The sequence below is a fragment of the Curtobacterium sp. VKM Ac-2889 genome, from assembly GCF_015350855.1.
GTDB lineage: Bacteria > Actinomycetota > Actinomycetes > Actinomycetales > Microbacteriaceae > Curtobacterium > Curtobacterium poinsettiae.
The window spans coordinates 903,544-961,214 of record NZ_JADKSC010000001.1 but is presented as its reverse complement, the minus strand read 5'-3'; the positions used below and the strand labels follow the sequence as shown (position 1 = coordinate 961,214).

At 70.5% G+C, this 57,671-nt stretch carries 53 protein-coding genes (1 of these 53 running past the window's edge); 25 read left to right on the top strand and 28 right to left on the bottom strand.

From position 1 onward, the window contains the following. The 5 genes from purH to sucC form a co-directional block, all read right to left on the bottom strand. Window positions 1–20 carry the beginning of a bifunctional phosphoribosylaminoimidazolecarboxamide formyltransferase/IMP cyclohydrolase gene (gene purH / locus ITJ50_RS04860; protein WP_194590016.1) on the bottom strand. 1,615 nt of this gene lie to the left of the window's left edge, so 20 of the gene's 1,635 nt are visible here — the first part of the coding sequence; its start codon is at window positions 18–20; its stop codon lies beyond the left edge, outside the window. Beyond that, window positions 17–610, bottom strand: a complete 594-nt coding sequence (gene purN / locus ITJ50_RS04855) for a phosphoribosylglycinamide formyltransferase (protein WP_042539801.1) — start codon at window positions 608–610, stop codon at window positions 17–19. Before purN ends, purH begins: the two co-directional genes overlap by 4 nt. Window positions 611–651: 41 nt before the next feature. Beyond that, a complete protein-coding gene (locus tag ITJ50_RS04850) occupies window positions 652–2,730 on the bottom strand; it encodes a DUF6350 family protein (protein WP_194590015.1) in 2,079 nt (692 codons plus the stop codon). A gap of 141 nt (window positions 2,731–2,871) precedes the next feature. After that, on the bottom strand, window positions 2,872–3,759 hold the full coding sequence (gene sucD / locus ITJ50_RS04845) for a succinate--CoA ligase subunit alpha (RefSeq protein ID WP_042539799.1): 888 nt from the start codon (window positions 3,757–3,759) through the stop codon (window positions 2,872–2,874). An 11-nt stretch (window positions 3,760–3,770) separates the two neighbouring features. Next, window positions 3,771–4,940: an ADP-forming succinate--CoA ligase subunit beta gene (gene sucC, locus ITJ50_RS04840; RefSeq protein WP_194590014.1), complete on the bottom strand. Its 1,170-nt coding sequence runs from the start codon at window positions 4,938–4,940 to the stop codon at window positions 3,771–3,773. A gap of 223 nt (window positions 4,941–5,163) precedes the next feature. Here sucC and ITJ50_RS04835 point away from each other — a divergent pair, with 223 nt between their 5' ends. From ITJ50_RS04835 to ITJ50_RS04820, 4 genes are all read left to right on the top strand, one after another. Continuing rightward, window positions 5,164–6,795, top strand: coding sequence for a RecQ family ATP-dependent DNA helicase (locus tag ITJ50_RS04835; RefSeq protein ID WP_140448535.1), 1,632 nt, complete (start codon window positions 5,164–5,166; stop codon window positions 6,793–6,795). Window positions 6,796–7,039: 244 nt separating this feature from the next. Continuing rightward, a complete protein-coding gene (locus tag ITJ50_RS04830) occupies window positions 7,040–7,327 on the top strand; it encodes a hypothetical protein (protein WP_017888156.1) in 288 nt (95 codons plus the stop codon). A gap of 50 nt (window positions 7,328–7,377) precedes the next feature. Next, complete coding sequence (locus ITJ50_RS04825) at window positions 7,378–7,743, top strand: hypothetical protein (protein WP_194590013.1); 366 nt, start codon at window positions 7,378–7,380, stop codon at window positions 7,741–7,743. Then, on the top strand, window positions 7,740–8,663 hold the full coding sequence (locus ITJ50_RS04820; RefSeq protein ID WP_194590012.1) for an oxygenase MpaB family protein: 924 nt from the start codon (window positions 7,740–7,742) through the stop codon (window positions 8,661–8,663). The genes ITJ50_RS04825 and ITJ50_RS04820 overlap by 4 nt, the downstream gene beginning before the upstream one ends. On the opposite strand, the gene ITJ50_RS04815 is transcribed toward ITJ50_RS04820, so the two are convergent. After that, complete coding sequence (locus ITJ50_RS04815) at window positions 8,636–9,163, bottom strand: FHA domain-containing protein (RefSeq protein ID WP_042539791.1); 528 nt, start codon at window positions 9,161–9,163, stop codon at window positions 8,636–8,638. The two genes, ITJ50_RS04820 and ITJ50_RS04815, sit on opposite strands and share 28 nt — an antisense overlap. A 103-nt stretch (window positions 9,164–9,266) precedes the next feature. Between ITJ50_RS04815 and ITJ50_RS04810 the strand changes: the two genes are divergently transcribed. From ITJ50_RS04810 to ITJ50_RS04775, 8 genes are all read left to right on the top strand, one after another. After that, entirely contained in the window at window positions 9,267–9,560 is a 294-nt protein-coding gene (locus ITJ50_RS04810) for a WXG100 family type VII secretion target (RefSeq protein ID WP_042539789.1), read from the top strand. Between the two features lie 89 nt (window positions 9,561–9,649). Further along, window positions 9,650–9,943, top strand: a complete 294-nt coding sequence (locus ITJ50_RS04805; protein WP_071250203.1) for a hypothetical protein — start codon at window positions 9,650–9,652, stop codon at window positions 9,941–9,943. Then, on the top strand, window positions 9,940–11,148 hold the full coding sequence (locus tag ITJ50_RS04800; RefSeq protein WP_071250201.1) for a putative T7SS-secreted protein: 1,209 nt from the start codon (window positions 9,940–9,942) through the stop codon (window positions 11,146–11,148). Before ITJ50_RS04805 ends, ITJ50_RS04800 begins: the two co-directional genes overlap by 4 nt. Continuing rightward, entirely contained in the window at window positions 11,097–11,789 is a 693-nt protein-coding gene (locus tag ITJ50_RS04795; RefSeq protein WP_139179598.1) for a hypothetical protein, read from the top strand. The genes ITJ50_RS04800 and ITJ50_RS04795 overlap by 52 nt, the downstream gene beginning before the upstream one ends. After that, a complete protein-coding gene (locus ITJ50_RS04790) occupies window positions 11,786–12,370 on the top strand; it encodes a hypothetical protein (RefSeq protein ID WP_139179597.1) in 585 nt (194 codons plus the stop codon). Before ITJ50_RS04795 ends, ITJ50_RS04790 begins: the two co-directional genes overlap by 4 nt. A 17-nt stretch (window positions 12,371–12,387) precedes the next feature. Next, window positions 12,388–12,930 carry a hypothetical protein gene (locus ITJ50_RS04785; protein ID WP_071250193.1) on the top strand — a complete coding sequence of 181 codons (543 nt, stop codon included), beginning with the start codon at window positions 12,388–12,390 and terminating at the stop codon, window positions 12,928–12,930. A 27-nt stretch (window positions 12,931–12,957) separates the two neighbouring features. After that, window positions 12,958–13,749, top strand: a complete 792-nt coding sequence (locus tag ITJ50_RS04780; protein ID WP_194590011.1) for a hypothetical protein — start codon at window positions 12,958–12,960, stop codon at window positions 13,747–13,749. Then, on the top strand, window positions 13,746–13,979 hold the full coding sequence (locus ITJ50_RS04775) for a hypothetical protein (RefSeq protein WP_071250189.1): 234 nt from the start codon (window positions 13,746–13,748) through the stop codon (window positions 13,977–13,979). Before ITJ50_RS04780 ends, ITJ50_RS04775 begins: the two co-directional genes overlap by 4 nt. Window positions 13,980–14,096: 117 nt before the next feature. Here ITJ50_RS04775 and ITJ50_RS17610 read toward each other — a convergent pair whose 3' ends face one another. Further along, window positions 14,097–14,219 carry a hypothetical protein gene (locus tag ITJ50_RS17610; RefSeq protein WP_267237812.1) on the bottom strand — a complete coding sequence of 41 codons (123 nt, stop codon included), beginning with the start codon at window positions 14,217–14,219 and terminating at the stop codon, window positions 14,097–14,099. Between the two features lie 27 nt (window positions 14,220–14,246). On the opposite strand from ITJ50_RS17610, the gene ITJ50_RS17765 reads away from it, so the two are divergent. Genes ITJ50_RS17765 through ITJ50_RS04750 form a run of 5 tightly spaced genes read left to right on the top strand, consistent with a single transcriptional unit; the run spans window position 14,247 to window position 22,364 of the window. Beyond that, window positions 14,247–18,563: an FtsK/SpoIIIE domain-containing protein gene (locus ITJ50_RS17765; protein WP_323749885.1), complete on the top strand. Its 4,317-nt coding sequence runs from the start codon at window positions 14,247–14,249 to the stop codon at window positions 18,561–18,563. Between the two features lie 53 nt (window positions 18,564–18,616). Beyond that, the gene (locus ITJ50_RS04765) at window positions 18,617–19,468 is read left to right on the top strand and encodes a phosphoribosyltransferase family protein (protein ID WP_071250185.1); all 852 of its coding nucleotides are present in this window, start codon (window positions 18,617–18,619) and stop codon (window positions 19,466–19,468) included. Continuing rightward, window positions 19,465–21,063 carry a nicotinate phosphoribosyltransferase gene (locus tag ITJ50_RS04760; protein ID WP_228500952.1) on the top strand — a complete coding sequence of 533 codons (1,599 nt, stop codon included), beginning with the start codon at window positions 19,465–19,467 and terminating at the stop codon, window positions 21,061–21,063. The genes ITJ50_RS04765 and ITJ50_RS04760 overlap by 4 nt, the downstream gene beginning before the upstream one ends. Continuing rightward, complete coding sequence (locus ITJ50_RS04755) at window positions 21,060–21,710, top strand: NUDIX domain-containing protein (protein WP_017885456.1); 651 nt, start codon at window positions 21,060–21,062, stop codon at window positions 21,708–21,710. Before ITJ50_RS04760 ends, ITJ50_RS04755 begins: the two co-directional genes overlap by 4 nt. Before the next feature lie 18 nt (window positions 21,711–21,728). Next, window positions 21,729–22,364, top strand: coding sequence for a pyridoxine/pyridoxamine 5'-phosphate oxidase (locus ITJ50_RS04750; RefSeq protein ID WP_017885457.1), 636 nt, complete (start codon window positions 21,729–21,731; stop codon window positions 22,362–22,364). Window positions 22,365–22,394: 30 nt separating this feature from the next. On the opposite strand, the gene ITJ50_RS04745 is transcribed toward ITJ50_RS04750, so the two are convergent. From ITJ50_RS04745 to ITJ50_RS04720, 6 genes are all read right to left on the bottom strand, one after another. Next, on the bottom strand, window positions 22,395–24,806 hold the full coding sequence (locus ITJ50_RS04745) for a GNAT family N-acetyltransferase (RefSeq protein WP_194590009.1): 2,412 nt from the start codon (window positions 24,804–24,806) through the stop codon (window positions 22,395–22,397). Next, window positions 24,803–26,203 (bottom strand): lysine N(6)-hydroxylase/L-ornithine N(5)-oxygenase family protein, encoded by a 1,401-nt coding sequence (locus ITJ50_RS04740; RefSeq protein WP_194590008.1) that lies wholly within the window; start codon window positions 26,201–26,203, stop codon window positions 24,803–24,805. Before ITJ50_RS04740 ends, ITJ50_RS04745 begins: the two co-directional genes overlap by 4 nt. Then, entirely contained in the window at window positions 26,200–27,624 is a 1,425-nt protein-coding gene (locus ITJ50_RS04735) for a pyridoxal phosphate-dependent decarboxylase family protein (protein WP_194590007.1), read from the bottom strand. The genes ITJ50_RS04740 and ITJ50_RS04735 overlap by 4 nt, the downstream gene beginning before the upstream one ends. A 95-nt stretch (window positions 27,625–27,719) precedes the next feature. Beyond that, a complete protein-coding gene (locus ITJ50_RS04730; RefSeq protein ID WP_194590006.1) occupies window positions 27,720–29,711 on the bottom strand; it encodes a LamG-like jellyroll fold domain-containing protein in 1,992 nt (663 codons plus the stop codon). Window positions 29,712–29,810: 99 nt separating this feature from the next. Next, window positions 29,811–32,258, bottom strand: a complete 2,448-nt coding sequence (locus tag ITJ50_RS04725; protein ID WP_017885462.1) for an ATP-dependent helicase — start codon at window positions 32,256–32,258, stop codon at window positions 29,811–29,813. Window positions 32,259–32,270: 12 nt separating this feature from the next. After that, window positions 32,271–33,281, bottom strand: a complete 1,011-nt coding sequence (locus ITJ50_RS04720) for a glycerophosphodiester phosphodiesterase family protein (RefSeq protein ID WP_042539763.1) — start codon at window positions 33,279–33,281, stop codon at window positions 32,271–32,273. Between the two features lie 106 nt (window positions 33,282–33,387). Here ITJ50_RS04720 and ITJ50_RS04715 point away from each other — a divergent pair, with 106 nt between their 5' ends. After that, window positions 33,388–34,383, top strand: coding sequence for a DUF817 domain-containing protein (locus ITJ50_RS04715; protein ID WP_194590005.1), 996 nt, complete (start codon window positions 33,388–33,390; stop codon window positions 34,381–34,383). A gap of 31 nt (window positions 34,384–34,414) precedes the next feature. Further along, window positions 34,415–35,287, top strand: coding sequence for a Bax inhibitor-1/YccA family protein (locus tag ITJ50_RS04710; protein ID WP_017885465.1), 873 nt, complete (start codon window positions 34,415–34,417; stop codon window positions 35,285–35,287). 347 nt (window positions 35,288–35,634) lie between these two features. Here the strand turns inward: ITJ50_RS04710 and guaA are convergent, their stop codons facing one another. From guaA to ITJ50_RS04685, 5 genes are read right to left on the bottom strand one after another with little or no spacing between them, the layout of a single operon-like run. Next, complete coding sequence (gene guaA, locus ITJ50_RS04705) at window positions 35,635–37,215, bottom strand: glutamine-hydrolyzing GMP synthase (protein WP_194590004.1); 1,581 nt, start codon at window positions 37,213–37,215, stop codon at window positions 35,635–35,637. Further along, the gene (locus tag ITJ50_RS04700; protein ID WP_042539755.1) at window positions 37,212–37,658 is read right to left on the bottom strand and encodes a DUF3817 domain-containing protein; all 447 of its coding nucleotides are present in this window, start codon (window positions 37,656–37,658) and stop codon (window positions 37,212–37,214) included. The genes guaA and ITJ50_RS04700 overlap by 4 nt, the downstream gene beginning before the upstream one ends. A 10-nt stretch (window positions 37,659–37,668) precedes the next feature. Beyond that, window positions 37,669–38,445 carry an SURF1 family cytochrome oxidase biogenesis protein gene (locus ITJ50_RS04695; protein WP_159556112.1) on the bottom strand — a complete coding sequence of 259 codons (777 nt, stop codon included), beginning with the start codon at window positions 38,443–38,445 and terminating at the stop codon, window positions 37,669–37,671. A gap of 5 nt (window positions 38,446–38,450) precedes the next feature. Next, complete coding sequence (locus ITJ50_RS04690) at window positions 38,451–39,902, bottom strand: cation:proton antiporter (RefSeq protein WP_042539854.1); 1,452 nt, start codon at window positions 39,900–39,902, stop codon at window positions 38,451–38,453. A gap of 3 nt (window positions 39,903–39,905) precedes the next feature. Further along, window positions 39,906–40,436 carry a cation:proton antiporter regulatory subunit gene (locus ITJ50_RS04685; RefSeq protein ID WP_017885470.1) on the bottom strand — a complete coding sequence of 177 codons (531 nt, stop codon included), beginning with the start codon at window positions 40,434–40,436 and terminating at the stop codon, window positions 39,906–39,908. Window positions 40,437–40,511: 75 nt separating this feature from the next. Between ITJ50_RS04685 and ITJ50_RS04680 the strand changes: the two genes are divergently transcribed. Further along, window positions 40,512–41,015, top strand: a complete 504-nt coding sequence (locus ITJ50_RS04680; RefSeq protein ID WP_194590003.1) for a hypothetical protein — start codon at window positions 40,512–40,514, stop codon at window positions 41,013–41,015. A gap of 217 nt (window positions 41,016–41,232) precedes the next feature. Here ITJ50_RS04680 and ITJ50_RS04675 read toward each other — a convergent pair whose 3' ends face one another. The 7 genes from ITJ50_RS04675 to ITJ50_RS04645 form a co-directional block, all read right to left on the bottom strand. Next, entirely contained in the window at window positions 41,233–43,119 is a 1,887-nt protein-coding gene (locus ITJ50_RS04675; RefSeq protein WP_194590002.1) for a glycerol-3-phosphate dehydrogenase/oxidase, read from the bottom strand. Between the two features lie 62 nt (window positions 43,120–43,181). Next, entirely contained in the window at window positions 43,182–44,300 is a 1,119-nt protein-coding gene (locus tag ITJ50_RS04670; RefSeq protein WP_017885473.1) for a GuaB3 family IMP dehydrogenase-related protein, read from the bottom strand. Window positions 44,301–44,395: 95 nt separating this feature from the next. After that, the gene (locus tag ITJ50_RS04665; RefSeq protein WP_139179596.1) at window positions 44,396–44,587 is read right to left on the bottom strand and encodes a hypothetical protein; all 192 of its coding nucleotides are present in this window, start codon (window positions 44,585–44,587) and stop codon (window positions 44,396–44,398) included. Window positions 44,588–44,954: 367 nt separating this feature from the next. Further along, complete coding sequence (locus ITJ50_RS04660; RefSeq protein ID WP_071250167.1) at window positions 44,955–45,761, bottom strand: ABC transporter ATP-binding protein; 807 nt, start codon at window positions 45,759–45,761, stop codon at window positions 44,955–44,957. Next, on the bottom strand, window positions 45,758–46,660 hold the full coding sequence (locus ITJ50_RS04655) for an ABC transporter ATP-binding protein (RefSeq protein ID WP_017885476.1): 903 nt from the start codon (window positions 46,658–46,660) through the stop codon (window positions 45,758–45,760). Before ITJ50_RS04655 ends, ITJ50_RS04660 begins: the two co-directional genes overlap by 4 nt. After that, window positions 46,653–47,639, bottom strand: coding sequence for a branched-chain amino acid ABC transporter permease (locus ITJ50_RS04650; protein ID WP_017885477.1), 987 nt, complete (start codon window positions 47,637–47,639; stop codon window positions 46,653–46,655). Before ITJ50_RS04650 ends, ITJ50_RS04655 begins: the two co-directional genes overlap by 8 nt. 12 nt (window positions 47,640–47,651) lie before the next feature. Then, window positions 47,652–48,962, bottom strand: a complete 1,311-nt coding sequence (locus ITJ50_RS04645) for a branched-chain amino acid ABC transporter permease (RefSeq protein WP_017885478.1) — start codon at window positions 48,960–48,962, stop codon at window positions 47,652–47,654. Between the two features lie 326 nt (window positions 48,963–49,288). On the opposite strand from ITJ50_RS04645, the gene guaB reads away from it, so the two are divergent. From guaB to ITJ50_RS04625, 4 genes are all read left to right on the top strand, one after another. After that, window positions 49,289–50,791, top strand: coding sequence for an IMP dehydrogenase (gene guaB / locus ITJ50_RS04640; RefSeq protein WP_017885479.1), 1,503 nt, complete (start codon window positions 49,289–49,291; stop codon window positions 50,789–50,791). A gap of 206 nt (window positions 50,792–50,997) precedes the next feature. After that, entirely contained in the window at window positions 50,998–51,903 is a 906-nt protein-coding gene (locus ITJ50_RS04635) for a hypothetical protein (protein WP_017885480.1), read from the top strand. 182 nt (window positions 51,904–52,085) lie between these two features. Next, window positions 52,086–52,487 carry a VOC family protein gene (locus ITJ50_RS04630; RefSeq protein WP_017885481.1) on the top strand — a complete coding sequence of 134 codons (402 nt, stop codon included), beginning with the start codon at window positions 52,086–52,088 and terminating at the stop codon, window positions 52,485–52,487. Window positions 52,488–52,814: 327 nt separating this feature from the next. After that, window positions 52,815–54,143 (top strand): ABC transporter substrate-binding protein, encoded by a 1,329-nt coding sequence (locus ITJ50_RS04625; RefSeq protein ID WP_031259028.1) that lies wholly within the window; start codon window positions 52,815–52,817, stop codon window positions 54,141–54,143. Window positions 54,144–54,227: 84 nt separating this feature from the next. On the opposite strand, the gene rarD is transcribed toward ITJ50_RS04625, so the two are convergent. Then, a complete protein-coding gene (gene rarD / locus ITJ50_RS04620; RefSeq protein ID WP_194590001.1) occupies window positions 54,228–55,190 on the bottom strand; it encodes an EamA family transporter RarD in 963 nt (320 codons plus the stop codon). A gap of 164 nt (window positions 55,191–55,354) precedes the next feature. Continuing rightward, a complete protein-coding gene (gene groES, locus ITJ50_RS04615; protein WP_017885484.1) occupies window positions 55,355–55,651 on the bottom strand; it encodes a co-chaperone GroES in 297 nt (98 codons plus the stop codon). Window positions 55,652–55,810: 159 nt separating this feature from the next. Between groES and ITJ50_RS04610 the strand changes: the two genes are divergently transcribed. After that, the gene (locus ITJ50_RS04610) at window positions 55,811–57,013 is read left to right on the top strand and encodes a class I SAM-dependent methyltransferase (RefSeq protein ID WP_071250156.1); all 1,203 of its coding nucleotides are present in this window, start codon (window positions 55,811–55,813) and stop codon (window positions 57,011–57,013) included. 42 nt (window positions 57,014–57,055) lie between these two features. On the opposite strand, the gene ITJ50_RS04605 is transcribed toward ITJ50_RS04610, so the two are convergent. Beyond that, on the bottom strand, window positions 57,056–57,671 hold a 616-nt coding region (locus ITJ50_RS04605), incomplete at its 5' end, for a DUF4190 domain-containing protein (protein WP_194590000.1).

Genomic DNA, 57,671 nt, shown 5'->3' with positions numbered 1-57,671 from the left:
TCGGCTGCGTGCACGCTCATGCGCTCGGGGTGCCCTTCAGTTCGGTGGTGCCGTTGGCGATGTCGAGGATGGTCTGGATGAGCAGGCGGCGCTCGACCGGCTTGATGCGGTCGTGCAGCGTCGACTCGCTGTCGCCCGGCAGCACCGGGATGCGCTCCTGGGCCAGGATCGGCCCGGTGTCGACGCCGTCGTCGACCGCGATGACGCTCGCGCCGGTCTCGGTCACGCCGGCGGCGAGTGCGTCGCGCACGCCGTGGGCGCCGGGGAACTCGGGCAGGTACGCCGGGTGGGTGTTGATGATCCCCGGTGCGAACTCGGACACCACGGCCGGGGGCAGCAGGCGCATCAGGCCGGAGAGCACGAGCAGGTCGGGCGACCACGGACGGATCTGCTCCGCCAGGGCCTGACCCCACTCGGCGCGGGAGTCGTAGCGGGTGAACGGGACCGTGAAGGTCGGGATCGAGAACTCCTCGCCCAGCCCGAGCCCCTCGGCGTCGCGGTCGGCACCGATGGCGACGACACGGGCGGGGTACTCGGCGTCGAAGGTCGCTTCGAGCAGGGCTCGGAGGTTCGACCCGGTACCGGAGATCAGGACGACCAGTTCGAGCACGGCACCAACCCTACCGGGAGGCACGGCGTCGGCGGGCGCTGTTACCGGTCGTCCTTCGGCTGTCGCCACCAGGGCAGTTCGTCCTCGGGGATCTGGTCGGTGACGTCCCACTTCGCCTGGCGGGGCTGCTGCTCCCGCTCCGGTGTGGCCGCCCGGGTGTCGTGGGCGACGTCGACGCGGTCCGCCTCGGCGGTCTCGTCCAGGTCGTCCCGGCCGGCGACGAACTCCTCGGTGCTCCACGGGAACGCGGGCTGGGCGTCGGTGGGCACGCGCGGCGGTGCTGCCGCGGGGGCGGTGGCCGTGGGCGGCTCGGGGGCGGGCTGCTGCGGCTCGGCGTCGGAGCCGGTCACGCGGCCGCGCAGTGCACCGGCGCGTCCCCGGACCCCCTCGGCCGCGCCGGCCAGACGGTCGCGCAGGCCGCCCAGGGCTGCTCGTCCGGTACCGCGTCGCACCGGTTCGGGCTCGGCGGCGAGGCGGTCGGCGGCCACCGCGTCGGTCTTCGCCCAGTCGGGGAGCTCGACGTCGTGGTCGGTGTCGCCGGCACGCGGTGCGCGGGGTGGAGGCGTGGGTGCGGAGGCGGGGTCGGGTTCGCGGGCGGGGCGGGGCGGTGTCGCATCGGCCGGCTCGTCCCCGACGACCTCGCTGCCGATCGGCCCGGTCGTGTGTTCGGTCGTCGCGTGTTCGGTCGTCGCCCGCGGGCGCGCTGCCGTCGACCCGTCGTGGGACTCCTCGACGACGAAGCGGTGCACGTCGGTGGTCCGTCCGGCCCCGGCCTGGTCGAGCGCGGCGAGCAGAGACCCCTCGCCGAGGTCTGCTCCGGCGCGCGCGGTGTCGTGGTCCTCGTCGGCCTCGGCGGCCTCGTCCGCTTCGGTCCAGCGCTCGCGCCTCCACCCGCCCTCCGGCAGGCGGACGAGGTCACTGCCCGCGGCGAGGGCGATGATCGCCGGCAGGCCGACCTCGAGTGCGGCGAACCCACCGACCGCCAGGGCGTTCGGGCCGACGTCGGCCAGGCGTCCCGGGCCGAACGATCCGGACGACACCCAGGCGACGAGCCCCGTGAGCACGCCGGCGACGAGTCCTGCCGCGACGCCGCCGAACGCACGGTGCAGCGCGGAGTCGGCGGTGCCCAGGGCCCGCACCAACCGGGGCCGCATCGAGCCGCCGATCGCGAACCCGGCGATGACGGGCACCAGGATCCAGACGAGCCCGAAGGTGTGACCCGAGGTCGGCAGCGCGCCGAAGACCGGCAGGCCGGGGATCGGGCCCAGGGTCGTGGCGATCGGGGACACGCTCGACCCGGTGCCGATGGCGAACCCGGGGCCGATCAGCCACGAGGTCGCCCACCCGACGAAGTCCGGCAGGAACGCGAGCTGTCCGACGGTGAGCGCGACACCACCGATGACCCCGGCGTGCGACTGCTCGTACAGGGTGATGACCTCGGCGAACGAGGTGAAGAGCAGCAGGCCGACCAGCACCGCGGCCACGCCGACGACCACGGCGGTCGCGGCGGTCCCGGCGCGCAGGCCGAACCCGGCGACGGACCGCCAGACGGCGGGGACGCGGTCGACCAGGTCGATGACCCGCTGGGTGACGGCGTCGGCGGGCATGTCCCGGCGACGACGGCAGACCTCGGACGCGGCGAGTGCGGGGATCCCGAACCAGAGCGCCGGCAGCACCACGGCCTGCCAGAGCGTGGGGTGGGTGGCGGCGGAGGTCGTCGACAGCGCGACGGCCAGACCGAGGACCGCGACGACGGCGGTGCCGACCAGCAGGCCGGTCGTGCGGTGCTCGGTTTCGGCGAACCGGCGTCCGGCACGGGCGCCCAGCCAGGCGGTCACGACCGCGAACCCGAGGGCCGCCAGGGTGACGTGGATGGGGTCGGCTGCGCCGCTGACCCCGGTGCTCTTGGCGAGTGCGGAACCGAGCAGGAACGAGACGTCGACGCCGTGCCCGACGAGCCAGACGCTGCCGGTGGCCTTCCAGAAGACGTCCCAGTCGACCTGCAGGCCGTACTCGAACCCCCAGAGCAGCGTCAGCGGCACGAGGGCGATCCCGATGCCGACGCCGACCGTCACGACCGCCTCGATCGCGGCGAGCAGAGCGGTTCCCAGGCGGTTCATCGCAGCGAGGATACGTGCCCCTCGCGCGGCCACCCCGGAGCCGCGCGGCTGCCGACGCAAAACACCGGTGTTCGCAGGACGAACACGCGCAGGACGCGGTTCACCCGACGAACACCGGTGTTTTGCGGAACGGGCTGGTCGCTAGCGGGCGGCGACGACCTCGCGCAGGAGCGCGGCGGTCTCGGACGGCGTCTTGCCGACCTTGACGCCTGCGGCCTCGAGCGCCTGCTTCTTCGCCTCGGCGGTGCCGGCCGAACCGGACACGATCGCGCCGGCGTGCCCCATCGTCTTGCCCTCGGGAGCGGTGAAGCCCGCGACGTAGCCGACGACCGGCTTGGTGACGTGCGCCTTGATGAACTCGGCCGCGCGCTCCTCGGCGTCGCCACCGATCTCACCGATCATCACGATGGCCTCGGTCTCGGGGTCGGCCTCGAACGCGGCGAGCGCATCGATGTGCGTCGTGCCGATGACGGGGTCGCCGCCGATGCCGATGGCGGTCGAGAAGCCCAGGTCACGGAGCTCGTACATCATCTGGTAGGTCAGGGTGCCGGACTTCGAGACGAGCCCGATCGGGCCCTTGCCGGTGATCGTCGCGGGGGTGATGCCGACGAGCGACTCCCCCGGGGTGATGATGCCGGGGCAGTTCGGCCCGATGATCCGGGTCGTTCCGCCCTTCGCCTTGGCGTGCGCCCAGAACTCGGCCGAGTCCTGCACGGGGATGCCCTCGGTGATGACGACGACGAGCGGGATCTCGGCGTCGATGGCCTCCGTCACCGCGTCCTTCGCGAACGCCGGCGGGACGAAGACGATCGAGACGTCGGCACCGGTGGTGTCGATGGCCTCGCGCACCGAGCCGAAGACCGGCAGCTCGACGTCACCGTGGGTGACGGTGGTGCCGGCCTTGCGGGCGTTGACACCGCCGACGACGTTCGTGCCGGCCTTGAGCATCAGGGCGGTGTGCTTCGTGCCCTCGCCGCCGGTGATGCCCTGGACGATGACCTTGGAGTCCTTGTTGAGGAAGATCGACATGGTCAGTCCCTTCAGGCCGCTGCGGCGGCGAGTTCGGCGGCCTGCTCGGCCGCATCGTCCATGGTCGCGGCAACGGTGACGAGCGGGTGCGCTGCCTCCGCCAGGATCCGACGACCCTCTTCCACGTTGTTGCCGTCGAGGCGCACGACGAGCGGCTTGGTGGCCGCGTCGCCGAGGATGCCGAGCGCGGCGACGATGCCGTTCGCGACGGCGTCGCACGCGGTGATGCCGCCGAAGACGTTCACGAAGACGCTCTTCACCTGCGGGTCGCCGAGGATGACGTCGAGGCCGTTGGCCATGACCTCGGCCGAGGCGCCGCCGCCGATGTCGAGGAAGTTGGCGGGCTTCACGCCGCCGTGGCGCTCACCGGCGTAGGCGACGACGTCGAGCGTCGACATGACGAGCCCCGCGCCGTTGCCGATGACGCCGACCTGGCCGTCGAGCTTGACGTAGTTCAGCCCGTGGGCCTTCGCCTTGGCCTCGAGCGGGTCCTCGCTGGCGGTGTCCTCGAGGTCCTTGTGGCCCTCGTGGCGGAAGTCGGCGTTCTCGTCGAGCGAGACCTTGCCGTCGAGTGCCAGGATCTGGCCGTCGCCGGTGCGGACCAGGGGGTTGACCTCGACGAGGGTCGCGTCCTCGCCCTTGTAGACGTCGTAGAGCTTGACGAAGACGTCGGCGACGGCGTCCTGCAGCTCCGATGGGAAGTTCGCCTGCGCGGCGATCTCGAGCGCCGCGGCCTTGTCGATGCCGGTCAGCGGGTCGACCTCGACCCGGGCGAGTGCCTCGGGCTTCTCGACGGCGAGCTGCTCGATCTCCATGCCGCCCTCGACGCTGGTGAGCGAGAGGTAGGAGCGGTTGGCCCGGTCGAGCAGCACGGAGAAGTAGAACTCCTCGGCGATGTCGGCACCCTGGGCGACCATGACCCGCTGGACGGTGTGGCCCTTGATGTCGAGGCCGAGGATGGCCTGCGCGTGTTCGAAGGCCTCGTCCGGGGTCTTCGCGACCTTGACGCCGCCGGCCTTGCCGCGACCGCCGACCTTCACCTGCGCCTTGACGACCACGACGCCGCCGATCTTCTCGGCCGCCGCCTTCGCCTGCTCGGGGGTGTCGGCGATGATCCCCTGCAACACGGGGACGCCGTAGGACTCGAAGATGTCCCTGGCCTGATACTCGAAAAGATCCACGCTGTTCTTCTTCCCGCACGGTTCGTGCGATCGGCATCGGTTTCCCGGTCGCGCACTCCACATCGAGGGTCGCTCGATGTCGAGACAACGGCCGCCACGCAGCCTAGCGCTGCTCGGTGGACGGCCGGTGCACGGATGCCGGAGCGGGCCGGCTCCGACGGGCGTGAGCCGCTGCGCGCATCGCTGGGACCGGCCTCAGGCTCCCGCTCGGCACTGTGGATCGGTGCACCCCGAACTCCGTACCCGCGCCACCGAGGTCTTCGGCTGGAAGCTCCGCCCCGACCAGGAGTCCGTCATCGACGCGGTCCTCGAAGGCCGCGACGCCCTGGCGGTCATGCCCACCGGTTCGGGGAAGTCGGCGATCTACCAGGTCGCCGGCCTCGGCCTGGACGGGCTCGTCGTCGTGGTCTCCCCGCTCGTCGCGCTGCAGGAGGACCAGGTGGTCGGGCTCGAGCACCATCCGGGTGCGCCCCGCGCCGTCGCCCTGAACGCCACGAAGAAGGCCCGGGACGTCGCCGATGCCTGGGATGCCGTGGCCGCGGGCCAGGTCGGCTACGTGTTCCTGGCGCCCGAACAGCTGGTGAAGGACGACGTGCTCGAGCGACTCCGCGATGCCGGCGTCGCGCTGGTCGCCGTCGACGAGGCGCACTGCATCTCGTCCTGGGGTCACGACTTCCGACCGGACTACCTGGCGCTCGGCGAGGTCGCGGAGCGCCTGGGCCGCCCGCCCGTGCTCGCCCTGACCGCGACGGGCTCCGCTCCGGTGCGGGACGACATCGTCGAGCGGCTCCGCATGCGCGACCCGTTCGTGCTCGCGTCGGGGTTCGACCGACCCGGCATCCGACTCGAGGTCATCCGGCACGCCGAGGACGCCGAGAAGCGCCAGGCCGTGGTCGACCAGGTCGCCGAACTGGACGGGGCCACGGTCGTCTACGTCGCCACCCGCGCCGCGACCACGGAGTACGCCGATGCCCTCGCCACCCGTGGTCGTCGCGCGCAGCCGTACCACGCCGGCATGCGCGTGGCGGAGCGCGAGTCCGTGCACACCGGGTTCCTGGACGGCGACGTCGACGTGGTGGTGGCGACCAGCGCGTTCGGCATGGGCATCGACAAGCCCGACGTCCGGTACGTCGTGCACGCCGACGTCCCGGAGTCGGTCGACGCCTACTACCAGGAGATCGGACGGGCCGGGCGGGACGCCGAACCGGCCGGCGCCACCCTGCACTACCGCGCCGAGGACTTCGGCCTGCGCACGTTCTTCGCGTCCGGCTCCCCCCGGCCCGCATCGGTGCGGGCCGTCTTCGACGCCGTCCCGCCCAGCGGCTCGATCGCCCGTTCCGCGCTCACGGAAGCCTCGGGTCTGTCGGCCCGCACCGCCGGCCGTGCGCTCAACGCCCTGCTCGACGCCGGCGCCCTGCGCGACGACGTCGACGGTGTCTCCCGGATGCCGGACGGCCCCCGGGACGCCGACCGTGCGGCCCGCGCCACCGCCGACCGAGCCGCCGAACGGGAACGGGTCGAGGAGTCCCGCATCGCGATGATGCGCCAGCTCGCCGAGACGACCGCGTGCCGCCGGCAGTTCCTGCTCGGCTACTTCGGCGACGAACTGCCGGAGCCGTGCGGCAACTGCGACACCTGCTCGTCGGGCACGGCACGCGACGCCTCCGCCCACGTCGCCGACGGTGCGAACGACGCCGTCTGGCCACCGGATGCCCGCGTCGAGCACGCGGAGTGGGGCACTGGCGTGGTGATGAGCACGGAAGAGGACCGCATCACGGTGTTCTTCGAGTCCGCCGGTTACCGCACCCTCGCACTCGCCGACGTCGAGGAACGCGACCTGCTCGAACGCGTCTGACAGCGGCACGGACGGAGCACGGACGGAGCGCACCGGCGGCCAGCGCACCAGCGCAGCCGACCCGGGCGGGGAAGGCGCGGTCGCTCGACCACCCGTCGGCGACCGCGCTCCACTCCCCCGAGCATCGGCGATGCTGCCGTGACGGCGTGACCGGGAGGTGACGCCCGGGTGAACACGACACGAAACCGGACAGCCGCCAAGCACCCGCGGGTAGGCAGGAAGCCCGCAACGGAAAGGAACCACCATGAGCGACCCCGGCATCAGCCCCGTCGACGACTTCGACTCCCAGCAGCGTCGCGACGACGACATCGACCGTGAGCACGTCGGCCCGTACGAGGTGGACGAGGCCGAGGAGTCGCTCGAGACCGTCACGAACGACGCGGTCGCCGGCGAGACGGTGGAACCGCAGCCCGGTGACGGCTCCGACGACGGTCCCACCGGCGGATCCCCGCGCGAGGGCTCGCCCGACCTGTGGGAGCAGGACGAGGAGCGCCCGGACCTCGGCGGCGACCTCGGCACGAAGCCGCTCTGAGCGCTGACCTGATCAGGCTCCCCCGGAACACGGCTCGGTAGCATCGGGCCGTGTTCCGACGAGTCCGTGCCAGCGTCCGCAGCATGCCCTCGGCGGCGCGGCTGCTGGCCGTCGCGGTGATGCTGCTGGTCGCCGCCGCAGCGCACCTCGCCGCCCGCTCGGAGCCCGGTGGCCGCTGGGTCCCGCTGCTCGTCGCCGGCGTCCTCGGCGCGCTGGTCACCGGTTCCCCGACCCGCCTCTGGCCGCTCCCCGCGATCTGGCTCGTCGCGACGCTCCTCGCCCTGACCGGTGACGCGCCCGTCGACCCCGCCTCCGCACGGGTCGCCGTGATCGTCGGCGCAGTCGCGCTCCTGGTGGCGATCGCTGTGGACCTGCGACCCGTCCTGCGGGCGCGACGCCGACGGGGTACAGCGTGACCACCCCACGGCCTGGAGGCTCGGCGCACGACCCGCACCGGGCCTCCCGTCCGTCTCCCGCGCACGTCCACGACCGTCACCTGCGTCGGTTCCTCGCCGACAGCACACCCGTGGCCGCGGGCGGCCGCGCCATCCTGCTGCAGATCGCCGACCCGGTCGTCGCGGCCGGTGTCCGACGGCACTCGGACTTCGCCCGGCGACCCCAGCAGCGGCTCGCCCACACCCTGATGTTCATCTACGCCGTCGTCATCGGCACGGAGTCCGACTCGGCGACCGCGACGGGCTTCGTCAACCACGCGCACGGGCCCGTCGCCGGCGCCGACGACGTCGACCGGCAGCTCTGGGTGGCCGCGACCCTGTTCGACTCCGCCCGGCGGGCGCACGACCTGTTCGGCACGAAGGTCTCCGCTGCCCGGGCCGAGCAGGTCCTCGCCGCCTACGCGCCGATCGCGACCGCGCTGCGGGTGCCAGCGGAGCGCTGGCCGACCTCGGTGGCGGCGTTCGACCGGTACTGGCAGCAGACGCTCGACGGACTGCAGGTCACCGACGACGCCCGCGGGGTCGTCCGTGACCTGCTGCACCCGCGGTTCGCGCCGCTGTGGGTGCGGGCGGCGATGCCCCTCGTGCGCATCGTGACCGTGGGGATGCTGCCGGAACCGGTGCGCACGGCGTACGGCTTCGCGTGGGGGCGGCGCGAGGAGCGGCGCTTCCGGCGGACCGTGCGGGTGGTGGCCGGGGTGCGGTCGCTCGTGCCGCGGGCGCTGCTGCGGGTGCCGGGGCCGGTGCTGCTGCGGGCGATGCGGCGGACCGCCGAGCGACGCAGCGCGGCTGGTGGGGCTGGTGGCGCCGGTGCTGGTGGCGGTGCTGGTGCTGGTGCTGGTGCTGGTGCTGGTCAGCCTGCGAGCACGCGCACGGCGTAGTCCCCCACCATCACGACGTCACCGGGCCGGGCGATGACCTGCGCACCGCCCACGCTGGGTTCCTGGGCACCGGACGCGCGCACGACCACGGTGCCGTTCGACGAACCGAGGTCCTCGACAACCAGGCCGCCGTCACCCGTCGGCCGCATCGCGGCGTGCTCGCGCGACACCGACTTCCCCGGGTCGTCGAGCAGGACCGCTCGTCGCCCCGGCGCGGTCGGGACGCGTCGCCCCACGACCACGGGCTGGTCGAGCGGGACGACGTTGCCCGGGGCGATCTCGAGCACGAGGCGCGGCACGACCCCGATCGTGGGCAGCGGCTGCTCGGTCTGGACGACGGCGTCGGGTTCGTCGTCCGACACCGGGGCAGCGGGCAGCACCCAGGCGCGGGACAGGTAGCCGGCCTGCCGGTCGCGCTCGACGTCTGCACGCGTGACCGCGGGGCGCTTCGGCCCCTCGTCGTCCTTGCGGCGTCGTGCCACGGTGTCCCCCTTCATCATGGAGATCGTTCAGGAATGGTGCGGGCTGCAACGGGATCAAGTATGGTCGAGAAGCGCCGGGGGGCTCCCGGTACTTCACATACGCATCGGGAGGGCATGCGCCATGGCCAATGTCAACGTCACCTACGACGATCTTCGCAACCAGGCTTCGCAGCTTCGCAACGGCCAGAAAGCCATCGAAGACCAGCTGAGCCAGCTCAAGAGCCAGATCGACAACCTCGTCTCGTCGGGCTACGTCACCGACAAGTCCTCGAAGGCCTTCGACTCGACGTACTCGGAGTTCAACTCCGGTGCGACGCAGACGGTCCAGGCCATCGACGGCATGGCCGGGTTCCTCGAGAGCGCGGCGAACACGCTCGAGTCGACCGACGAGCAGCTCGCGTCCAGCATCGGCTGAGACCGGCTCTGAACGGTGGTGGCCGGCGTCTTCGGACGTCGGCCACTCCTCTCAGTATGACCACGTGACACCGGGGGAAGAGGAAGACATTGGCAGGCGGGACTCTGCGCTACCAGGGCGCGAAGATGCAGTCGCTCTGGAGCGACCTGAACGCGGTGAAGAACGAGTTCGACCACGCGGACCAGCACTCGGGTGACGCGGCGGACGCCGTTGGGCATGCCGCGCTTGCGAACCGCATCCGGTCGTTCTCATCGGGGTGGGACAGTCACCGACGCGAACTCAGCGATTCCATCGAGAAGCTCGCGAAGCTCGCACTGAACGTCGATGGCGCCTTCGACGACACCGAATCGGAACTCGTCAAGTCGATTGCGAGCGAGAAGTGAGCGCGCTCGTGGCAGGTCCTACGGGCGATCCCGTTGCCGTTCAGGACATGGCGCAGCGCTACCACCAGATCGCTACCGCGATCAGCGACGCGGCCAGCACCCTCAAGCGACTGGACGGCTCGGATTCGGAGAGCAAAGCGGTCACCGCCTTCCTGAAAAAGGCAGGCGACCTCGCCGACAAGCTCGGGCGCGCCGAAGGCCGCTACTCGGGCACCGGAGACGCACTGTCCGAGTACGCGACGGCGCTCACTACGGCGATCGACGAGGCATCCAGTGCCACTCGGCTGCACGATCAGAGCGAAACCGAAGCGCAGTCCTCCAGCCGCTCCCATGACCGCTACCAGGACCTCGCGAACAGCTCCACCGATCCCGATCAGCAGCAGGAGTACCAGACACTCGCGGACACGCAGCGGTCGCGGGCCGATGGAGCACGAGCAGACGCGACCCAGGCCGCGAGCAGCATGCTTGCCGCCTTGGAAGGGCTCGATACTGCCGCGCAGCGAGCCATAGCGAAGATCGACGACAGCGTTGACGACGGCCTGAACGACAGCGCGTGGGACGACTTCAAGCAGTGGATGAAAGACAACGACGAGTGGATCTCGGTCGTACTGAAGGTCGTGCAGTTCGCGGCGACGGTCCTCGCGATCGCTGCGCTGCTGTTCCCGTTGACGTCGTGGCTCGGAGCCGCCGCGCTCATCCTCATGGGTACGGCGTTGGTAGGCGACACCGCCAAGGCAGCGGCTGGTACCGGTTCCTGGGCGGACGTCGGACTCGACCTGGTCGGCATGGCGACGTTCGGTACTGGCAAGCTCGCCGTGTCGGCTGGTCGGACCGCGGTGTCAGAGGTAGGGATGTCGCGTGTCGGATCGCTCGTCCGAGGCGGGGACGACGTCGCGAACGCCGTCGTCCGGGTGAACCGGAGCTTCGAACGAGTCGCGAGCGAGGGGCTCCGTCCCTGGTACCGGTTCGCCGCGGCCGGTGACGAGGACATCGCTCAGATGGCGCAGTGGCTCAACCGCTCCCGTGTCGGCGCTGCAGGGCAGAGCGCCGAAGCGGTTGCGAAACTCCAGACCTGGATCCGAGTCGGGACCGGCGCGGGGTGGACCGGGATGGCGCTCGACGGGGGCGGATGGCTCAAGGACTACGTTCCCGCATGGAACGACTTGGCCAAGAAGACGACCTTCCGGACAGGCGCAGCGTGGTAGCAGCTGAGGCTGTCGCGAGATCGTACGCGATCGCCCTCCCTGCGGGCTGGATGCACATCCCTGTTCTGGATCGCGACAGCATGCTCGACCTGGTCGGGACCGTAGCGACCGCGCCGGACGAGCCTGGTTGGCGCGCTGCCGTCGGTACCCAGTTCGACACGGCGCTGGCGAGCGACCCGGACCACCGGCTCCTCGACACTTACATGACGCAAGGGCCGATCCCCACCACTGCCATCGCAGCGAACATCACTGTTGCGAAGGTCGAGGTGACCGCTTCGTCCGGGCACAGCCCTGAGGAACTCCTGCTCGCTCGGATGGCGAGAGGTCGTGCACGAGTCAGGTCGGTAGGAGGCTCGGTCTGCGTCGTCGACGATGCTCCACTCGACCCCGATGAGCCGGTGCAAGACGGCGTACAGGTCCTGGCCCGTCAGACGGCGCTGGTCCAGGTGCCAGGCAACGACACGTTCCTGCTGGGGCTGGTCTTCACGGTGGTGAGTGCCGTGACGGACGAGCACGGCCTCGACGCCGTGACCGCCGTGGTGCGTTCACTCACCGAGTTGTTCGATGCGCTCCTCGGGACGTTCCGTTGGCTCGACGGTGACGGCACCGTGATGTCCGCTGCCGACAGGGGACCAGCATGAATTCGCGAATCGCCACCGGAGTCGTGGTCGCGAACGTTGGACCCGAGTGGATCCTCGTACCCGGACGGGAGTCCTTCGCTTCCCCGGAGTTGCTGCAGGACTGGGCCGCGTCCACCGCACGGGCCAAGACACTCGCACGGCCCGAGGCCTTCGAGTGGCTCTCCCTGTCACTCACGGCAGTTGCCGCATCGAGCAACCCCGACGAACTCCGCGCCGTCTACTTGCCCTCCGCGGACGCGGACCTCGCCCTCGTCCGCGTCATCGCTGCCGGTCACGACACCGACACCGGAGACCTGGCTCTGGCCGTCGGGGTCGAAGACCCAGCAGCCATCGAGACCCCGATCGTCGAGCCCTTCACCGCGGCCGGCCTCGGAGAGGGTGTCCGCGCGGTGCGGTTCCACGTCGGGGGCGAAGACCGCTCCGTGACCGGGATCGTCTCGTACGCGTTCGCCGTCGCCGGGACTGTTGTCCGCGTCTCGTACGCCGACGCCGACCTCACCCGACTCACGAACCTGTCCGCGATCGTGGACGACTTCGTCGGAGCGATCACGATGCAATACGGTGAGCCACCGACCAGATGAGCGCGATGAGGAGCGGAATGCAGATCGCAGCCCCGGGGACCCATGAGACGTGGCTTCCCGTCCCGAACGACCTCGGCGGCGCGCCCGTCAAGAAGATCATGAAGTGGGCGCAACCGGCCGTGCGCGACGTCCTCCCCGGTCGCCTCTTCAGCCCGCATCCGAAGCAGATGTTCCTGCAGACGCTGCTGGGGTCGGTCGCGCAGGCAACCGAACCGAACGAGCAGTACTTCGTCCACCTCGCCGAACTCCCGGAAGAGGTGCTCATGGTGCGGGTGCGCTGGGAACCAGCCGAGCAAGACGTCTCCGCACAGCTCCGACGGCTCGTCGGTCCGGGCAACAGCACCGACGTCGAGATCGATGTCGCGGAGCCCGCCGTCATCACCCCAGGGGTTCAGGGGCTGCGCGCCGCGTTGAACCGTGCCGGGGAGCGAGTCGGCTGGGTTGCGGCGTTCGTGGTCGACGGCCTCGCGACACAGCTCCGGATGGAGCTTCCACCAGAATTCATCCCGTCGCTCGAACCCGACGTCGAGTCACTCGCGCGTTCGCTCCGTGCGCAGTAGCGGTACCAGCCGAGGGTGTCGTCGAGGATGACGAGAACGTATCGTTTCCTCGACATCACGGACCGGAAGATGTCTCGTCGGGCGCAGGCCTGGACGCTTGCATCATTGACCGCGTTCGGGCTGATCGCGGTCTGCCTGTGGATCACGTTCCCGACCGACGGCACGCCGGAACGGAGCCGAATTGCCCTCTGGTGCACGTACGGCGCAGTCGGCTTCGGCTACTTCTGGGCCCTGGTCCTCGCCGAGCGGCCTGCTCGTCGGCAATTCCTCTCCGCTTCGTCGACCATCGTCGGCAGCCACATCGTCCTGGTGACGGCCCTCGACTTCACAGTCGTTCCGCCTGGCCGCCGGTTCGCGGTGGCGCTGGAAACGCTCGCGATCGGTCCGGGTCTCGGGATCGGGATCGCCTCGGCCGCGATCGTCGCGCTCATCGTCGTCGGAGCGATCATCATCGCCCTCGTCAGCGCGACCTTCATGTTCATCCAGGCCGCGCGTCTGCCGCGAGCCGACGCGCGTCGACGCATCCGCGCGTTCTCGGCAGCGGGTGCTGTGCTCGGCGGTGCGCTGATTGTTCTCTGCTCCGCCATCGCCCCCGACCCACCGGGCGTCGAGGTATCCCATCCCGGTCGCGGAGCCGGTGGGATGAGATTGGTCTCGCTCTTCCTGCAGTCGTTCGGGATCATCGGGATCCGGCCGGGGTGGTTCCCGATCAGCGTGGTCGTCCTGTTCGTCCTGTCGCTGGTCCTCGTGCTCCAGTTCCTCACGCGCCCGATGTGGCTTCCCCGAGCTGCCGATACCAGGAAGGTGCCCAGGAAATGACTCGACGCCGCAGGCGGAACACGCCGAAGAACCCGTGGTGGTCGTTCACACGCGACGCCCTGATCGTCCTCGCCATCGGCGTCGGCCTGTCGTTCCTCCCCGGCGGCAAGTACGACGTCGGTCCGTGGAACGGGGAGACGGCATGGCTCGTCCGGTACATCTCGTGGGCAGTCGCCGCTGGCCTCGGCGTTGCCATCGGGAGCCGACACATCCGCGGGGCACGGCGGTGATTCTGCGCCCGACGCACGACGTGACCGGCCTCGATTCCTCCACCGCGCCTCCAGTCTGCAATCGGTGTCCACAGGAACGACCGGACCGTGCCTGCCGGACCGGGGAACCTGCGAGAATCAGGCCATGAGCGGCAGCATGACGCTGCGGGGGGCTTCGTCCGACCACCGCGCTGCGACCACGACGACCACGATCTCCGGTGCGGGGCGCTCCACGTGCGCCTGACGTTCACTGCGAGCCACCTTCCGTCGAATGCCTCTGCCGACTTCGTGGTGGAGTGCGACGAGGACACCCTGCTCGGCGAGATCGTCGAGGTCGTCGCCAAGCGGCTCGGCCAGGGAGCCTCGTCGATCGTGGACGTCGCGGTCGACTCCGTCCCGACCACCCCGCACGCGCGCATCGGTGATGGTGTGCTGCTCGAGGGCGCTCGGCTGACGTTCGGGGCACCGGCTCCGGTGCTGCCCCTGCCCGGTGACCTGCCGAGCGTCCGCATCGTCGGCGGTCCGGGTGCCGGCACCGTGGTGGTGCTCGACGCGGGCATCGCCCACGTCGGTTCCGCGCCTGATGCGACGGTGCCCCTGCCGGACCGCACCGCCCCGGAGTACGCCGCGATCCTGCGGCTCGATCTCAACCGTCGGTTCACGATCACCCCGACCGAGGGCTCCACGGTGCTGGTGGACCGCACCGAGGTCGACGACGAGACCCCGGTCGAACCGGGCAGCATCGTCACCATCGGCGACACCCTGCTGTCGGTTGCGGTGCCGGACGCCGACCGAGCGGCGATCACCCTGACCGCCGGTGGCGGCTCGCTCGACTACACCCGGCCGCCACGGCTCCTGCCCGAGGACCACCCGTCCGTCTTCAAGCTGCCGGCCGTGCCGGCGCAGCAGTCGCGGCGCTCCATCCCGATCATCGCGGCGCTGGCGCCGCTCGGCATGGCTGCGGTGATGATCTCGATTTTCCACAACGTCGCGTACCTCGCGTTCGGTCTGATGTCGCCGATCATCATGTTCGGCAACGCCTGGTGGGACCGCCGGAACGGCAAGAAGACCCACAAGCAGCGCGTCGCCGAGTACGAGGAGACGAAGAAGGCGGTCGAGGCGGACGCCCTGGAGGCAGTGGTCCGGTACCAGCGTGAGCTGCGGACGAGCGCGCCCGACCCCGCAACCGTGCTCGACGTCGCGTTGCGGCGTCGTGCCCGCCTGTGGGAGCGGCGCCGGACCGATCCTGACTACCTGACGCTGCGCGTCGGCACCGCTGACGTGCCGTCCGGCGTCGTGCTCGAGGACCCAGCGGCGCTCGAGCACCGTCGTGCGGTCGACAAGCTGGCAGAGGACGTGCCGGTGATCGTCGACCTGGGCGGGCAGGGCGTCGTCGGTGTCGCGGGTCGTGACGAGCACACGCGGCACCTGACGTCGTGGTTCGTGGCGCAGCTCGCGGTGCTCCAGAGTCCCCGTGACACGCAGTTCGTCGTGCTGACTGACGCCCGGTCGGACGATGAGTGGGCGTGGTTGCGGTGGATCCCCCAGGCCCGGCCGGGCTTCGGGCAGGACGCGGTGATCGCGATCGGCAACGACGCCGAGACGCTCGGCGCCCGGGTGGCCGAGGTCGGTCAGCTGATCGATGCGCGACAGCGGGCGATGCGTGAGTCCAACATGCGCGGCATCCCCGGTCCGGACGTCGTCGTCGTGCTCGACGGCGCCCGGCGGCTCCGAGCACTGCCCGGCCTGATCCGCATCCTCAAGGAAGGGCCGGCGGTGGGTGTCCGGGCGATCTGCATCGAGGAAGAGGCCCGGCTGCTGCCCGAGGAGTGCTCCGTCGTCGTCACCGTCGGACCGGAACGCATCCGGGTGGCTGCGCAGCGCCAGGCGACGGTCACCGACGTGCGGCCGGACCGGATCCCGGACAGCTGGTTCGAGACCGTCGCCCGCGCGGTCGCTCCGATGGTCGACGCCGACGACGAGAGCGACGCCGGCGGACTGCCCACCTCGTCGCGGTTGCTCGACGTCATGCTGCTCGAGCCGCCGACGGCCCGTGCGATCACCGGGAAGTGGTCGGTGCGACCGCGCACGACCGAGGTCGTCGTGGGCGAGAGCCTGGACGGCCCGTTCGCGTTCGACCTGCGGAAGGACGGCCCCCACGGCCTCGTCGCGGGCACCACTGGTTCGGGCAAGTCGGAGCTCCTGCAGACGATCGTCGCCTCGCTCGCGGCGACGAACACCCCAGAGGGCATGAACTTCGTCCTGATCGACTACAAGGGCGGGGCGGCCTTCCGCGACTTCGCACCGTTGCCGCACACCGTCGGCATGGTGACCGACCTCGACACGCACCTGGTGGAGCGAGCGCTCGAGTCCCTGGGCGCGGAACTCCGTCGTCGCGAGCACCTGTTGGCCGACGCGGCAGCGAAGGACATCGAGGACTACCTCGACCGCCTCGGTCGTGGTGAGCCGCTGCCGCCGATGCCGCGGCTGCTCATCGTCATCGACGAGTTCGCGAGCCTGGTGCGGGAGCTGCCCGACTTCGTCACCGGCCTGGTGAACATCGCCCAGCGCGGTCGGTCCCTCGGCATCCACCTGATCCTCGCCACGCAGCGTCCGACCGGTGTCGTCTCGAACGACATCCGCGCGAACACGAACCTGCGGATCGCGCTGCGGGTCACCGACTCGAGCGAGAGCACCGACGTGATCGACGCCGGCGACGCGGCCCAGATCCAGAAGAGCACCCCCGGCCGCGGGTACATCCGTCTGGGTGCCGGGGCTCTGCTGCCGTTCCAGTCGGGGCGCGTCGGTGGCCGTCGCCCCGGGCAGTCGACCCAGCGCAAGCAGGTCTGGGCCGGTGCTGTCTCGTGGTCGGCGCTCGGCACTGCACCGCCCGCACCGCCGAAGTCCGAGGTGCAGCACACCGACGAGCGAACGGATCTGCAGGAGCTCGTCGGTGCCGTCACCGCGGCCGCAGCGGAACTCGGCGGTCCGGCTCCCTACCGCCCCTGGCTCGATGCCCTGCCGGAGACGCTGCTCTTCACCGACCTGAACGACCGCGCGTGGGAACTCGACGACAGCACTGCCACGGATGCCAGGGTCGGGCCGCTCCCGTTCGCGCTGCAGGACTTCCCGGGCGAGCAGGCGCAGCGGGTGCGCAGCCTCGACCTCGACTCCGACGGGCACCTGTACGTCGTCGGCGCCCCGCGGAGCGGCCGGTCGCAGGTGCTGCGGACGCTCGCGGCGGCCATCGCCCGGAACACCTCGGCCGCCGACGTCCACGTGTACGCGCTCGACTGCGGCAACGGCGCGCTGCTGCCGATCCAGGCGCTCCCGCACGCCGGGGCCGTCGTCCAGCGCGTCCAGACCGAACGAGCCCAGCGGCTGCTGACCAAGCTGACCCAGGAACTCGCTCGGCGCCAGCAGGTGCTCGCCGACGGTGGTTTCGCCAGCATCGTCGAGCAGCGTGCCGCGGCCGTCGTACCGGCGGAACGCCTGCCGCACATCGTCTTCATGCTCGACCGCTGGGAGGGCTTCGTCGGCTCACTCGGCGAGCTCGACCACGGCGCTCCGACCGACCAGGTGATGACACTGCTGCGCGAAGGCGCCAGCGTCGGGATCCACCTGGTCGTCACCGGAGACCGACAGCTGCTCTCGAGCCGGATGGCCACCCTGGTGGAGGACAAACTCGTCCTCCGGCTGTCGGACCGGGGCGACTACGGACTGGCGTCGCTGAACCCACGCAAGCTCCCGGAGCAGGTCCCCGACGGACGCGCGTTCGCCTCCGAGTCCGCGACGGAGACCCAGATCGCGCTGCTCGCCGCAGCCGGCACCGGGCAGTCGCAGGCCGCCGCCATCACGGCACTCGCGACCTTCGCGACGGAACGCGACCGAGCCGTCGAACGCGCCCGACGTCCCTTCCGCGTCGACCAGCTGTCCGGACCCGTGCCGTTCGACCGTGCGTGGGAGATGCGCGACGACGACGCCGGCCTGTTCGGTCTGGTCGGCATCGGCGGCGACGACCTCACCGCGATCGGGCCTGACCTGGCCGCGGCCGGTTCGTTCGTCGTCGGGGGCCCCGCGAAGTCCGGACGCAGCGCCGTCCTGCTCTCGATGACCCGTTCGGTCCTGCGCGAGGGCGGCGAGGTCGTGCTCGTGACCCCGCGACAGTCCCCCTTGCGCGGGCTGGCGGCGGAACCGGGTGTCCTGGCGGTGCACGAGGGTGCCGATCTGACCGAGGACGACCTCGCACCCCTGTTCGACGGGCAGCCTGGTCGACGCGTCCTGGTGATCGACGACGCCGAGCTCGTCAAGGACGCGCCGGCGAAGAGCTGGCTGCAGGGGTTCGTCAAGCGGGCGGCCGACAACGGTCAGGCGATCGTCGCCGCCGGACTGACCGCCGAGTTCGGTGTCGGGTTCACCGGCTGGCAGGTCGACATGAAGCGCAACCGCTCGGGTGCGCTGCTGAGCCCACAGGCGATCACCGAGGGGGACCTCCTGGGCATGCGCCTGCCACGGAGCAGCATCGTCGAGCGCGTCCAGGTCGGCTCGGCACTCGTGCACCTCGGCGACGGTGCACTCGTGTCGGTGCAGGTCCCCTCCCCGTGATCACACCGGAACAATAATTGTCACACTGACAATTACCGTGGTACGGTCGAGCCATGGCAGTCGAACTCAGCACCTGGGACGCCCAGGGCAACCAGACGACACCGACGTTCTGCACCATGCGGTTCCCCGCCGGTGAAGCCCACGTCAAGGTCGCGAACGACACCGCCGAGCCGGGGGGCCTCACCGAGATCGCGACCCTGCGCGGCACGAACGGCGACGACCTGATCATGCTCGGCATGTGGGCGGACGCCGTGCGACAGCGCGGTTCGAAGTCCGTCGCGCTCGTCCCCTACCTGCCCGGAGCCCGGCAGGACCGTGGCCTGCCGTTCGGCGCGAAGGTCTACGCGGACATCCTCAACGGCTTCCACGTCGACCAGGTCATCGCGTTCGACCCGCACTCGCCGGTCATCGTCGGCCTGGTCGACAACCTCACCGTCGTCACGAGCGAACAGGTCGTCCGAGACGCGGTGGTCGGGGCATCCGAGCACGGCGGTGGCGACCCGTACACCGGCATCATCGCCCCGGACAAGGGCGCGGTCCCCCGGGCGACCGCGGTCGCCCGGGCATGCGGCCTGCCGGTGTACCGCGCCGAGAAGCACCGCAACCCCGACACCGGCAAGCTCGACGGCTTCACCTGCGAACCGCTGCCGGAAACCGGCCGGTTCCTGGTGGTCGACGACATCTGCGACGGTGGCGGCACGTTCATGGGCCTCGCCGGCTCGACGGGACTGCCGAAGGAGCGGCTCAGCCTCTGGGTCTCGCACGGTGTCTTCTCCGGCCGGGCAGCGCAGCTCGCCGACCACTTCGGCGAGATCGTCACCACCGACTCGTACCCCGCGCAGAACGCCATCGACGGCCTGCGCACGATCGCACTCACCCCCTACCTGACGGAGCAGATCCGATGACCCAGACCGCGCCCGCAACCACCGCCGGAGCCAACGCGACCGGCACTGCCGCCGGCCTCGAACCCCGCATCACCACGGCGAGCCCGATCGCGCCGCTGCTGGCCGTCGACGGCTACAAGCACTCGCACCGGCAGGTCTACCCCGCGGGCACCACCCGGATCCTCATCAACTGGACGAACCGGTCGAACGCACACATGCCCGAGTCGACGCACGCCGTGGTCTTCGGGCTGCAGGCGTTCATCCAGCGCTCGCTCGTCGAGGCCTGGGCGCCGTTCTTCGCCGCGGACGAGGACGAGGTCGCCCGACTGTTCGAAGAAGCCCTGCAGGGGTACTTCGGCCCGAACCACATCGGCACCGACCACGTCCGCGCCCTGCACCGCCTGGGTTACCTGCCGCTCGAGATCCGTGCCCTGCCCGAGGGCACCCTCGCCCCGATCGGCGTCGCGACCCTGACCGTCGAGAACACGATCGACGAGTTCTTCTGGCTGCCCAACTACATCGAGACCGCCCTGTCCGCATCGATCTGGCACCCGTCCACGGTCGCGACCAAGGCGCTCGCCTACCGCGACCTGATGGAGGACTGGGCAGCGCGCACCGGTGCCGTCCCGGCCGGCATCGACTTCGCCGCGCACGACTTCTCGTTCCGCGGGCAGTCGAGCATCGAGTCGGCTGCGGCGGGCGGGGCGGGCCACCTGCTCTCGTTCCTCGGCACCGACTCGATGCCGTCGCTCGACTTCATCGACCGGTACTACCCGGGCGACAACGGGCTGGTGGCAGCGAGCGTCCCCGCGACCGAGCACAGCGTGATGTGCGTCCGTGGCGCCGACGGGGAGCTCGCGACGTTCGAGCAGATCCTCGACGTCTACCCGACGGGCGTCGTGTCGGCGGTCAGCGACGGCTTCGACCTGTTCAAGGTCGTCACCGAGACCCTCCCGGCCCTCAAGGACCGCATCACGGCCCGCGACGGCAAGCTCGTCATCCGACCCGACTCGGGCGACCCGGTCGACATCGTCACCGGCACCGTGCACGGCGTGGACGAGGCCGAGTTGCTCGCCCCCGGGCGCAGCCACGAGGAGAAGGGCGTCGTCGAACTGCTCGACGAGATCTTCGGCCACACCGTGAACGACCAGGGCTTCAAGGTCCTCGATCAGCACATCGGCGTCATCTACGGCGACAGCATCACGCTCGACCGGGCACAGCGCATCTACGAGCGCCTCGCCGCGAAGGGCTACTCGAGCGACAACATCGTGCTCGGTATCGGGTCGTACACGTACCAGTACATGACGCGCGACAACCTCGGCAGCGCCGTCAAGGCGACCTGGGCACTGGTGGACGGCGAGCCGGTCGACATCCAGAAGGACCCGAAGACGGGCAGCGGCAAGAAGAGCGCGAAGGGCCGCATCGCCCTGCACCGCGACGAGACCGGCGAGATCCGGCAGACCGACCAGGCCACGGCCGAGGACGAGGCGACCAGCCTGCTCCAGCCGGTGTGGATCGACGGACGGTTCACGCGCCTCCAGTCCTTCGCCGACGTCCGGCAGACGCTGCGGGACGAACGTGCGGCCCGCGCTGCCCGCCGGACGACCATCGCGTGACGGCCGCCGGATCGGCGACCCGCGACCAACCGCTCATCGCGATCGACGTCGTCCCGGTGTCGTTCGCGGGGGCGGACGGCCTGCGGGTCGCCACAGCGCGTCGGGCCTACGCCCCGTACGCCGGACTGGAGGCCCTGCCCGGCGTGCTCCTGGACGGCACCGAGATCCTGGCGGACGGTGCGCGGCGCGCGCTGCGCACCAAGACCGGGATCGACGCGGCCGCGGTCCGCCATCTGGCGCAGATCGGCGCGTTCGACGGACCCGACCGCGACCCGCGGAGCGCCGCGATCAGCATCGCGTTCCTGGCGGTCGTCGAGCCGGGCACGGACTCGACGGCGACGTGGCACGCCGCCGCGGACCGCCCCCTCGCGCTGCCCTTCGACCACGACCGGATCGTCGACGCCGCGCTGGAGCACGTGCGACTGCGGTGCTGGTCGGACGTCCCCCTGACGCGTGCGCTGCTCGGATCGCCCTTCACCACGGCGGACGCCCGTCGGCTGCTCACCGCGCTGACCGGCGCGAGCCCGGACCCGGGCAACCTGAACCGGATGCTCCGGACGAACCCGGTGCTCAGCCGTGTCGACGCCCCCGCCGCGGCCGGTCCCCGCGGGGGTCGTCCCCCGGCAGCCTGGACGTGGAGCGCCTGAGCACGGTTGGGTGGAGGCATGTCCTCCTCCCTGTCCGGTGACGACTCCCTGCAGCTGCCCGAGTTCGACGCTCCCCCGGCATCACCCCTCGACCTGGCCCGACAGTGGCTCGAGGCCGCCGACGAGCGCGACGTCTCCGAGCCGAGGTCGATGACCCTCGCCACCGCCGGCGCCGACGGTCGGGTGAGCGCCCGGACGGTGGACGTGAAGCGCCTGGACGACCGAGGGCTGGTGTTCGGCACCTCGACCCTGAGCCCGAAGGGACGCCAGCTCGCCGAGAACCCGCACGCAGCGCTGCAGGTCTACTGGCGCGAGACCATGCAGCAGCTGCGGTTCGAGGGCCGGGCGGTGCAGCTCTCCGACGACGAGTCCGACGCGCTGTTCGCCGACCGCTCCCCGAAGTCCCGCGCGGCGACCGCGATCGCCGACCAGTCCGACGTGCTCGAACCGCGGACCCTGCAGGACCTGATCGACGACGCGAACGACCTGCTCGACGAGACCGACGACGCCGTGCCGCGGCCGGCCGGCTGGGTGGCTTGGCGACTCGAACCCGACGTCGTCGAGTTCTGGCACGGCAGCCGTGACCGGATGCACCGCCGGCTGCAGTACGTCCTCGCCGACGCTGCGTGGTCGGCCACCCGCCTGCAGCCCTGACGTCTCGCGCATCGCGAGAGCCGGCGCCCCCTACCGCCCGATCGGGTTCGGCATCGCGCCCGCCCGGATGAGCGACGACGACTGGTCGGCCAGGTCCACCATCGACAGGGTGTTCCGCAGCTGCAACCGGTTCAGGCACGAGTGCTCGAACGTCGGCACCCGCAGGTCCAGGGGCCGACGGCGGTCCGGGTGTGCGGCGGCGTGCGCGTCGATGCACTCCCCCGCGACCTGCCAGAACCGGGCCTCCGGCAGCACTCCGTCGTCGTCGAGGATCGCCGCGACGAACCGCAGCACCCCGTCGAACACGTCGGTGAACACCGCGAGAGCCGCTTCGTCGTCGGACACCGGGTGCACGATCCGGTCGATGTCGGCGGGCACCGGGCGGTCGTCGAGCCGGCCGAGCACCGCGGCCTCCTCGCCGATGTCCTTCATCACGGCGCGGACGACGACACCGTCGCGCACGACGAGCACCAGGTTCTCACCGTGCGGCATGAACACCAGGTCGTGCACGGTCAGGCAGTGCACGACGGGCAGCAGGTAGGCGTCGAGCCAGCGTCGGACCCACTCGTCGGCAGGGACTCCCGATGCCTCGATCAGGGCTGACACGACGGCGTTCCCCGCACCGTCTCGGTGCAGCAGTGCCGCCATGGTGAGCAGGTGTTCGCCCTCGGCCAGCTGCGGGACGGGACTCTCCCGCCACAGCGCCGCGAGCATCTTGCGCTGCGGCGAGGACACGTCGACCCGGTGGTACGCGTCGCCGGTGTAGCCGATGGCGGCGTGCTCCCGGAGCACCGAGAACCCGGCCTCGGCGAGCGTCGGGTCGGCGGCGACGATCGACGCGACCCAGTCGTTCACGGCCGGCGTGTTCCGCATGTAGGCGGGCGACATCCCCCGCAGGAACCCCATGTTCTGCACGGCGAGCGCCGTCTTCACGTACGAGCGTGCCGGCTCGGTGCGGTTGAACGCGGTGCGGATGGACTGCTGCGGCTGGTACTCGTCGGGCCCCTCGCCCAGGTCCACCAGGTCCTGCCGCCCCAGGTCGGGCGCGAAGGTCACGGCGATCCGGTGCTGCCACTGCCAGGGGTGCACGGGCAGCCACACGTAGTCGTCGGGGTCGAGCCCGCGGCGCTCCAGGGTGGCCCGGAACCCGGCCACGACCGCTGCCGGGAGCTCCGACTCCCAGTGCGCCTGCTCGGTCCGGTCCGCGGCGAGCGCCAGGTGCGTGTGCTCGCGTCGGGCGGCGAGCCACCGGTACCGGAACCGGCCGCCGGACTCGGGCGCGAACGCCCGGTACTCGTCGAGGCCGAACCCGATCCGCCCGTTGGCGGCGACGAACGCCGGGTGGCCCTCGGTCATCGCCGACTCGACGTCCTGGAACGACGCTACGGCGTCGTCGACGGCCCCGGACGAGACGGTCGAACCGGTCGAACCGACCGAACCGGCCGACCCGGCCCCGCCCCGCCCCCGTGCCAGCTGCCCGGCCGACGGCCCACCCCGTCGGAGCTTCGCCGCGGCACTCGCCAGCGTCGAGGCGATCTCCTCCAGGTACGTCCCGAGCAGCTCGTCGGGGATCCCGAGCACCGCGCGCAGCTCGAGCACGAGCTCCTGCGCGCTGAGTGGTGCCGACGCCCCCGCACGGGTCCGCGTCAGCGAGGCCTCGTCCATCGACCAGTGCTCGAGCAGGTGCTGCCGCGCCCGGAACCGGTAGGTCGACTCCCCCGCCTCGAGCCGCCAGCCGTCCCCGTCCGGCACAGGGGCGATCAGCCGTTCGTGGGTGAACTCCGCGATCGCCTTCGCGACGAGGTGCCGTTCGGCGGGTTCCAGGTGCTCGGGCCGCAGGTGCGCGGCCGGCCCGTCGTCGTCGGGGACGCCGATCCGGTCGGTGTCGAGCACCGACAGCAGCGCCCGCTTGCCGTCGACGTCGACCTGTCGCAGGGCACGGAACCCGACCTCGGCGTTCTTCGCCTGCACGGCGGTGTTCCGCACGTCCGGTTCGACGACGACCCGGCGCGCGCCGAGGGCGTCCCGGCAGTGCTCGACGACGGCACGCATGACCGCGCTCGTCAGGCCGTGCACGCGGCCCTCGGCCGGCACCGGTGCGACGAGCAGGTGCATGCCGACGTCGCCGGGTTCGGCAGCCCACACGTCGGTGAGCAGGACGGCCGAGGGGTCGTAGGTCTCGGCCAGGAAGCACGGTTCGCCGTTCCGGCGGCCGAGCCACGCGGCCTGCGCGGGGTCGGCCTGCACGCCGGCCAGGTAGGTGCGGACGCCGTCCACGTCGAGGTCGCCCATCTCCCACCACGACGACGCGGGGTGGGCGAGCCACGACTGCACGACGGCGGCGTCGCGTTCCGGGTCCACGGGTTCGACGGTCAGGAGGCCCGGCCCGGCTCCCACAGGCGCGGTCGCGTCCGGCGCCGTGGTGGTCACGGTCGTGCTCATGCGGAGACCTCCGCACGTTCGGTCGAGGGCCGGGCCGGCGCGCGCTCCGCGGCGCCGGGATGGGCGGTGGACGGCTCTGCTGTTGACTGCTCCGCGGCGGGCAGGCCGAACTCCTGGAAGGCGATCCGGGCCTCCAGGCCGTACACGGGGCGCCCCGTGACGGACCGGATGATCGACGCGTTCCGCCACGCACCCATGCCGAGGTCGGGCGCGGTCAGGCCGTGCGTGTGCTCCTCGGCGTTCTGCACCCAGATGCGCCCGCCCAGGGTGTCGACGTGGTGGTCGCGGGCGACGGCGAGGCGACCGCGGGAGTCGCGGGCGACCAGGTGCTCGACCCGGTCGAGGAAGCGCGGGACCCGCGGGGTGTACCCGGTGGCCAGCACCAGCTGCTCGACCTCGTGCTCGTACGTCTGGTCGAGCTGCTCGTGTCGGAGCGTCAGGCGGTACGTGCCACGGTCGGCGAGCCAGGCGGCGTCGACGACGCTCGTCTCGGTCCGGAGCGTCGTCGGGACCGGACCCCGCGCGCTGATCCGGTAGAGCTGGTCGTACAGGTCGTCGACCAGATCGGCGCTGATGCCCTTGTACAGGCCGCGCTGTTCCCGCCCCAGGCGATCGCGGACGGCTTCGGGCAGCCCGTGGAAGTGGTCCGTGTACTCCGGGCTCGTCATCTCGAGGGTGAGCTTGGTGTCCTCCATCGGGAAGAACCGGGGCGAGCGCGTGATCCAGTCGAGGCGGTAGCCGTCCTGCCGGATGTCCTCGAGCAGTTCACGGTAGACCTCGGCGGCGGACTGCCCGCTGCCGACGACGGCGATCGACCCGGCGTCGCGCAGGGCATTGCGGTTCGGCAGGAACTCGGCGGAGTGGACCGCCGGTCCGCCGATCCCGCGCAGCGGGGCGGGGACGGACGGCTCGGTGCCGATGCCCACGACGACGTGGTGTGCGCGGTACGTCTCGGGACCCTGATCGGTCTCGGCGTGCACCGTGAACGTGTCGGTGACCGGGTCGTGCTCGACGGCGGTCACCCGGCGGCCCCACCGCAGGGTGTCGAGCCGGTCGGCGGCCCAGCGGCAGTAGGCGTCGTACTCGCTGCGCAGGGGGTGGAAGTCCTCGCGGATGTAGAACGGGTACAGGCGCCCGGTCTCCTTGAGCCAGGCGAGGAACGAGAACGGTGAGGTCGGGTCGGCCATCGTCACCAGGTCGGCGAGGAACGGCACCTGGATCGTGGCGTCGTCGAGCATCATGCCGTGGTGCCAGGCGAAGCCGTCGGCCGCGTCGAGGAACACCGCGTCGAGGTCGGCGATCGGGTCGGTCAGGCAGGCGAGGCCGAGGTTGAACGGGCCGATGCCGATGCCGACGACGTCGTGCACGGCGGGGTCGGCGGTGCGGTCGGCGGTCATCGGGTCGCTCCTTCCGGGGCGGTGGTCGTGGCTCGGACGCGCGCGGCCGTCGCGACGACGTGCTCGAGCGACGCGCGCATCTGCTCCGGCGTCGTCTCCGGGTTGAGCAGCGTGAGCTTGTTGCACGGCCGGCCGTCGATGACCGTCTTGGCGATGAGCACCCGGCCCTCGGCGAGCAGGGCCGAGCGGATCGGGGCGACCAGCGCGTCGGCGGCCTCGTCGGTCATGCCGGCGGGCTGCCAGCGGAACAGCACCGTGCTGAGCTGCGTCGGCGCGACGAGCACCAGGTCGGGGTACTCCTCGACGATCCGGTGGGTGACCACGGCGAGGTCGATGACGGCGTCGAACGCCGCACCGATCGCGTCGGCACCGGTCGCCCGCAGCGTGGCCCAGAGCTTCAGGGCGTCGAACCGGCGGGTGGTCTGCAGCGACTTGTCGACCTGGTTCGGCTCGGCGGCGTCCTCCGGGTTCAGGTAGTCGGCGTACCAGGCGGTGCGGCGCAGGTCCTCCGGGCGCTGCACGAGCAGGGCGCTCGACGACACCGGCTGGAAGAACGACTTGTGCAGGTCGGCGGTCACGCTCCGGGCCCGTTCGACGCCGTCGAGCAGGTGCCGGCGGGTCGGGGACACGAGCAGCCCGCAGCCGTACGCGGCGTCGACGTGCAGCCACACTCCCTCCAGATCACAGACGTCCGCGATCGGCTCGAGCGGGTCGATCACCCCGCGGTCGGTGGTGCCGGCGGTGGCGACGACGGCCATCGGCGTCTGCCCGGCTGCGCGGGCGGCGGCGATCGCCTCGGCGAGGGCAGCGGGCACCATCCGGCCGGCGTGGTCGGTGGCGACGGCGACCACGGCCTCGAGCCCGAGCAGCCGTGCCGACTTCGCGATGCTGAAGTGGGTCTCCGCGGTCGTGAACACGGTGCCGCTGCTGCCGAGGGCCTCGCGCGCCAGCAGCAGGGCCTGCAGGTTCGACTGCGAGCCGCCCGAGGTGAAGATGCCGTCCCCCGCGGCGAACCCGATCCGACCGGCGAGCCAGGCGACGACGTGCCGCTCGATCTCGGTGCCGATGCGGGACTGGTCCCACGTGTCGACCGACGGGTTCACGGCGGCCAGGACCGACTCGGCAGCGACCGCGGGCAGCGCGACCGGGCAGTTCAGGTGCGCGAGGTACGCCGGGTCGTGGAACCAGACGGCCTCGCTGACGAACAGCTCGTCGAGCTCGGCGAGCGCGCGGTCCGTCCCGAGGGGTTCGGCGTCGAGGTCGACGTCCTGCACCCGGGCCCGGAGGACGTCCGGGGCGGTGTCGGTGGTCGGACGGTCGGCCGCGGCGAACCGGTCGGCCAGACGGTCCACCGTGGACGTCACGGCGGAGCGGTAGCGCTCGGCGGTGGCGGTGGTCAGGAGTTCGATGGGAGGTGTCACGTTAGGTAAGGCTAACCTCACAAAACGCGTTCACGCCACCCGAACGAGGGGTGTCCTGGTCGGCCGGGCGTGTCAGACGGCCGTCTGTCGGGTCGTCAGGCGTTCATGAACTCGCTCGGCTGCAGCGCCCGGCCGACGATGCGCACGTCACCGATCGACCCGACGAACACGTTGTCGAGCTTGCCGCCGTAGCGGTACCCGCCGAGCAGCCACGGCTTGCCGATCGTGCTCAGACCGCGGTTCTGGGTGGACGGGTTCCGCACGACCGGGCACCCGTCGACGTAGAGCACGGTGTGCGTCCCGTCGTTCACCACGGCCACGTGCCACCAGGCTCCGAGCGGCAGCTCGTGCCCCCAGTTCGTCAACGATCCGTCCTGGCTCGTCGGGTACACGCACCACTGCAGTTCGCGGTCCCCCGACAGGCTCAGGGTCACCGCGGGTTCGTCCGGGTCGCCGTCGGCTCCGGTCGCCTTCCCCACCTGGCCGGCGCTCGAGTACTGCGACAGCAGCGCGCTGAACCCGTTCGTGCTCGGGTCGAAGGTGGTCGGCAGCGCGAAGAACGCCTCGACCGTGTACCCGCGAGGGAAGTGGGTGCGGTTGAGCGGCGCCGCCCGGACGGTCTGCAGGTGGTCGCCCCCGGTCTTGCCACCCTGCAGCGCGAGGCTGCCGGCACCCGGCTGGTCGGGGTGGTGCGCGGCGGTCCAGCGCAACGCCCCTGCGACGGCGCCGGTCCGGCGGGCGACCACCAGGTCGTTGCCCTTGCCGCTCTGGTCGCGCACCCGCGTGGTCGGCGCGAGCGCCGCCCCGTCCGGGTTGCCGTCGAACCGCCAGTACGCGAGCGTCCCCGGTACCAGCATGCGTGCCGCCGGCCGGGAGGCCCGTGGTGCGACCGGCGCGAAGCCCGCGAAGCGCGCCTCGAAGTCCACTGCCATGGTGAAGCGGTCGACGTCACCGCTGAGGTTGACCTCCTGGGCGGCGAGCTCGTTCGCCTCGCCGAGCCCGCCGGCGAGCAGGAACGGCGACAGCGTCTCGACGTCGATGACGTTCCGTTCGAGGTCGACGTGGTACAGCCGGATCATGGCCGCCCCGCCGTAGTACCGGTTCTGGTAGTTGGTCAGGTGCAGGGCGACGTCGTGTCCCACCGCGTTCTTCGCCGTCGTGCGGCCCGGCCCCCAGTAGTGGCCGTTGAGCGTCAGGAACACCTGGTCGTGCTTCGTGATGAAGGAGTCCCAGAGCTGCTGCCCGTAGGGGTCGAACGCCGCCCCGCCGTCGGCGTCCGAGTCGACGATGGCGTGCGTCGTGAGGATCACCGGCGAGTGCGGCCGGGCTGCGAGCACGGAGCTGGCCCAGGCGAGGCCGCTCGCGCTCGTCCGCCAGTCGAGGGCCAGGACGACCCACTCGCGGCCGGCCGCGGTGAACCGGTGGGCGGTGTTGTAGCCGTCGGGGCTCGAACCGATCCAGCCCGGGGCCTTCCGGAACCGCTGCGGACCGAACACGTCGAGGTACGGGGTGCGGCCGCGTTGGTCGTCGGTCGACGAGTCGACGTCGTGGTTGCCGGCGAGCACGCTGTAGGGCGCTCCGGCACGGTCGAGCACGTCGAAGACCTCGCCGGACGCGCGCATCTCGGACGCCGCACCGTTCTGGGTCAGGTCGCCGAGGTGCACGAGGAACACCGTGTTGTGCCGGGCCTGCTCGCGCACGACGTACTCGAGCGAGGCGCGCATCGGGGCCTGGTCGACCGCGGCACCGTCGAACATGTACTGGGTGTCCGGCATCACCGCGACGGTGAAGCGCGGCGAGGTCGTGTCGGGTCGCCACGGACCGGTGCGCCCACGGGCCACCGCCTGCTGGGCCGCGATGCCGGACCCGCCGAGGGCCGCCGGGGTGACGGCGGGGGCTGCGGTCAGCGCGTCGGCGACGGCCGGGGCGCTGCCGAAACCGTTCGACGCCACGAGGCCTGCGGCGCCGGCCAGTCCGGACCCGACCAGGAAGCCACGGCGGGAGACCGGGATGCGCTTGCTGCGATCGTCGGCGGGGGCTGCTGCACCGTCGTGGGCGGCTTCGTGGTCGTCAGGGCTGTTCTGCACAGCACCGCACCGTACGGTCCGCGGGGGAACGCCCCGGGTCTGTCCCGTGAACACCAGACCGGCCGCTGCTGCCGGTTCGGTGTGGACCGGTGAGGGCTCCTACAGCTTCTCGATCGGGGCGATCTTGATGAGGAGCTTCTTGCGGCCCGCGGAGTCGAACGCGATCTCGGCGATGCGCTTGGCACCCTGACCCGTCACCGCGGACACCGTGCCCTCGCCGAAGTCGACGTGCTTGATGCGGTCGCCGGCGACGAGTTCCATGTCCCCGTTGTCGCGCACCTGGCCGGACACCCGGTTCGCCCACTCGGTCTTCGGACGGGTCTTCGAGGCTGCTGCTGCACGGTCGTACGATCCGCCGCCCCAGCCACCACCACCGCGGTAGCCACCGCCGCCGCCACCACCGTTGAAGCCACCGTCGCGCTTGGCGTTCAGGGCCCGGGGCTGCGTGCCACCGCGGCTGTTCGCCATGCCCGGCGACTGCTTCCACTCGATGAGCCCCTCGGGGATCTCCTGCAGGAAGCGCGACGGCATCGCCACGTTGACGTCGCCGAACTGCGCACGGGTCATCGCGAGCGACAGGAACAGGACCTTCTTGGCGCGGGTGATGCCGACGTAGAACAGCCGGCGCTCTTCCGACGGACCACCGGGTTCGTTGGCGGACATCCGGTGCGGGAGCAGGTCTTCCTCGACACCGGTCAGGAACACCGCGTCGTACTCCAGGCCCTTCGCGGTGTGCAGGGTCATCAGCGAGACCGTGCCCGAGGAGTCGTCGAGCTCGTCCGCCGCTGCGACCAACGAGACCTCGGTCAGGAAGTCCGACAGGGTGCCCTCGGGGTTGTTCTTCTGGAACTCGCGCGTCACGGCCACGAGTTCGTCGATGTTGTCGGCGCGCGCGGCGTCCTGCGCGTCGGGCGACTTCCGCAGGTTGTCGAGCAGCCCGGAGCCGTCGAGCAACTGCGTCAGGGTGTCGACCACCGGTTGCGTCTGCGCCTTCTCGGACACGGCGTCGAGCAGCGCCGCGAACTCCGTGATGGCGTTCCGCACCTTCGGCCCGAACCCGAGTTCACCCGCGTGCCGCAGGGCGTCGCGCATCGTGGTCTCGTGCTCGTCGGCGTAGCGCTGCAGCGTGGTCTCGGTGACCGAGCCGATGCCGCGCTTCGGCACGTTGAGGATGCGGCGCAGGGCCATCGGGTCTGCCGGGTTGGCGACCGTGATCAGGTACGCCATGGCGTCCTTGATCTCGGCGCGCTCGTAGAACTTGGTACCGCCGAGCACCCGGTACGGGATCGCCGCACGGATGAAGATCTCCTCCAGCGCACGGGTCTGCGAGTTGGTCCGGTAGAACACCGCCATGTCGCGGTAGTCCATGCCGTCTTCCCGCAGGCGCTGGATCTCGTCGGCGACGAACTGCGCCTCGTCATGGCCGGTGTACCCGGTGAAGCCGACGATCTTCTCGCCGGCTCCGACGTCGGTGAACAGGCTCTTCGCCTGGCGGTCGAAGTTGTTCGCGATGACGGCGTTCGCGGCGTCGAGGATGTTCTGCGTCGACCGGTAGTTCTGCTCGAGCAGGATCGTCTTGGAGTTCGGGAAGTCCCGCTCGAACTCGACGATGTTGCGGATGTCCGCCCCGCGGAAGGCGTAGATCGACTGGTCGGAGTCACCGACCACCGTCAGGGACGCGGGCGCGATCGAGCCGTCGGTCTCGCGCATCCGGGCGACGTGCTGCCCGGAGTCCTCGAGCTTGTCGACCTGTTCGACCGGCACCGGGCGGGTGAGCTCACGGATCAGGGCGTACTGGGCGTGGTTCGTGTCCTGGTACTCGTCGACCAGGATGTACCGGAAGCGCCGCTGGTACAGGGCGGCGACGTCCGGGAAGGCGCGGAACAGGAACACCGTCTGGCCGATGAGGTCGTCGAAGTCGAACGCGTTCGCCCGGCGGAGCTCGTTCGTGTAGCGCCGGAACACCTCGGTGAACATGACTTCCTGCGGGTCGTTCACGTTGATGTTGCGCGCGTAGGTGTCGATGTCCTGCAGCTCGTTCTTGAGCTTCGAGATCTTCGACGCCGCGGCACCCACGGTCAGCCCGAGGGAGTCGGCTTCGAGCTCCTTGATGATCCGCTTCAGCAGCGCCTTGGAGTCGGCGGAGTCGTAGATCGTGAACGACTGCGGGAACCCGAACCGCTCGGCCTCGCGCCGCAGGATGCGCACGCACGCCGAGTGGAAGGTGGAGATCCACATCCCCTCGGCCTCGCCGCCCACCAGGGCCCGGACACGCTCGCGCATCTCGGCGGCGGCCTTGTTCGTGAACGTGATCGCCAGGATCTGCGACGGCCAGGCTTCGCGGTTGGCGAGCAGCAGCGCGATGCGGCGGGTGAGCACGCTCGTCTTGCCGGAACCGGCACCGGCCACGATCAGCAGGGACTCGCCGCGGTACTCGACGGCTTCCTTCTGCTGGGGGTTCAGACCCGCGGTGAACGGGTCTTGGTACGCGCGGGCACCGGCGCCCGGTTCGGGCGTCGATTCGAAGGGGTCGAGCACGATCGTCATGTCCGGAACAGTCTAGGCGGGACCCCCGACAGCGGACCGGGCGAGCACCGCCAGGTCCGTGTGGTCGGCGAACACGCCGTCGAGTCCGGTGCGGATGACCGAGGTGAACCAGCGTTCCCAGTCGCCGAAGGCCGCGACGTCCCCGCCGCGACGCAACGGCGACGGCAGGAACCGGTTCTCCGGCCGGAGGGTCCACGTGTACACCGCGAGCCCGGCGGCGTGGGCACGGTCGACGATCGCGCTGCGCACCGGCGTCGGGTCGTCGAGCGCGACGCTGTCCACGCCGGCCATCAGGGTGCCGAGGTCGACGCTGATGCCGTGGAACTCGGTCGCGAACGACGCGAGCGCGTCCTCGGAGCGCTCGGCGGCGTAGGTGGGGGCGAGCGCCCCGTGGGACGCGACCTCGTCCGCGGCGCTGCCACGGGCCTCCTGGAGGTACACGAGCCGACCACCGGTCGCCCGCTCGCGCAGGTCCCGCAGCACGCCCTTCTCGAAGCTCTCCACCGTCAGCCGCTCGTCCTGCCGCCACCCGGCCTCGCCGAGCGCGGCGTCGACGAGTTCACCCATCGGGAACCCGGCGCGGTCGAAGGACGCGGCGTGCTTGACCTCGGCGACGAGCCCGACCGGGCGGGGCGCCGCGTCGAGGATCGCGAGCAGGTCGACGAACCGCAGGATCGGCTGCGCGCCGTCGTGCTCGGCGGATCCCGGGCGCAGCGCGGGCAGGCGCTCGCGGGTGCGGAGCGTCTGCAGCTGCGCCCACGTGAAGTCCTCGGTGAACCAGCCCGTCAGCGTCTGGCCGTCGACGGTCTTCGTCGTGCGCAGGTGCCGGAACTCGGCGTGGTCGGCGACGTCCGTGGTGCCCGAGACCTCGTTCTCGTGCCGGAGCACCAGGACGCCGTCCTTCGTGGGCACCAGGTCCGGTTCGATCGCGTCGGCGCCGAGTTCGATGGCCAGGTCGTACGCGCTCCGCGAGTGCTCGGGGCGGTAGCCGGACGCGCCGCGGTGGGCGATCACGAGGGTCATGGCGCGACCCTACTTGCCCGGGATGACGAGCGGGCCACCTGTGTCGCGGGACACACTCGTCGCGCCGGGGACCGCCGTTCCCAGCGCCGACGCCGAGCATCACCGCATGACCGTCCGATCGCTCTCCACCGCCGTCGAGGCCCGGATCGACCGGGCCGCACGCCGTGTGCTCGACGCCGGGCACCGACCGCACCGACCCGTCCGCGTGTTCGTCACCGAGTTCCTGGTGTTCGGTGCCAAGCAGGCCTGGGCGTGTGCGTTCGGGGCGCTGCTGCTCGCGACGATGGCCCTGGTGCACCTGACCGTGCCGGCCCCGATGCGGAACGACGTCCTGACGACCGCGGCCGTGCTGCTGCAGGTCGGCATGCTCGTGTTCGGGCTCGAGACCGTACGGGAACTCCGGGTGGTGGTGCTGTTCCACGTCGTCGGCACCGTGATGGAGGTGTTCAAGACCCACATGGGCTCGTGGACCTACGAACCCGGAGGGCTGCTCGTCGTCGCCGGGGTGCCGCTGTTCTCGGGGTTCATGTACGGGGCCGTCGGGTCGTACATGGTCAGGGTCCACCGGCTGTTCGACCTGCGGTTCGACCGGTACCCGCGGCAGTGGCTGCTGGCGGTCGTCGCGGGCGGCGTCTACCTGAACCTCTTCGGACACCACTTCGTCGCCGACGCCCGGTACGTGCTGCTCGCGCTCGTGCTGCTGCTCTTCGCCCGCACCACCATGGACGTCCGGATCCACCGGGCGACGATGCGGATGCCCGTGCTCGTCGCGATGGGGTTGGTGGCCGTGTTCGTCTGGGCAGCCGAGAACGTCGCGACCTGGGCCGGGGCGTGGAGCTACCCGGCGCAGCTCGCCGCCTGGCACCCGGTGGCCCCGACGAAGATCGTTGCGTGGTTCCTGCTCATGACGATCTCGGTCGCACTCGTGACCTGGTTGCACCCGGCGTCGCCCTCGGGCTCCCCGCGCTCGACGGCGGACTCTCGACGTCTTCGAGGCGCGCGTGCAGCGGGCGACCCTAGGCTTCCCTCGTCGGGGCCCGCTGGGCCCGCGTCCGCTCGCCGCGAATCCTCAGCCTTCCGCGACCGAGCGCACCTAGGCTGAGAGGACTCGAATCTCCTAGGAAGAGGACACCATGGCCTTCAAGCCCGGTTTCGACCAGTCCCCCGCCTTCAACGCACAGGGGGCAAACACCTGGGGCGGGCGCGGTGCTGGTCAGCAGCAGGCCGGCTGGGGACAGACCCCGCAGCAGGCACAGGGCGGCATGACCCCCGAGCAGCTGCAGTACATGTACGACCGCCCGACTGCGTCCCCGGTGGACACCGACCGCATGTCGTACGAAGACACCATCGTCAAGACGCTGCTCGCGTTCGGCGTGCTCGTCGTCGGTGCGGTGGCCGGTTGGAACCTGCCGCCGGCCGTCTGGGTCGTCGGCGCGCTCGTCGGGTTCGTCCTGGCGCTCGTCAACACCTTCAAGAAGAAGCCGTCCCCGGGTCTGATCCTGACGTACGCGTTCTTCGAGGGGCTGTTCGTCGGCGGTATCTCGAACTACTTCCAGACTGCGTTCCCCGAAGCTGACGGCATCGTCGCGCAGGCGGTGTTCGGCACGCTCGGTGTGTTCTTCGTCACCCTGCTGCTGTTCCGCTCCGGCAAGGTCCGCGCGACCCCGAAGGCCACGCGCTTCTTCCTGATCGCGATGGTCGGGTACATGGCGTTCTCGCTCGTCAACCTGGTCCTGATGTGGACCGGCGTGACGCAGAGCGCGTTCGGCCTGATGGGCGTGACGCTCTTCGGCATCCCGCTCGGTGTGCTCATCGGCATCTTCGTGGTCGTCATGGCGGCGTACTCGCTGATCCTCGACTTCGACCAGATCAAGACCGGTGTCGAGCGCGGCGCACCCCGCATCTACGCCTGGACCGCGGCGTTCGGCCTGATCGTGACGCTCGTCTGGCTGTACCTCGAGATCCTGCGCATCCTCGCCATCATCGCGAGCAGCTCGCGCAACTAGAACCACCGCACACACGAAGGGCCCCGGCGCTGCCGAGGCCCTTCGTCGTTCCCGGGCCGGTGGTCGGCGACGGCCGGGGCGGTGGCGGGGGCGGGAGGCAGTGGCGGTGGCGGCGGCGGTCCCGGGTGGTCACAACACCCCGCCGGTCGCCCGCCGAGTGGTCACGAAGCGTCGCCCGAGCCGGGGCCAGTCGACACTTCGTGACCGCTCGGCACCGGGCCCGCGGGGTGTTGTGACCACTCGACGACCCCGGCAGCACCCACGCCCACCGCTCCGGCAGCGCCCGCGGACGCACGAAGGCCCGGCACGCGTGACGCGTACCGGGCCTTCCGTCGCTCAGGGGAGCCCTACTCCCACTCGATCGTCCCCGGCGGCTTCGACGTGACGTCGAGCACGACCCGGTTGACGTCGGGCACCTCGTTCGTGATGCGGTTCGAGATCTTCGCCAGGGTGTCGTACGGCAGACGCGTCCAGTCGGCGGTCATGGCGTCCTCGGACGAGACCGGACGGAGCACGATCGGGTGCCCGTAGGTCCGGCCGTCGCCCTGCACGCCCACGGAGCGGACGTCGGCGAGCAGCACGACCGGGCACTGCCAGATCTCCTCGTCGAGGCCGGCCGCCGTGAGCTCTTCGCGGGCGATCTTGTCGGCGGCCCGGAGCAGTTCCAGCCGGTCCTTCGTGACCTCGCCGACGATGCGGATGCCCAGGCCCGGGCCGGGGAACGGCTGGCGACCCACGATGACCTCGGGCAGGCCGAGCTCGCGACCGACCGCACGGACCTCGTCCTTGAACAGGGTGCGCAGCGGCTCGACGAGCTCGAACGTCATGTCCTCGGGCAGGCCGCCGACGTTGTGGTGCGACTTGATGTTCGCGGTACCCGCTCCGCCGCCGGACTCGACGACGTCCGGGTAGAGCGTGCCCTGCACGAGGAACTTGACCTCGGCATCGGAGTCGGACGCCTGGGCCTCGACCACGAGTGCCTCGGCTGCGCCTTCGAACGTGCGGATGAACTCGCGCCCGATGATCTTGCGCTTCTGCTCCGGATCGCTGACACCGGCGAGGGCGTCGAGGAACTGCTGCTCGGCGTCGATCGTGATGAGCCGGACACCGGTGGAGGCGACGTAGTCCTCTTCCACCTGCTTGCGCTCGTCGGCACGCAGGAGCCCGTGGTCGACGAAGACGCAGGTGAGCTGGTCACCGACGGCCTTGTGCACCAGGGCTGCGGCGACGGCGGAGTCGACACCACCGGAGAGTCCGGCGATGACCCGCGCGGAGCCGACCTGCTCGCGGATGCGGGCGACCTGCTCCTCGATGACGTTGCTGGAGTTCCAGTCGCCCGGCAGGCCCGCGGCACGGTGCAGGAAGTTCTCGAGGACGGCCTGGCCGTACACGGAGTGCTTCACCTCGGGGTGCCACTGCACGCCGTAGAGCTTGCGCTCGTCGGACGCGAACGCTGCGACGGGTGTGGATGCGCTCGAGGCGAGCACCTCGAAGCCGGCCGGCGCCTTCGCCACGGAGTCGCCGTGCGACATCCACGTCACCTGGTCTGCCGGCTGGTCGCCGAGCAGGGTGCTGGTGCCGGGCGCGAGCGTCACGTCGGTGGCGCCGTACTCGCGCAGACCGGTGTTCGCGACCTCGCCGCCGAGGGCGGTCGCCATGGCCTGGAAGCCGTAGCAGATGCCGAGCACGGGGACGCCGAGGTCGAGGATGTCACCGTCGAGCGACGGCGCACCTGCTTCGTAGACGGACGACGGACCGCCGGACAGCACGATGGCCGCCGGGTCCTTGGCGCGGATCTCGTCCGCGGTGATGGAGTGCGGCACGATCTCGCTGTAGACGTTCGCTTCTCGGACCCGACGCGCGATGAGCTGCGCGTACTGGGCCCCGAAGTCGACGACGAGGACGGGACGCTGTTCGGTCTCGCTCACCGAGCGGCCTCCTTCTCACGCTGCTGGGCAGCGATCAGCTCGTGGTAGGTGTCCATGGCCTTCTGCTGCATACGGTGTTCGACCACGAAGGACATGAACGGGATGATGCCCCCGAGGGCGATGAGCAGGAAGCGCGACGGCCTCCAGCGCATGATGCTCCACAGACGGAAGTCCGTGAAGAGGTAGAGCACGTACAGCCAGCCGTGGGCGATGAGGATCGCGATCGACAGGTTGAACGTGCCCGGGGTCTCGCCCGCCGTGCCGTTGGGCACGAAGAACGGGCCGTTGCCGAGCTGCATCTCGAGCTGCAGCGGCGTGTACTTGATGATGACCTCGACCACCAGGGCGAGCAGCAGCACACCGGTGATGTACGCCGAGACGCGGTACCACTTCACCGCCCCCGGGATCTTGGGGATGTCACGGGTTCGGACGGTCAGGGCCATGCCGGCAATCCTACCGTCGGAGCGCGTCGGCTTCGGTGGCGAGCAGTGCCTCGCGCTCCTCTTCCTGCTCGCGCTCCCAGGCGTCCTTCACGAACCGGTACCAGAGGAACACGGCGAAGCCGGCGAAGACGACCCACTCGATCGCGTAGAACAGGTTGAGCCAGTCGAACTGGACCTCGCGCGACGGTGCACGGTCGGCGATGGTGCCGAGGTCGGCGGCCTTCGCGGTGGTGCCGTCGGCGACGACGTACCCCAGGTACATGCGGTCGTCGAAGGCCTGCCAGGTGTTCACGAACCGTGCGGGCGCGACGGCCGAGTACTCGGCCTTCTTGTAGGCGTCCTGGTCCGGGGACTCGGCCGGGTAGTACCGGCCCTGGATCGTGAGCGTCTGGCCGTCCGCCAGGCGCTCGCCCCCGGCGACGGCGGCCGACCGCTGGTCGGACCACCCGATGACGACCGGGAGGCTCGCCCCACCATCCGAGTCCACCAGGTGCCCGACGGTCTGGTACTTCCCACCCCCGGTGCGGCCGGTCAGCACGGTGGTGTCGTCGGCGACGAAGGTCCCCGTGACGGTCACCTTCTGCCCGGCGAGGCTCTCGCTGACGGGGCGTTCGGGGGTCGTGACCGCCTCGAGCGTGCGGCGGGTCTCGGTGGTCGCCGGCAGGGGCTTGCCGTTGGCGATGGACCGCTCGAGCTGCCACTTGCCCAGCCCGGCGAACACCGCCGCCAGCACGAGCGCCAGCAACAGCAGCGCGATCCACCTCGGTCGTCGGGCAACGGCCCACATCTGTATCAGTACTCCGGATCGCGCTGTCGGACCGGGCGTTCGGGGCGCTCGGCGGGGATCTCGACCGGCGACGTCACGGGTGCGGACGTCGGCTCGGGCCCCTCATTGTCTCGCTCGTCCCTGCCAGCGGCCTCCACGAGGGCGAACTCCTCGGCGAACTGGCGATCCCGCTCGGCCTTCCGTGCCGCGGCGGTGGCGTCCGCCTCTGCCTCGGCTGCTTCGGCGCTCTCGGCGGCGGCTGCCGCGGCGACGGCACGTCGGCCGCCCAGGCGTCCGCGCAGGCGGATGAGCCGGCCCGGGCGCACCACGAGGCGGCCGATCCGCTCCGAGTTCACCGCGAGCAGCGGCCCGAGGACCGCCATGCAGAGGACGTAGAGGCCCGCGAAGGCGGTGATCCGCGCCTCCAGCCCGGCGGCAGCCGACAGCGTCGCGAGGATCAGCGCGAACTCGCCGCGGTTCACCAGGATGACGGCGGTGTTGATGCCCTGCTGGACGTTGAAGCCGTTCATCCGCGCGACGATCTGGCCGGCGACCGCGTTGAGCACGATGGTCATGCCGATGGCGCCGAGGACGGGCCAGAGCACCTCGCCGAAGGTCGACAGGTCGAGACCGAGCCCGAAGTTCACGAAGAAGAACGCCGCGAAGACGTCGCGCATCGGCAGGGCGAGCTGTTCGATGCGGTCGCGGTACCGGGTCGCTCCGCAGAGCAGGCCGATGACGAAGGCGCCGATGGCGTCGGTCACACCGAGCAGGTCGCCGATGCCGCCGAACATGACCGCGAGTCCGAAGAACAGCACGGTGAACAGCTCGTCGTCGCGCGTGGCGAAGATCTTCGAGACCCACTTGCCCGCGAAGCGCGCGAGCGTGAACATCACGATCAGGAACCCGAACGCCAGGGCCAGCTTGCCGACGACGGCCCAGAGGTTGGTGTCGCCGGACAGCACGACGGAGACGATCGCCAGGTACACGGCGATGAAGACGTCCTCGATCACGGTGACGCCGAGGATCATCGGGGTCTCGTCGTTCGCCAGACGGCGGAGTTCGATGAGGAGCTTCGTCACGATGGCGCTCGACGACGTCGCCGTCATGCCCGCGATGATCAGGGCTTCACGGGTGCCCCAGCCGAGCGAGAACCCGAAGGCGAACCCCACGCCCATGTTGATGACGACGTAGGTGCCGCCCGACACCAGGAGCTTGCCGGCGTTGCCGTAGAACTCCTCTTGGTCGAACTCGAGCCCGAGGTTGAACAGCAGCAGGATGAGCCCGAACGTGGCGATGAGCTCGATCGTGTGGGACTCGACGCTCAGCCCGAACCACGGCGTGTTCGGGCTCGCGACGAGGCCGACCACCATGTAGATCGGGATGGCAGGCAGACCGATGGTCTTGCCGAGTCGGCCCAGGACGTAGGCGATGACGAAGAGCACACCGATGGTGAGCAGCTCACCACCCAGGTGCATGCGCTAGCTCTTCCGCGGGGCCTCGGCCGAGGCGGCCGCAAGCTCTCCGCTGCGGTAGAAGGAGAACGCCTTGGCGACCTTCTCGGGGGATCCGGCCACGACGATGGTGTCACCGGGGAAGACGACGAAGTCCGACGAGGGCGCCGGGTTGGCGCTGTCGCCACGGACCACGGCGACGACGGTCAGGCCGATGAAGCCCGAGTCGTGCAGGTCACCGAGGGGCTTGCCCGCGATGGCGTCGTCGTAGTCGACCGAGAACCAGTCGATGGACAGCCCGGGGATCTCGTCGAGCTTGTCGAGGCCCTCGGTGATCCGGGTGCCGCCGAGCAGTTCGGCGAGGGTGTGCGCTTCGTCTTCGCTGAGACGGAGCGAGACCTTCTCGGACTTGTCCGCGCCGTCGGAGACGTCGGCGAACGAGATGAGGTCGGAGTGCCCCGACCGGTGCGTGATGACACCGCACTTGCCACCGTCGTCGGTGTAGAAGCTGTGCAGCACGCCGACTCCGGGGAGTTTGACGCGATGGACGTCGACCATGATGGCTCCCTCTTCGAGTACCCCGATGATAACCACCCGGTGACCCCGCGCATTCCGCGCACTACTGTTCTGTGGATGGGGAGAACACGGATCGTCGTGGCCGTCGTCGGGGTGCTGGTCGTCGCGCTGTACGCGGCACTGCTGGCGCTGAACGCACTGGTGCTGGACCCGCTCGCCGCGGTCCCCGGTGCGAGCCTGGCCGAGATCCACGCCGAGCTCTCGGAGCAGGGGTTCTCGGTCGGGGCGGACATCGCGACCGTCGTGGGGATCGCCGTCGTCGGCGTCCTGTTCGCCGCGGGACTGTCGGTGCTGCTGCTCATCACCCGGGCGACGGCGCACGTCATCGCGGCGGTGCTGCTCGCCGTCGTCGTAATGGGGACGCCGATGTCGTTCGTGGCCGCGTTCGCCCTGCAGATGGACGTCGCAGATGCCTACGGGGTCGGCGGCGGTGCCCACACGATCTGGTCGGGCGCCCTGTACGTGACGAGCCTCGTCGCGCTGATCGGGATCCCGGTGGCGCTCGTGGTCGGCCAGGCGGTGCACGTGCGCCGCGCGGCCCTGCGGGCGCGAGCCGTCTGACGGACGCACCACGGGCCTCCAGTCCGGTCGTCCGTCCTGGAGGCGCGGGTGGACTCCGCAAGACGCCGTCGTCTCGTCGAGACGCCTCGTCCACCGCGAGACGCCGCCATGTTCGGCGGCGTCTCGGCGACCAGACGGCGTCGACCCGAGACGACGGCGTCTTACGCAACCCGCAGACGCCGGCGTCTCGGTGACACGACGGCGTCTGCGGGCCTCCTCACTCCGGCTCGCTCGTCTTCTCGCCGATGACCTGCTCGTCGGACGCCTTCGCGCCCTCCGCGCCGTCCGAACGGCCGCCACCCACGACCACGTCGTCCTCGTCGAAGCCGAACGCGATGTCCGGGGCCTCGAGCCGCACGCGGTCCGCGCTCTCGTCGTCGGGCTGCAGCTGCGACTCCCGTTCTGCGGCGACGCGCTTCAGGTAGTTCGCGACCTCGTGCTCGGTCGTCTCCTGGTCCCACCCGAGCACGTCCGCCATGAGCTTCGCGGCGACGGGCGCCGCTGACTCGCCGCGGTCCCAGGCCTCGATGGAGATGCGGGTGCGGCGGGCGAGGACGTCCTCCAGGTGCAGGGCGCCCTCGTGCGAGGCGGCGTACACGACCTCGGCGCCGATGTAGTCGTCGGCCCCGGGTAGGGGTTCGGCCAGCGCGGGGTCCTGCTCGACGAGCTGCAGCACCTCGGTCGCGAGGGTGCCGTACCGGTTGAGCAGGTGCTCGATCCGGACCTTGTGCACGTTGCAGCTCCGTGCGGTGCGGGCGCGTCGGTTCCACGCGGCCGGGTAGCCCTCCGCGCCGAGGAGCGGGATGTCCTCGGTCGTCGACTCCGGGATCCTGCCGTCCATGGCAGCGACGGCCTCGTCGATCGCGTCCTTGCCCATCACGCGGTACGTCGTCCACTTGCCGCCGGCGACGACGACGAGCCCGGGCACGGTGTGCGCGACGACGTGCTCGCGGCTGAGCTTCGACGTCTGGTCGGACTCCCCCGCCAGCAGCGGGCGGAGGCCGGCGTAGACGCCCTCGACGTCCTCGCGGGTCAGCGGGACGGCGAGCACCTTGTTGACGTGCTCGAGGATGTAGTCGATGTCCGCCGCGGTCGCCGCCGGGTGCGCCTTGTCGAGGTACCAGTCGGTGTCGGTCGTGCCGACGAGCCAGTGCCGGCCCCACGGGATGACGAACAGGACGCTCTTCTCGGTGCGCAGGATCATGCCCGTGTTCGACTGGAACCGGTCGCGCGGGATGACGAGGTGCACGCCCTTCGACGCCCGCACCTTGAACTGCCCGCGGGTGCCGATCATCGCCTGGGTGTCGTCGGTCCAGACACCGGTGGCGTTGACGACCTGCTTCGCGCGGATCTCGAATCGCTCACCGGTCTGGATGTCGTGTGCCTGCGCGCCGACCACGCGCTCTCCGACCTTGATGAACCCCTCGATGCGGACGCGGCTCGCCGCCTCGGCACCGTACGAGGCCGCGGTGCGCACGAGCGACGCGACGTAGCGCGCGTCGTCGACCTGGGCGTCGTAGTACGTCATGCCGCCGACGAAGGCGTCCTTCTTGAGCCCGGGCATGTTCCTGAGCACCTGCTTCCGGCTGAGGTGCCGGTGGTGCGGGACGCCGGGCGGACGGCCGCCGGACCAGCTGAACACGTCGTACATCGCCATGCCGATGCCGATGTAGAAGCGCTCCCAGACCCGGTGGTTGAGCGGGTAGAGGAAGCGCACGGGCTTCACCAGGTGCGGGGCGATGCGCTGCAGCAGCAGCCCGCGTTCGATGAGGGCTTCGCGGACGAGTGCGAAGTTGAGCTGCTCGAGGTACCGGATGCCGCCGTGCACGAGCTTCGACGAACGGCTCGACGTCCCCGAGCCCCAGTCACGGGCCTCGACGATGCCGACGCTCAGGCCGCGGGTCACGGCGTCGAGCGCACTGCCCGCACCGACGATGCCGCCGCCGACGACCAGGACGTCGAGTTCCTTGGTCTTCAGCGTCTCGATCGCGGCCGCACGTTCGTCCGGCCCGAGCTTCGCCGTGGGGTCGAACCCCACGCCGGGCGCGACGTCACGCGGACGTCCGGCCGTGCTGGTCTGCTTCGTCGTGCTGGACTTCGCCATCGTCGCCTCCGGGTCACGGTCGGCGCCGTGGCGTCACCCGGAGCAGTGTCCGGGTGCCACCGTCACTGGTGGTACGGCGCCACGACCACTTCTACTCGCTGGAACTCCTTGGCGTCGGAGTATCCGGTCGTCGCCATCGAGCGGCGCAGGGCACCGACCAGGTTGGCGCGGCCGTCGTGGGTCGGCGTCGGTCCGTTCAGGACGTTCTCGAGCGGGGCGATCGTGCCCACCTCGACCCGGCGGCCACGCGGCAGCTCGGGGTGGTGCGCCTCGGCACCCCAGTGGTAGCCGCCACCCGGGGCCTCGGTCGCACGGGCCAGCGCGGTGCCGAGCATGACGGCGTCGGCGCCGACGGCGATGGCCTTGACGATGTCGCCCGCGGTGTCGAGCCCGCCGTCGGCGATGACGTGCACGTAGCGGCCGCCCGACTCGTCGAGGTAGTCGCGACGGGCACCTGCGACGTCCGCGACGGCGGTGGCCATCGGGGCGTGGATGCCGAGTGCGGCACGGGTGGTCGACGCTGCGCCGCCACCGAAGCCGACGAGCACACCGGCGGCACCGGTGCGCATGAGGTGCAGCGCCGACGTGTAGGTCGAGGCGCCGCCCACGATCACCGGGACGTCCAGCTCGTAGATGAACTTCTTGAGGTTGAGGGGTTCCTCGGTCTGGGAGACGTGCTCCGCCGAGACCGTGGTGCCGCGGATGACGAACAGGTCGACACCGGCGTCGACGACCGTCTTCGAGAACTCCTGGGTGCGCTGCGGGCTGAGCGAACCGGCGACCGGCACCCCGGCTGCGCGGATCTCGGCCAGGCGGGCGGTGATCAGCTCGGCCTTGATCGGCTCGGAGTAGATCTCCTGCATGCGCTTCGTGACGTTGCCGTCGGTGAGCGACTTGATCTCGTCGTAGTACGGGGTCGGGTCCTCGTAGCGGGTCCACAGACCTTCGAGGTCGAGCACGCCCAGGATGCCGAGCTTGCCCATCTGGATGACCGTCGCGGGCGAGGACACGGAGTCCATCGGTGCCGACAGGATCGGCGACTCGAACGTGAACGCGTCGATCGACCACTGCACGCTGACGTCGCGCGGGTCACGCGTCCGCCTGGAGGGGACCACCGCGATGTCGTCGAACGCGTACGCCCGACGTCCGCGCTTGCCTGCACCGATCTCGACTTCGCTCACCAGGACAGCCTACCGGGCGGGCTCTTCGGCGTGCACGGGCCGGACGGTGCGGACCGCGGGCAACCTCGCACCGTGCAGCCGTCACGGCGGAGCCGTCAGCGCGGGCGGCGCGGGGCTCGTCGACGTTTGCGGAGCACCCGCAGCACGAAGCCGAGCAGGAGCGCGAGCACCACGAGGACGACGAGGAGCACCGCCGCGACCTTGACGAGCAGCGCCGCACCGACGAACAGCGCGATGAAGACCACCCACACCAGGGCGTCCATCGCGCTCACCGACAGTCTCTGCACCTGCGGAACGATACCGACCCGCGCGGGGCGAGTAGCGCCTCCTGGCCGGGTGCGACGGGCGACGCCGTCGTCAACGGAAGACGCCGTCGTCAGCGCAGGACGCCGCCATCCCGACGAGACGCCGCTGGATTCCGAGGCGTCTCGACGGGACCGCGGCGTCGACGGAACACGACGGCGTCATGCGACCACAGTCACGCGACCAGACGCGACCACAGTCACCCGACCAGACGCGATCGGACGCGACCAGAGGCGAGCCGCGCCTCCGGGGCGGGTACAGGAGCGGGGCCGTGCGGCGCGAAGCGACCACGCACGGCCCCACCCGTCACGGATACCACCCCCACAGCGGTACCCGTAGCCGACGACAGCGCTAGCGCTGTGCGTCGACGTCCTTGGCGAGCGTCCCCAGGTAGAGCTCGATGACCTTGGGATCGTCAGCGAGTTCCTTCCCGGTGCCCGAGTACGCGTTCTTCCCCTGGTCGAGCACGTACCCACGATCGCAGATCTGCAGACAGCGTCGCGCGTTCTGCTCCACCATGATGATCGACACACCGGCCTTGTTGATCCGGCGGGTCCGCAGGAACGTCTCGTCCTGACGCACGGGGGACAGTCCGGCGCTCGGCTCGTCGAGCAGCAGCACCTTCGGGTCCATCATCAGCGCCCGGGCCATCGCGACGGACTGCCGCTCACCGCCCGACAGCGATCCGGCCCGCTGGTTCCGCCGCTGGGCGAGGATCGGGAACAGGTCGTAGATGACCTCGAGCCGCTCGGTGAACTTCCGGGGCCGCAGGTACAGCCCCATCTGCAGGTTCTCCTCGATCGACAGCGACGGGAACACGTTGTTCGTCTGCGGCACGAAGCCGACACCGGCCTGCACGAGCTTGTTCGCCTTGAGGTTCGTGATGTCGTCACCCTGCAGGGTCACCGAACCCTCGCGGATGGACACGAGCCCGAACAGCGCCTTGAGGAGCGTCGACTTGCCCGCCCCGTTCGGCCCGATGATGCCGATGAGCTCGCCCGGGTAGCAGTCCAGGTCGCAGCCGTTCAGGATGTTCACGCCCGGCAGGTAGCCGGCGACGAGGTTCTTCGCGCTGAGCACCGGCTCGCGTTCCAGCGTGGCCGCCGGGGACGGACTGGAGGCACTGCTCGCGTTCGTGGGGTCCGCCTGGTCCGTCATCGGGTCGTCTCCTCTGCTGCTGCGTCCGCCGCGTCTTCTTCCGCGACTTCCTCTGCCAGTTCCTCGAAGGTCTCCTCGGTGAGGAGCGAGTCGTCACCCAGGTCGGTGTCGTGGTGCGCACCGAGGTAGGCGTCGATCACGGCCTGGTCGTCCATCACCGTGTCCGCCGGGCCCTCGGCGACGACCTTGCCCTCGGCCATCACGACCACCCAGTCCGAGATGTGCCGGACCATGTGCATGTCGTGCTCGACGAACAGCACGGTCATGCCGTCGTCGCGCAGGGACTGGATGTGCCCGAGGAGCGACTGGGTGAGCGCGGGGTTCACGCCGGCCATCGGCTCGTCGAGCATGATCATCGTCGGGTCGGACATCAGCGCCCGGGCCATCTCGAGCAGCTTCCGCTGCCCGCCGGACAGCGAGCCCGCGTAGTCGTCGGCCTTGGTGTCGAGCTTGAACCGGGCGAGCAGGTCCTCGGCCTTGGCCGTGATCTCGCGCTCCCGCTTCGCCCACACCGGCTTGACCAGGGCGGCGAAGAAGTTCTCGCCGGGCTGGTCGCGAGCGCCGAGCAGCATGTTCTGCATCACGGTGAGCCGCGACAGGGCCTTGGTCAGCTGGAAGGTGCGGACCATGCCCTTGTTCGCGATGTGCGTCGCGCTCGTCTTCTGCAGCGTGGCGCCGTTGAACTGCGTCTTCGCACCGGGGCTCGGCTTGTCGAATCCGGTGAGCAGGTTGAAGAACGTGGTCTTGCCGGCGCCGTTCGGGCCGATCAGGGCCGTGATGGAGCCGCGCTGGACCTCGAGGTGGTCGACGTCCACGGCGGTCATGCCCCCGAAGCGGCGGGTGACGTCGTCGACGGTGAGGATCGGGTCGGCCTTGGGGTGGCCGTAGGTCTCAGACACTGAACGTCAGCTCCTTCTTGTTGCCGAGCAACCCCTGTGGACGGAACACGATGAGCAGCATGAGCGCGACGCCGACGAGCACGTACGAGAACTGCTCGGCCTGCTGTGCGTTCATGATCGAGTCGGGGATGAAGTCGCCGGCCAGCGTGCGGATGAAGAGCCGGACGACGAAGAAGAGCACGGCTCCGAGCACCGGTCCGAACACCGTCGCCGCGCCACCGAGGATGAGCGCCGTCCAGATGAAGAACGTCATCGAGCGGCCCATGGCGTCCGGTTGCACGGAACTCGGCAGGACGTAGATGATGCCCGCGATCGCACCGAGCGCCCCACCGAACACGAGCGCCTGCATCTTGTACGAGTAGACGTTCTTGCCGAGCGAGCGGACGGCGTCCTCGTCCTCGCGGATGGCCTTCACCACGCGGCCCCACGGGCTGCGCATGAGCAGGAAGAGCACCAGGGTGAACAGGGCGACCATGGCCCACGCCGCGATGCGGATCCACCAGCCGTTGACGCCGTTGTTGGCGTACGTGAACCACAGGATCGTGGTGGTGCCGTCGGGCAGTGGGCTGAGGGCGGTGAACGGGTCGCGGTAGCTCGACCCGGTGATGCCGTTCGAGCCGCCCGTGGTCGAGGTGAGCAGGCTCGAGCGGCCCACCATGCGGATGATCTCGGCGCCGGAGATCGTGACGATCGCCAGGTAGTCGCCGCGCAACCGCAGGGTCGGGACGCCGAGGATGATCGCGAACACGATCGAGACGAGCAGGGCGATGAGCACCGCCATCACGAACGGCAGTCCGTTGGTGATCGAGATCGCGAAGCCGTAGGCCCCGAGCAGCAGGAACGCCGCCTGGCCCATGTTCACGAGCCCGGTGAGCCCGAAGTGCACGTTCAGGCCGATCGCGGCCAGCGCGAACGCCGCCGTGGTCGGGGCGAGTGCCTCCTGGGTGAGCGAGGACAGCAGGTTGAGGATGTAGTCCATGCGCGTGCTCCCTTAGCCGATCCGCTCGGCGCGGCCGAAGATGCCCTGCGGCCGGAACAGCAGGATGAGGATGAGGATGACGAGGGCGGTGGCGTACTTGAAGTCACCGGGGAGCACCAGGTTCGTGAGCTCCACGACGACGCCGATGATCATCGAGCCGACCAGGGCGCCGTACGCGGTACCGAGGCCGCCGAGCGTGACCGAGGCGAACATGAGCAGGAGCAGCTGGAGCCCCGTCTGCCAGTTCACGCCGTTCAGGACGAGCCCGAGCATCACGCCGGACAGGCCAGCCAGACCGGCGGCGAGCGTCCACACGAAGCGGATCACCCGGTCGACGTCGATGCCGGAGGCCGCGGCGAGCGCCGGGTTGTCCGACACGGCGCGGGTGGCCCGGCCGAAGCGCGTCTTCGCCAGGAAGAGCCCGGTGGCGACGAGGACCACGAGCGCGATCCCCATGGCGACGTAGGACTGCACCGTCAGGGTCACGCCGGCGAACCGCACGGTCTCCGGGTTGCCCTGCTGGATGCGGACCGTCGAGGCGCCGAAGAAGTACTGGAACGCGTACTGGGCGGCGATCGACAGCCCGATCGTCACGATCATGAGCTGCGTCAGGCTGATGCGTCGGCGCCGGAGCGGGCGCCAGATCGCGGCGTCCTGCAGGTACCCGGTCGCGGCGCACAACAGCGTGACGACGATGCCGGTGACCCAGATGTTCCAGCCGAGCTGGTTGGCGAAGACGTACGCCAGCAGACCGCCGAGGGTGACCTGCTCACCGTGCGAGAAGCTCGACAACCCCGTCGTGCCGTAGATGAGCGAGAGCCCGATGGACGCCAGCGCGATCAGCAGGCCGAGCCGGAGCCCGGAGGCGAACTGCTGCCAGGCCCGCTGCATGCTCACACCCGACGAGTCGGACGAGGTCGTCGCGCCCTTCTGGTCGGACAGCTGGAAGATCTGCCCGACGTTGGCGTTCAGCGTCGCCTGCACCTTCCGCTCGGCGTCCGCGGCGTTCGTCAGGTACTGCCCCTTCGGCAGGGTGCCCTGGTCGACGCTCACCGTGTACTCGCCAGCGGTCTCGACCTTGACGGACCAGCGGCCGTCGGCGTTGGTCGTGGCCGTCTGGTCGAAGCCGCTCGGGCCGGTCACGTCGACGTCGACGCCCTCGGCCGGATCACGCTCGGAGTCGGTGATCGTGCCCTGGATGCACCCGTTGTCAGGGCTGACGGTGCACGCCTGGCTGGTGGCCGGAGCCGACGTGGCACTGAAGGCCGGCAGGGTGACCGCCCAGTCGATCAGGAAGGTCGCCAGGAACGCGGCGACGAGCACGGCCGCGAGGACCGGTCGTCGTCGTGTCTGGCGGAGGCGGAACAGGCGCGGCTGCGCCCGTCCCGGAGGAGTGATGGATCCCACGGAAGAGCCTCTCGTTCGGATGACGAGGAACCTATGGGGATTTTGTGACACCCGTGTTTCCAACACGTTCCCTGTGTGATTCGTACCCGAACTGTGACGTTGTGGAGGAATGCTCCGAGGCGGGCGCGATCCGTGCCTCCAGGCGGAATGCGGCGACAGCCGCTCGCGTTACCATGTCCTATCCGGAACCCGTCGTCGTGTTCCCGGTGTCTCGACACTTCACTCGCCCACGAAGGGGACCCATGGACCAGCCGGATCCGTTCGGATTCATCGGACTCACGTACGACGACGTCATGCTCCTGCCCGGGCACACCGACGTCATCCCGAGCGAGGCGTCCACCGCGTCCCGGCTCACCAAGCGGATCTCCGTCAACGTCCCGCTGCTCTCCGCTGCGATGGACACCGTCACCGAAGCCCGCATGGCGATCGCCATGGCGCGCCAGGGCGGCATCGGGATCCTGCACCGCAACCTGTCCATCGAGGACCAGGCTGCCTACGTCGATAAGGTCAAGCGCTCCGAGTCGGGCATGATCACCAACCCGGTGACCACCACCCCGGACGCCACCGTGGCCGAGGTCGACGCGCTCTGCGGCCAGTTCCGTGTCTCCGGCCTGCCGGTCGTCGAGCAGGACGGCACCCTCGTCGGCATCATCACGAACCGCGACATGCGCTTCGTGGCCACGTTCGAGCAGGCCACCACGTACGTGCGCGACGTCATGACGAAGGCGCCGCTGATCACCGCGCTCGAGGGCATCGACCCCGAAGAGGCGATCGCCATCTTCGCCCAGCACAAGATCGAGAAGCTGCCGCTGGTCGACGCCGAGGGCAAGCTCCGCGGCCTCATCACCGTCAAGGACTTCGACAAGAGCGAGCAGTACCCGGACGCCACCAAGGACGACGAGGGCCGGCTCCGCGTCGGTGCCGCGATCGGCTTCTTCGGCGACGCCTGGCAGCGCGCCGAGGCCCTGCGTGACGCCGGCGTCGACGTGCTCGTCGTCGACACCGCCAACGGTGAGAGCGAAGGCGTGCTCGACATGGTCCGCCGCCTCAAGGCCGACCCGACGTTCGACGCGATCGACGTCATCGGCGGCAACGTCGCCACCCGCGCGGGCGCCCAGGCGCTCATCGACGCCGGTGTCGACGCCGTCAAGGTCGGTGTCGGCCCGGGCTCGATCTGCACCACGCGCGTCGTCGCCGGTGTGGGTGTGCCGCAGGTGACGGCCGTGTACGAGGCCTCCCTCGCCGCACGTGAAGCCGGCGTGCCGATCATCGCCGACGGTGGCCTGCAGTACTCGGGCGACATCGCGAAGGCCCTGGTCGCCGGTGCCGACACCGTCATGCTCGGCTCACTGCTGGCCGGCACCGACGAGTCCCCCGGTGACCTGGTGTTCGTGGGCGGCAAGCAGTTCAAGGCCTACCGCGGCATGGGGTCCCTCGGGGCCCTGCAGACCCGCGGCAAGAAGACCTCGTACTCGAAGGACCGCTACTTCCAGGCGGACGTGCCGAACGACGACAAGCTCATCCCCGAGGGCATCGAGGGCCAGGTGCCCTACCGTGGCTCGGTCGGCAACGTCGTCTACCAGCTCACCGGTGGGCTGCGGCAGTCGATGTTCTACGTCGGCGGTCGCACGATCCCCGAGCTGAAGGCCCGTGGCAAGTTCGTCCGCATCACCGCGGCGGGGCTCAAGGAGTCCCACCCGCACGACGTCCAGATGGTCGTCGAGGCGCCGAACTACCGCAGCTAGCCCGCGGGCCGGGCCGGTTCTGGTCCGCAAGACGCCGTCGTGTCGTTGAGACGCCGCCGAATCCGGCGGCGTCTCAACGCTTTCCGGGCGTGGTTCGGAGACGACGGCGTCTTGCGACTCCTCCACAGGCGGCAACGGCCTGGAGGCTCTCCACCGGTCCGTCGTGCGAGTCGCCTCGCGCCGTGGTCGCGTTCCATGCTGCGGGGATGAACGCGCTCGCCCGGACAGCACTGGTCCGTGTCCCGTCGGCCCTGCACGAACCGGTACGCCTGTTCCACGGCGCCGCCGTCGAACGTCCGGAGTGGGAGGCGCTCTCACCCCTGGAACGCCGGCGCCTGTTCGTCCGCGCACGGTACGGGTCCCTGCAGTCCGAGTGCGTCGTCTCGGGGACCTCGGCCGCGGCGCTCTGGGGCTTGCCTGACTTCGACGCGACCGACTGGCGGCTGCACGTGATCGACGTCCGGCTCGACAAGACGCACACCGGTCGAGGCGTCGTCCGTCACGCTGGGCGGATCCGGAACGGCGAACGCGTCGTGGTCGACGGGATCCCGACGACCTCGCTCGACCGGACCGTGCTCGACATCGCGCGTCGGCAGTCGTTCACCCACGCCGTCGTCGTGCTCGACCACGTGCTCCGGTCTGCCCTGGTCAGCCGCGAAGGGCTCGTCGCCGCACTCGACGCGCTCGGACCACCTGGGCGCCTGCGCGGATGCCGACAGGCTGCCGCCGCGATCGACTTCGCCGATGCCCGTGCCGAATCGCCCGGCGAGTCGATCAGCCGCGTCACCGCCCGTGACCTCGGGGGTCCTGCTCCGGAGCTGCAGCGCGAGTTCGAGACACCGCTCGGCAGGTTCAGGACGGACTTCTGGTGGCCCGACGCCGGCGTGATCGGTGAGTTCGACGGTCGCTTGAAGTACGACGACCCTCGAGCGCTGTGGGACGAGAAGAACCGTGAGGACGCGCTCCGACGGGATCCCGAGGTGCGCGGGTTCGCGCGGTGGACGATGCGGGAAGCTGCGGATGCACGAGCGCTGGCTGCGGTGCTGTCGGCTGCCGGGCTCCCCTTGTTCCGCGCAGCACCGATCGGCGCACGTCGCCAGCCGGGCTCGTGAGCAGCGGCTGGCGGGCAGCGCGAGACGCCGTCGTGTGGGTTGGGCGCCGCCGAGTCCCCGAGACGCCGCCGAATTTGGCGGCGTCTCGCGAGCACCGCGGCGTCGGAGCAGCACGACGGCGTCTTCACCCAGTCCCCCGCCCCGTCCCCCGCAGCTGCGTTCCCCGGCGGTAGTGTCGCGGCATGGTCAGCGCTGTCTCCCACACCACGATCGACTCCCGCGACGCCTACGCCCAGTCCGAGTGGTGGAAGCAGGTGCTCGGGTACGTGGACCTGCCCGACGACCCGAACGCTCCGGGGCACGAGGAGTGCGAGATCACAGCACCCGATCGATCGCACACGGTGCTGTTCCTCCAGGTGCCCGAGACGAAGACCGTGAAGAACCGGATCCACTTCGACCTGCGCCCCACCGACCGCACCCGCGACGAGGAGGTCGAGCGGCTCCGCGGCATCGGTGCCGTGGAGCTCGCCGACCTGCGCCACCCGGACGGCGGATGGGTGGTCTTCGCCGACCCGGAGGGCAACGAGTTCTGCGTCCTGCGGTCCCAGGCCGAACTCGACGAGGAAGCCGGACAGCAGAGCTGACCGGGCCAGCACGGCTGACCGGGACAGCACGGCTGACCGGGACAGCACGGCTGACCGGCCCGCCGTCCACCGGCGCGCCCCCGGGCCTCCCGAACACCCTGCCGGACCATCCGCCTGGCGCAGGTCAGGGCACCACGCCGGCACCGCAGCTCCTGCACGGATGCCTGTCCCCACGCACAGGAACGTCACGGCTCGGTAACGAAACACCTTTGCGTACCGCCCCGTCACACGGGCGAAACACATGGACCCTACGTTTCTCGACATCCAGTGGAGGCGTCGCATTCACCCGAAGCGGCAGAGCCTCCGCGCAGAGAAAGGGCTCCACGGATGATCAGAACCACCCGTGCCACCGCGGCACTGGCGTTGGCGGGCGCAGCAGCCGTCCTCCTCGCCGCGTGTTCCACCACCGGCAGTGCTTCCCCCTCGAGCTCGGCGTCGAGCGATGCGAAGAAGGATCCCGCCGCCAGCTGCAAGGCCCCCGACACCCCTGGCACGGACGCGCTGAAGATCGGCACGATCCTGCCCCTGACCGGTTCGCTGGCCTACCTGAACCCGCCGGCCGAGTCCGGTGTCGGCCTGGCCGTCAAGGACATCAACGCCGCGGGCGGTGTCCTCGACAAGGACGTCACGATCGACCCGGCGACCGACTCCGGTGACAGCAACGACATGACCGTGTCGAGCTCCGCGGCGACGAAGCTCGTCAACGCGAAGGTCCCGGTCGCGATCGGCGCCGAGTCCTCGTCCGTCACGCTGAACGTCATCGACCAGCTGACCAGCAACTGCATCGTCGAGATCTCGCCGGCGAACACGGCGAGCGACCTCTCCGGGTACTCGTCGTACTACTACCGGACCGCACCGCCGGACTCGGTGCAGGGTTCCGCGCTCGGTCAGCTCGTGACCGGTGACGGCAACGCGAAGGTCGCCTTCCTGGTCTTCAACGACACGTACGGCACCGGTCTCCGCAACTCCGTGCAGGCCGCGGTCGAGGCTTCGGGCGGCCAGGTCGTCTACGGCGGCAAGGGCGAGGGCCAGGAGTTCCCGCCCGGCCAGACCACGTTCTCGTCCGAGGTGACCGCGGCACTGGCCCAGAAGCCCGACGCGATCGTCGTCCTGGCCTTCGACGAGACGAAGTCGATCATCCCGGAGCTCGTCTCGCAGGGGAACGAAGCGAAGATCTACATGTCCGACGGCAACACGGCGGACTACTCGAAGGACTTCGACAAGGGCACCCTCAGCGGCGCCCAGGGCACCATCCCCGGTGCCTCGCCGAAGGACGACTTCAAGAAGCAGCTCGCCGCGTTCTACAAGGACTCGTCGGGCAAGACGCTCGCCGACTACTCGTACGCGGCCGAGTCGTACGACGCCACGGTCCTCGCCGCCCTCGCTGCGGTGAAGGGCAAGGGCACCGACTCCGGCACGATCCAGGCCAACATGGCTGCGGTGTCGGGAGCTGACGGCGGCACGGAGTGTGCGACGTTCAAGGAGTGCAAGACGCTCCTGGACGACGGCAAGGACATCCACTACACCGGCCCGTCCGGCATCGGTCCGTTCGACGACAACAACGACCCGTCGAGCGCCTACATCGGCATCTACAAGTTCGACGGCGACAACAAGCCCGTCTACCAGAGCGCCATCCAGGGTGCGGTGAAGAAGTAGGGTTCAGCCCAGCACCGCTCGCGAAAGCGACAGGCCCCCGCGGAAGTTCCGCGGGGGCCTGTCGCTTTCGCGGTGGAGACCGGGTCAGACCGGCTCGGCCGGGGTGGGTGCGAGCGCCCGGCGGCGGGACACGCGTGCGGCGGCGAACGAGTCCGCCGTCAGCACCACGAGCGCGAGCCACACGATGCCGAAGCCGAACCAGCGCCCGGCCGACATCTCCTCGTGCTGCACCAGGACCCCGACGAGCAGCTGCATCACCGGTGCCAGGTACTGGGTCAAGCCCAGGGTCGACAGGCTCACCCGGCGCGCCGACGAGGCGAAGAGCAGCAGCGGCACCGCGGTCGCCGGCCCGGTCAGCACGGTGACGACGGCGTGCCCCCAGCCCTCGCTCGCGAACGTCACGCCGCCGCCGAGCCCGGTCACACCGAGCACCACCAGCGCCACGACCGCGATCGGCAGCAGCCACACGGTCTCGATCGTCAGGCCGCTCAGCGCGTCCACGGTGCCGCCGACGCGCTTCTTCACCAGGCCGTACAGGCCGAACGAGAACGCCAGGGCCAGCGAGATCCACGGCATCTGCCCGTAGCCGATCGCGATGACCACGACCGCCACGACGCTCAACCCGACCGCGGCCCACTGCGCCGGACGCAGGCGTTCACGCAGGACCACGACGCCGAGGGCGATCGTGACGAGCGGGTTGATGAAGTACCCGAGCGCGGCCTCGACCGTGTGACCGGTCGTCGTCGCGAGGACGTAGACGGTCCAGTTCACCAGGATCAGGACGGCGGCGAGCCCCATCACGAGCATCACGCGGCGCTGAGCCATCAAGGTGCGGGTGCGGAGCCACGACCGGGTGACCGCGATCGCCACCGCGCAGAACACCAGACCGAAGACGATCCGCCACGACACGATCTCGAACGCCGCCGCGGGGGCCATGGCCGCGAAGAGCAGGGGCATCAGCCCCCAGAGCCCGTAGGCCACGACGGCCTGCACCACGCCGACGGATGCCTCGCTGCGGACGGGTCGCGCCGGACTCGGTTCACTCACGGAACCATCCTAGGAACGACCGCCGACCCCGGGACGTGCACCGGGCCTCCAGGCGGGCTGCAAGCGGGCTGATCAGGACCGGAGCGCCCTGCAGACCGGCCCCGGACACACGAACGCCCCGTCGGCCCGAAGGCCGGACGGGGCGTCCGTCATGCGTACTGGACTCAGTGGACGATGACCGCGAGGACGTCGCGGGCCGACAGGACCAGCAGGTCCTCGCCCGAGTACTTGACCTCGGTTCCGCCGTACTTGGAGTAGATGACCTTGTCACCCACGGCGACGTCGAGCGGGACGCGGTTGCCGTTGTCGTCGATGCGACCCGGACCCACGGCGACGACCTCGCCCTCCTGGGGCTTCTCCTTCGCGGTGTCGGGGATGACCAGACCGGAAGCGGTGGTCTGCTCCGCCTCGACCTGGCGGATGACGATGCGATCCTCGAGCGGCTTGATGCTGACGGCCACGGTGACCTCTTCTTTCTCGGTACGGACTCGGTACAGATGAAAACCGGTTGGCACTTCGCACAGGAGAGTGCCAACGCCAACTCTAGGGGGCCACTGGCACTCGGTCAATCCGAGTGCCAGCACACCCGGAGAACACGCAGCACCTGCGAGGATCGACGCATGGACGCCGCCGAACTCACCGCACTGCTGACCCCGGACGGGATGGCCCTGCTCGACCGTACCCCCGGTGTCTCCGACGGCGGCGAGATCGTCCGCGTGGTGTCCCGGCTGCGCGCCGAGGGCCACGACCCACGGCTCGTCGCAGCCGTGCTGACCCAGGCGAAGCTCCGGCTCAAGGCCCGCGGCAAGTTCGGTGACTTCGCGTCCCGGATGCTCTTCACCGAGGCCGGTCTCGAGCAGGCCACCCGACTACAGGTCGCGGCCCAGCACGCCGGACGCTTCGCCGCCGCGGGGCTCACCCGGGTCGCCGATCTCGGCTGCGGCATCGGCGGGGACGCCATGGCGATGGCGGCGCTCGACCTGGACGTCACCGCCGTCGACCGCGACGAGGTCACGGCTGCCGTCGCGACCCACAACCTGGCCCTCTGGCCGAACGCGCGGGTGGAGCTCGGCGACGCCGAGTCCTTCGACCTGTCTTCGGTGGACGGCGCGTGGATGGACCCCGCACGACGCACCTCCGGCCACTCCGACACCCGCCGACTCGCCGACCCGGACGACTGGTCCCCCTCGCTCGACACGGTGTTCGCTGCAGCGACGACGACGCCGACCGGCGTGAAGCTCGGACCCGGCATCGACCGCGACCTGATCCCGGACGCCGCTGAGGCCCAGTGGACCTCCGTCGACCGCGAGGTCGTCGAGCTCGCCCTGTGGTTCGGCCCCCTCGCACGGCCCGGCATCCGCCGCGCGGCCACCGTCATCGGCAGCCACGGCATCGCCGAGATGACCGGAGCGGCGGACGCCGACGACGCCGAGGTCGGACCGCTCGGCGCCTACCTGTACGAGCCGGACGGCGCCGTGATCCGCGCGCGACTGATCGGCGACCTGGCGAGGGGCCTCGACGGGCACATGCTGTCCGACGGCATCGCCTACGTCACGTCCGACCGGGCCGTCACGACACCCTTCGCGCAGGGGTTCCGGGTGCTCGACACGATGCCGCTCGACGTCAAGCGACTGGCCGCGCGGCTCGCCGCCGACGGCATCGGCACCGTCGAGATCAAGAAGCGCGGCGTCGACGTCGACCCGGCGCAGTTCCGCAAACGGCTGCGGTTGCGCGGATCGGGTCGCGTCACACTCGTGCTCACCCGCCTGGAGGGACGCCACACGGCGATCCTGTGCGAGCGGCTCACCGACACGGTCGGCTGACGGCCGGGGGCCGCTCGCGGCCTCCGTCGCCCTGCGGCGACGTCAGCTGACGAAGGCCCCGGTGTTCGAGCTGTAGTCGGAGTAGTCCGAGTAGTTCGACGAGTTCGCGATCGAGATCCACACCAGGGCGACGATCAGGATGAACAGGCCCGTGAGGACCCAGCCACCGATGATGCCGGCGAGCGCCAGGCCACGGCCGCCCTCGCCGCTCTGCTTGATCTTGCCGAGGGCGATGTGGCCCATGATCGCGCCGGCCGGGCTCGTCAGGATGATGATCGGCCAGATGATGACGCCGCCGAACGCGAAGACGATCGACAGGATCGACAGGACGTTCGTCTTCGGGCGCTGCGCGTAGGGCTGGTACGAGTACGGGTTGGCCGCGTACGGCTGCTGCTGCTGCGCGTACGGGTTCTGCTGCTGACCGTAGGGGTTCTGCGGTGCGCCGTACGCCTGCTGCGGCGGCTGCTGCTGCTGCTGCTGATGCGGGGCCGCGTACGGGTTCTGCTGCTGACCGTACTGATTCGGCTGCGGCTGCGGCTGCTGCGGAGCGGCGTACGGGTTCTGCTGCTGCGGCGGCTGGCCGTACGGGTTCTGCTGCTGCGGCGGCTGGCCGTACGGGTTCTGCTGCTGCGGCGGCTGGCCGTACGGGTTCTGCTGC

Bases quoted from the DNA above. Each gene is read 5' to 3' on its own strand.
- ITJ50_RS04850 (WP_194590015.1), bottom strand. From the start codon at position 2,730: ATGAACCGCCTGGGAACCGCTCTGCTCGCCGCGATCGAGGCGGTCGTG.
- sucD (WP_042539799.1), bottom strand. From the start codon at position 3,759: ATGTCGATCTTCCTCAACAAGGACTCCAAGGTCATCGTCCAGGGCATC.
- ITJ50_RS04830 (WP_017888156.1), top strand. From the start codon at position 7,040: ATGAGCGACCCCGGCATCAGCCCCGTCGACGACTTCGACTCCCAGCAG.
- ITJ50_RS04815 (WP_042539791.1), bottom strand. From the start codon at position 9,163: ATGATGAAGGGGGACACCGTGGCACGACGCCGCAAGGACGACGAGGGG.
- ITJ50_RS04810 (WP_042539789.1), top strand. From the start codon at position 9,267: ATGGCCAATGTCAACGTCACCTACGACGATCTTCGCAACCAGGCTTCG.
- ITJ50_RS04795 (WP_139179598.1), top strand. From the start codon at position 11,097: ATGGAACGACTTGGCCAAGAAGACGACCTTCCGGACAGGCGCAGCGTG.
- ITJ50_RS04790 (WP_139179597.1), top strand. From the start codon at position 11,786: ATGAATTCGCGAATCGCCACCGGAGTCGTGGTCGCGAACGTTGGACCC.
- ITJ50_RS04785 (WP_071250193.1), top strand. From the start codon at position 12,388: ATGCAGATCGCAGCCCCGGGGACCCATGAGACGTGGCTTCCCGTCCCG.
- ITJ50_RS04780 (WP_194590011.1), top strand. From the start codon at position 12,958: ATGACGAGAACGTATCGTTTCCTCGACATCACGGACCGGAAGATGTCT.
- ITJ50_RS04775 (WP_071250189.1), top strand. From the start codon at position 13,746: ATGACTCGACGCCGCAGGCGGAACACGCCGAAGAACCCGTGGTGGTCG.
- ITJ50_RS04765 (WP_071250185.1), top strand. From the start codon at position 18,617: ATGGCAGTCGAACTCAGCACCTGGGACGCCCAGGGCAACCAGACGACA.
- ITJ50_RS04760 (WP_228500952.1), top strand. From the start codon at position 19,465: ATGACCCAGACCGCGCCCGCAACCACCGCCGGAGCCAACGCGACCGGC.
- ITJ50_RS04750 (WP_017885457.1), top strand. From the start codon at position 21,729: ATGTCCTCCTCCCTGTCCGGTGACGACTCCCTGCAGCTGCCCGAGTTC.
- ITJ50_RS04745 (WP_194590009.1), bottom strand. From the start codon at position 24,806: ATGAGCACGACCGTGACCACCACGGCGCCGGACGCGACCGCGCCTGTG.
- ITJ50_RS04740 (WP_194590008.1), bottom strand. From the start codon at position 26,203: ATGACCGCCGACCGCACCGCCGACCCCGCCGTGCACGACGTCGTCGGC.
- ITJ50_RS04725 (WP_017885462.1), bottom strand. From the start codon at position 32,258: ATGACGATCGTGCTCGACCCCTTCGAATCGACGCCCGAACCGGGCGCC.
- ITJ50_RS04720 (WP_042539763.1), bottom strand. From the start codon at position 33,281: ATGACCCTCGTGATCGCCCACCGCGGCGCGTCCGGCTACCGCCCCGAG.
- ITJ50_RS04715 (WP_194590005.1), top strand. From the start codon at position 33,388: ATGACCGTCCGATCGCTCTCCACCGCCGTCGAGGCCCGGATCGACCGG.
- ITJ50_RS04710 (WP_017885465.1), top strand. From the start codon at position 34,415: ATGGCCTTCAAGCCCGGTTTCGACCAGTCCCCCGCCTTCAACGCACAG.
- ITJ50_RS04700 (WP_042539755.1), bottom strand. From the start codon at position 37,658: ATGGCCCTGACCGTCCGAACCCGTGACATCCCCAAGATCCCGGGGGCG.
- ITJ50_RS04695 (WP_159556112.1), bottom strand. From the start codon at position 38,445: ATGTGGGCCGTTGCCCGACGACCGAGGTGGATCGCGCTGCTGTTGCTG.
- ITJ50_RS04690 (WP_042539854.1), bottom strand. From the start codon at position 39,902: ATGCACCTGGGTGGTGAGCTGCTCACCATCGGTGTGCTCTTCGTCATC.
- ITJ50_RS04685 (WP_017885470.1), bottom strand. From the start codon at position 40,436: ATGGTCGACGTCCATCGCGTCAAACTCCCCGGAGTCGGCGTGCTGCAC.
- ITJ50_RS04680 (WP_194590003.1), top strand. From the start codon at position 40,512: ATGGGGAGAACACGGATCGTCGTGGCCGTCGTCGGGGTGCTGGTCGTC.
- ITJ50_RS04675 (WP_194590002.1), bottom strand. From the start codon at position 43,119: ATGGCGAAGTCCAGCACGACGAAGCAGACCAGCACGGCCGGACGTCCG.
- ITJ50_RS04660 (WP_071250167.1), bottom strand. From the start codon at position 45,761: ATGACGGACCAGGCGGACCCCACGAACGCGAGCAGTGCCTCCAGTCCG.
- ITJ50_RS04650 (WP_017885477.1), bottom strand. From the start codon at position 47,639: ATGGACTACATCCTCAACCTGCTGTCCTCGCTCACCCAGGAGGCACTC.
- guaB (WP_017885479.1), top strand. From the start codon at position 49,289: ATGGACCAGCCGGATCCGTTCGGATTCATCGGACTCACGTACGACGAC.
- ITJ50_RS04635 (WP_017885480.1), top strand. From the start codon at position 50,998: ATGAACGCGCTCGCCCGGACAGCACTGGTCCGTGTCCCGTCGGCCCTG.
- ITJ50_RS04630 (WP_017885481.1), top strand. From the start codon at position 52,086: ATGGTCAGCGCTGTCTCCCACACCACGATCGACTCCCGCGACGCCTAC.
- ITJ50_RS04625 (WP_031259028.1), top strand. From the start codon at position 52,815: ATGATCAGAACCACCCGTGCCACCGCGGCACTGGCGTTGGCGGGCGCA.
- ITJ50_RS04610 (WP_071250156.1), top strand. From the start codon at position 55,811: ATGGACGCCGCCGAACTCACCGCACTGCTGACCCCGGACGGGATGGCC.